The sequence below is a fragment of the Treponema putidum genome (genome assembly GCF_000755145.1).
In the GTDB taxonomy this organism is placed as follows: Bacteria; Spirochaetota; Spirochaetia; order Treponematales; family Treponemataceae; genus Treponema_B; species Treponema_B putidum.
Genome location: NZ_CP009228.1, coordinates 2,592,718 through 2,650,388 on the forward strand (window position 1 = coordinate 2,592,718; position 57,671 = coordinate 2,650,388).

At 35.5% G+C, this 57,671-nt stretch carries 31 protein-coding genes and 5 pseudogenes (1 of these 36 running past the window's edge); all 36 read right to left on the reverse strand.

From position 1 onward, the window contains the following. Nucleotides 1-541: 541 nt before the first annotated feature. A pseudogene (locus JO40_RS15435) lies at nucleotides 542-1,000 on the reverse strand (RHS repeat domain-containing protein); the annotation flags it as partial. Nucleotides 1,001-1,537: 537 nt separating this feature from the next. Next, the gene (locus tag JO40_RS11920; RefSeq protein WP_245608892.1) at nucleotides 1,538-2,116 is read right to left on the reverse strand and encodes a hypothetical protein; all 579 of its coding nucleotides are present in this window, start codon (nucleotides 2,114-2,116) and stop codon (nucleotides 1,538-1,540) included. 212 nt (nucleotides 2,117-2,328) lie between these two features. Further along, entirely contained in the window at nucleotides 2,329-2,697 is a 369-nt protein-coding gene (locus tag JO40_RS11925; RefSeq protein WP_245608893.1) for a hypothetical protein, read from the reverse strand. 232 nt (nucleotides 2,698-2,929) lie between these two features. Further along, nucleotides 2,930-3,481 carry a hypothetical protein gene (locus tag JO40_RS11930; RefSeq protein ID WP_044979513.1) on the reverse strand — a complete coding sequence of 184 codons (552 nt, stop codon included), beginning with the start codon at nucleotides 3,479-3,481 and terminating at the stop codon, nucleotides 2,930-2,932. Further along, complete coding sequence (locus JO40_RS11935; RefSeq protein ID WP_044979514.1) at nucleotides 3,478-3,819, reverse strand: hypothetical protein; 342 nt, start codon at nucleotides 3,817-3,819, stop codon at nucleotides 3,478-3,480. Before JO40_RS11935 ends, JO40_RS11930 begins: the two co-directional genes overlap by 4 nt. 1 nt (nucleotide 3,820) lies before the next feature. Continuing rightward, on the reverse strand, nucleotides 3,821-7,255 hold the full coding sequence (locus JO40_RS11940) for an RHS repeat domain-containing protein (protein ID WP_084224548.1): 3,435 nt from the start codon (nucleotides 7,253-7,255) through the stop codon (nucleotides 3,821-3,823). A gap of 433 nt (nucleotides 7,256-7,688) precedes the next feature. Continuing rightward, the gene (locus tag JO40_RS11945) at nucleotides 7,689-7,961 is read right to left on the reverse strand and encodes a hypothetical protein (protein ID WP_044979515.1); all 273 of its coding nucleotides are present in this window, start codon (nucleotides 7,959-7,961) and stop codon (nucleotides 7,689-7,691) included. A 263-nt stretch (nucleotides 7,962-8,224) separates the two neighbouring features. Further along, a pseudogene (locus tag JO40_RS15385) lies at nucleotides 8,225-8,683 on the reverse strand (RHS repeat domain-containing protein); the annotation flags it as partial. A gap of 556 nt (nucleotides 8,684-9,239) precedes the next feature. Next, nucleotides 9,240-9,683 carry a hypothetical protein gene (locus tag JO40_RS11955; RefSeq protein ID WP_010697351.1) on the reverse strand — a complete coding sequence of 148 codons (444 nt, stop codon included), beginning with the start codon at nucleotides 9,681-9,683 and terminating at the stop codon, nucleotides 9,240-9,242. Nucleotides 9,684-10,106: 423 nt separating this feature from the next. Further along, nucleotides 10,107-10,424 (reverse strand): hypothetical protein, encoded by a 318-nt coding sequence (locus JO40_RS11960; RefSeq protein ID WP_044979850.1) that lies wholly within the window; start codon nucleotides 10,422-10,424, stop codon nucleotides 10,107-10,109. Nucleotides 10,425-10,436: 12 nt separating this feature from the next. After that, complete coding sequence (locus JO40_RS11965) at nucleotides 10,437-11,024, reverse strand: hypothetical protein (protein WP_044979516.1); 588 nt, start codon at nucleotides 11,022-11,024, stop codon at nucleotides 10,437-10,439. A gap of 109 nt (nucleotides 11,025-11,133) precedes the next feature. Further along, nucleotides 11,134-11,544: a DUF3997 domain-containing protein gene (locus tag JO40_RS14905; protein ID WP_245608895.1), complete on the reverse strand. Its 411-nt coding sequence runs from the start codon at nucleotides 11,542-11,544 to the stop codon at nucleotides 11,134-11,136. A 58-nt stretch (nucleotides 11,545-11,602) separates the two neighbouring features. Continuing rightward, nucleotides 11,603-12,649: a hypothetical protein gene (locus JO40_RS11975; RefSeq protein ID WP_044979852.1), complete on the reverse strand. Its 1,047-nt coding sequence runs from the start codon at nucleotides 12,647-12,649 to the stop codon at nucleotides 11,603-11,605. Between the two features lie 699 nt (nucleotides 12,650-13,348). Further along, complete coding sequence (locus tag JO40_RS14910; RefSeq protein ID WP_084224549.1) at nucleotides 13,349-18,337, reverse strand: RHS repeat-associated core domain-containing protein; 4,989 nt, start codon at nucleotides 18,335-18,337, stop codon at nucleotides 13,349-13,351. Between the two features lie 278 nt (nucleotides 18,338-18,615). Next, a complete protein-coding gene (locus tag JO40_RS11990) occupies nucleotides 18,616-19,728 on the reverse strand; it encodes a tetratricopeptide repeat protein (RefSeq protein WP_044979517.1) in 1,113 nt (370 codons plus the stop codon). Between the two features lie 320 nt (nucleotides 19,729-20,048). Then, nucleotides 20,049-20,303: pseudogene (locus JO40_RS15390) on the reverse strand (RHS repeat-associated core domain-containing protein); the annotation flags it as partial. A 7-nt stretch (nucleotides 20,304-20,310) separates the two neighbouring features. After that, complete coding sequence (locus JO40_RS12000) at nucleotides 20,311-20,862, reverse strand: hypothetical protein (protein WP_044979518.1); 552 nt, start codon at nucleotides 20,860-20,862, stop codon at nucleotides 20,311-20,313. Between the two features lie 10 nt (nucleotides 20,863-20,872). Next, nucleotides 20,873-21,454, reverse strand: coding sequence for a M91 family zinc metallopeptidase (locus JO40_RS15395; RefSeq protein WP_420864569.1), 582 nt, complete (start codon nucleotides 21,452-21,454; stop codon nucleotides 20,873-20,875). Then, nucleotides 21,446-22,330: pseudogene (locus tag JO40_RS15400) on the reverse strand (RHS repeat domain-containing protein); the annotation flags it as partial. The pseudogene JO40_RS15400 and the gene JO40_RS15395, both read right to left, overlap by 9 nt. Nucleotides 22,331-22,381: 51 nt before the next feature. Further along, the gene (locus JO40_RS12010; protein ID WP_044979519.1) at nucleotides 22,382-22,987 is read right to left on the reverse strand and encodes a hypothetical protein; all 606 of its coding nucleotides are present in this window, start codon (nucleotides 22,985-22,987) and stop codon (nucleotides 22,382-22,384) included. Nucleotides 22,988-23,526: 539 nt separating this feature from the next. Beyond that, nucleotides 23,527-25,366 (reverse strand): annotated as a pseudogene (locus JO40_RS13760) (RHS repeat domain-containing protein); the annotation flags it as partial. Continuing rightward, the gene (locus JO40_RS12020) at nucleotides 25,356-26,075 is read right to left on the reverse strand and encodes an SEL1-like repeat protein (protein ID WP_044979511.1); all 720 of its coding nucleotides are present in this window, start codon (nucleotides 26,073-26,075) and stop codon (nucleotides 25,356-25,358) included. The pseudogene JO40_RS13760 and the gene JO40_RS12020, both read right to left, overlap by 11 nt. Before the next feature lie 4 nt (nucleotides 26,076-26,079). Then, complete coding sequence (locus JO40_RS12025; RefSeq protein ID WP_420864562.1) at nucleotides 26,080-29,418, reverse strand: RHS repeat-associated core domain-containing protein; 3,339 nt, start codon at nucleotides 29,416-29,418, stop codon at nucleotides 26,080-26,082. Next, on the reverse strand, nucleotides 29,402-30,253 hold the full coding sequence (locus JO40_RS12030; protein WP_245608898.1) for an SEL1-like repeat protein: 852 nt from the start codon (nucleotides 30,251-30,253) through the stop codon (nucleotides 29,402-29,404). Before JO40_RS12030 ends, JO40_RS12025 begins: the two co-directional genes overlap by 17 nt. Next, a complete protein-coding gene (locus tag JO40_RS12035; protein WP_245608899.1) occupies nucleotides 30,240-30,518 on the reverse strand; it encodes a hypothetical protein in 279 nt (92 codons plus the stop codon). Before JO40_RS12035 ends, JO40_RS12030 begins: the two co-directional genes overlap by 14 nt. A gap of 373 nt (nucleotides 30,519-30,891) precedes the next feature. After that, on the reverse strand, nucleotides 30,892-34,317 hold the full coding sequence (locus tag JO40_RS12045) for an RHS repeat-associated core domain-containing protein (RefSeq protein ID WP_245608900.1): 3,426 nt from the start codon (nucleotides 34,315-34,317) through the stop codon (nucleotides 30,892-30,894). Between the two features lie 188 nt (nucleotides 34,318-34,505). Next, nucleotides 34,506-35,468, reverse strand: a complete 963-nt coding sequence (locus tag JO40_RS12050) for a hypothetical protein (protein ID WP_044979522.1) — start codon at nucleotides 35,466-35,468, stop codon at nucleotides 34,506-34,508. 21 nt (nucleotides 35,469-35,489) lie between these two features. Then, entirely contained in the window at nucleotides 35,490-37,862 is a 2,373-nt protein-coding gene (locus JO40_RS12055; RefSeq protein WP_044979523.1) for an RHS repeat domain-containing protein, read from the reverse strand. Nucleotides 37,863-37,938: 76 nt separating this feature from the next. Further along, nucleotides 37,939-38,865: a hypothetical protein gene (locus tag JO40_RS12060; protein ID WP_044979524.1), complete on the reverse strand. Its 927-nt coding sequence runs from the start codon at nucleotides 38,863-38,865 to the stop codon at nucleotides 37,939-37,941. A gap of 18 nt (nucleotides 38,866-38,883) precedes the next feature. Beyond that, nucleotides 38,884-42,348 (reverse strand): RHS repeat domain-containing protein, encoded by a 3,465-nt coding sequence (locus JO40_RS12065; RefSeq protein ID WP_044979525.1) that lies wholly within the window; start codon nucleotides 42,346-42,348, stop codon nucleotides 38,884-38,886. Nucleotides 42,349-42,520: 172 nt separating this feature from the next. Then, nucleotides 42,521-42,889: a hypothetical protein gene (locus JO40_RS12070; protein WP_245608901.1), complete on the reverse strand. Its 369-nt coding sequence runs from the start codon at nucleotides 42,887-42,889 to the stop codon at nucleotides 42,521-42,523. Between the two features lie 14 nt (nucleotides 42,890-42,903). Then, the gene (locus tag JO40_RS14105) at nucleotides 42,904-46,323 is read right to left on the reverse strand and encodes an RHS repeat domain-containing protein (RefSeq protein WP_245608902.1); all 3,420 of its coding nucleotides are present in this window, start codon (nucleotides 46,321-46,323) and stop codon (nucleotides 42,904-42,906) included. Nucleotides 46,324-46,361: 38 nt separating this feature from the next. Further along, entirely contained in the window at nucleotides 46,362-47,252 is an 891-nt protein-coding gene (locus tag JO40_RS12080) for a hypothetical protein (RefSeq protein ID WP_044979526.1), read from the reverse strand. Between the two features lies 1 nt (nucleotide 47,253). Further along, nucleotides 47,254-51,504, reverse strand: coding sequence for an RHS repeat domain-containing protein (locus JO40_RS14110; protein WP_245608903.1), 4,251 nt, complete (start codon nucleotides 51,502-51,504; stop codon nucleotides 47,254-47,256). Nucleotides 51,505-51,507: 3 nt separating this feature from the next. Then, nucleotides 51,508-52,146 carry a hypothetical protein gene (locus JO40_RS12090; protein ID WP_044979527.1) on the reverse strand — a complete coding sequence of 213 codons (639 nt, stop codon included), beginning with the start codon at nucleotides 52,144-52,146 and terminating at the stop codon, nucleotides 51,508-51,510. After that, nucleotides 52,143-57,671, reverse strand: partial view of a toxin TcdB middle/N-terminal domain-containing protein gene (locus JO40_RS12095; RefSeq protein ID WP_245608904.1) — the 3' portion only. Its footprint extends 4,323 nt past the window's final position; the window shows 5,529 of its 9,852 coding nt (coding positions 4,324-9,852); its start codon lies off the right edge, out of view — the gene reads right to left on this strand; it ends in the stop codon at nucleotides 52,143-52,145. Before JO40_RS12095 ends, JO40_RS12090 begins: the two co-directional genes overlap by 4 nt.

Consider the following 57,671-nt stretch of genomic DNA (forward strand, 5'->3'; position numbering starts at 1 on the left):
TACCATAAATATTGATAGTATAAGGAACCCCTTTCCCTGCATAGACACTTCCTGCAATAGTAGCAATATTTCTAAACCAATTTAGAGGATTTTTCCATGATTTCATGTCAAAATCATATTTATCAGCAAAAGCCCTACAAGTATCATTAGGATAACGAATAAAAGTTAAAGAGCCATAAACTTTACCATCTTTGCTTCCTAGTGTAAACAAATTAAATACATATCTTTTTCCAATATATTTATCGCCCAAAGAATAAAGCATAGATAAATCTATTTGATTTATATCAACAAATAACTCTTGTCCATTTCCATTTTTATACCACTCATTGGCTTCTTCAAGTGTTAATTTTCCATCCCAGTCCGGTCTGTCCTTCAAACCAGCAAAGCTATCATTAAATTTGTTTAAGGCTCTTTCTCCGTTCAAACCTTCAATTCCTAAATTTTTATTCTTTGCATCCTCTAGGCTCATTTTTGCATCATAATCTTCTTTATTCATAATAAAGGCTTCCCCTTGTAATCCTGAATTTTCTGTTACACCAATCAAATTTCCTTCAATATCATATACGGGATTTCTGCCTGTAGGATCTATATATTTTATAGGATTATTATTTGCATAATTAAATAAACTAAAAGACATTAAATTAAATATTCCTCCGGCAGGTAATTTAGAGTTATCTTCACCTGCAATAGGTATATACTCACCCAACGCCGGGTCTCCCGATAACCACCTACTATACTTCGGGTCTAAATACCGTGCTCCATAGTAGTATAAGCCTGTTTCTTCGTCAAGCTCCTTTCCTGTAAACCTAAAGGGCAGTTTATCCAATCCAGCTGCTACTTCCTCTATCCAGAGTTCTCCGTACGGTGTGTATTCAATGTGCTCGTATTGCCTACCTTTCCAGTCTGTTACGAACTGTGCGCTGCCTAAGTGGTCGCTATGATAGTAGTACCGCTTGACTTTTTGCTCTTCGTTGTCGCCGTAGTTGTCGGTATGCGTCATTTCTTTTGAAAATATGCGGGCAATTACTGCGTCGCACGGCAAAAAAGTGTCCTCGACGTATACCCGATACGCCTGCGGTACTTTTTTGCCTATCTCCTGGTCCTTACCTCGCCTATTTTCAAAAGCACTTGTTTTTCCGCTTCCTACCGTAAGCGGAAAAACCTCCGATAAGTTGTTTTTATTTAATAATAAATTTCTTTTGGCGGACTGCCGGTATTTGTGTATCATTAATACTATGCAAAGGTACACAAATACCGACACCGCGCTTTTCAGGGCTCCGCTGTCGCTTCGGTATCTTTCCGCAGAAATTACTGCGGAAAGATGTACAGCGAAAGCAATTTTTATAAATTGCTTTCGCTCCCTTACAATCGCTGTCCGAAAGAAGAGATAGTTGGGCTGTGGGTAAAAACAAGAGAACACTTTCATTTCCAACCTTTATTTAATGAATTATAAATATATTTCATAGATTTATCCACCTCTGCATTACATATATTTTTATTATCATAATTTTGAATAATAGAACTTTTTACTTTAGCACTAATTTTCCGAGAAATGCATTCTTAATTTTTTTCTCTTAATAAAGAAATTATATAATATAGCATATTCTTTTTTAATTTTACCATCATCAGAATCTGCTCCACTTTTAATACTATATAATACTGAATATGGAGTATTAGAAAAAACTAAATAATATTTATTTATATATCTAACTTCAAATAATTTAATAAATTTATCATCATACATATTTTTTGCAGCCAATGGTGGTCTTCCAATTCTATTTATACCAGTAAAAACAATCATATCATCAACAACAAATGAAAATAATAAGTCATTAAACCCCTTCATATTAGCTTTCAAATCTTCGAGGTTAACATTACAATTGACTTCTATGCAATGCTTATCATAAAAATATGATAATATTTTTGTTTCCTCTATTATATAAATTATATTCATTTTCTCTTTTAAACATGTAACAATATCATTCTTATCTAATTTTTCAATATCAGAATCATTAATAGATATATCCCAAAAAATAATTCCAGAAAACATTGCATTAACTTCCATAATTATTAAAATAAAAAAACAAATTAAAAAAAATTTTTCATTTTTACTCAACTTTTCCTGTTTTATAATAATGTTCTATCTGATTTGCTGCATAATCATTAATCGACTCAGTTTTTTCACTAGCATTATACCAAGCCTCAATAATAGGATTTGGTAATATATTATCTTTAAAAATTTACTTAACATACCTACATATTCTTCAGAAATTTTATCAAAATATCTAATACATCTAGTCATTTATGATTCCACTTACAATATATTTATTAAAAACAATCAACTAATTTTATTTTAAATATATACTTTACAATTGTAAAGATAAATATACCGCCAACTAAAAAAAGATCTTCATTCACTCCTTCTCGGTGTTTTTCATATTTTTTCTTAATAATACATAGTACTATCATCATTACACCAAATACAAAGCAAGAAAATAAAAATAAGAAAATATTCAGTTCTATGTCATATACGGCAGGCCAATACCATAAAATCATAATTATACTTAGAATTATATTTGTCCTTATTATTTCATTCCAAGATTCATTATGCAAAAGCGCCGATTTTGCAATCGATCCTAAATTCACCATAACAAAAATAAACATAAATAATATAAAATTACCCATAAAATCTTCCATATAATTTTATACACCTCCAAAATAATAAAATATGAACCGATCAAGTATTTGGCTCTTCTTTAAGCAAAATACGCATAACTTTTAATTCTTCACGCAATTGCTTAAACACACCGCAAAAAGGATTTCCGCTTTAATCGCTGTCCGATGGAGAAAATTATCTAAATGCTGGCAATTATTTCTTATTCTCATCTAAAAAATACTTTTTTTTCCTTCTATAATACCGTCATAACCTCTAATCGGAATCTTGTTCAACAATTAAATCATTATACCCTAATGCTGTATATTTTTCATACAGCATTTGCGGTGTACTCTGCAAAGTATTAAACCTACCTTTTTTTATACTATTGATATGCTTCTCCGCTAAAATAATCCGTTTATCAATCGTTTTATATTTTTTTAAATATGCATCTATTTTCCGCTGTGTTATTGTACAAAATGTATTTAAATCATCTTGGTTTAATAAATCATCGTTTATATAAAAATAATCAAATAATATCCATTCAATTATATTATAACCTTGATCTGCTTCTGTCACAGGGTACATATCAAATTGATTAAGATATGTAAATAATATCGGTATATTGGTTTCTAAATCTTCTGTAAGAATATTTGCGTAATCATACAAAAACAACCGCGGAAAATCACCATTGTCATATCTATATTCTTCTAATATTTTTTGAATCTTGGTGTGAGCAGATAATTTACGAAAAGCTTCTTGTTCATCAAGATGTAAATGCCGATATATGCCATTCGAATAATCATATATCCACCTTGTATCACTCATTGTAAAAGATAAATGCAATTCATTAAGCTTATTATTGAAATCGACTTCAACATTAAACAACCATAACTTTTTGTTTTTGTATTATATATAAACCACCTTGCTGCTTTCTCATCACAAAAGCCATATATATATCCTCTTTTTACAATCCAGTCCAAGACCCCCTTTACAATACAACCTCTATCTTGTCCATATAAGTCACAACGATCTAATAAAATATTTTGATGCACCTCATATCCATGGGCAATTTTAGCTGTTAAAAAAAATATTTCAACCAAATGAATTGCCGTCATAGCAAAAGTAATTACGAGGAGACAAATCACAATCTGTTTTTTTGTCATCCTAGTAATCTCCATTAATTTTTACAGTCCAAGTTTCAGTTATTTCATACGGTTTTCCATCGGGATTAAATTCTCCTGTTGTAACATTAAATGTATCGTATGGATCAGTAAATGTATCATGGAATGAATAAGTAATTGTCCCTTCAATATGCGTTGTTCCATTCTCATTTTTTGTAACAGTACCATCGAATTGACCGCTAACCGTTGCTCCTCCTATAGCAAATACAACTGATCCAAAATCATAAGTTCTTTCAAATTTTTCATCGGCTCCCCCACTCTTTAACTGATTAATAAATCTTGATTGAACACTACCCTTATTTTTTGTAAGTGCTGGATTCGATGCAACAGCTTTTTGAATCTTACTTGATAAACCAACTTGAGATAACGTAACATTTCTACCTCTTCCTGATTTATATAAATCATATAGGTCTGTTGATGAGAATTCTTTGGTATTGCCATTTGCTATTTGCTGATATAATTTGTCACCTTTATTTGAACTTGCAACATGATGCACGCCAATCATTAATAATAAAGCATTTACACCCCAAACAACAACAGCAGTAACTACTACAACAGATTCCCCATCCGGATCAGTATACTTAATCGGATTATTCCCCGCATAATGATAAACGTGAAGATTGACAGTATTAAACACCCCGCCCATTCCGGGTAAATTTTCATTATGTTTCTTAGCATCATCGTCAATAGGAGCTTTAGGTATATACTCATTTAACGCCGGATCGCCTGACAACCACCTCGAATACTTCGGATCAAGATACCTCGCTCCGTAGTAGTATAAACCCGTCTCTTCATCTAATTCTTTCCCTGTAAACCTGAACGGCAGTTTGTCTATTCCCGGTGCAGTCTCTTCAATCCAGAGCTCTCCGTAGGGTGTGTATTCAATGTGCTCGTACTGTCTGCCTTTCCAGTCGGTTACAAATTGTGCGCTGCCTAAGTGGTCGCTATGATAGTAGTACCGCTTGACTTTTTGCTCTTCATTGTCGCCACTGTTATCGGTATGCGTCATCGCGGTTACAAGCCGTGAGTTTCCTACAAATATATGCTTATGCACTCTTAAGCCTTGCGGGTTGTTCTGATCTTGCGTGGGTATGTGTATCGTAAAGAAGTTATTGAAGTATAAGGTTTCGCTTCGGCCTTCGTCGTTGTATTTAAGGGCCCGCTGTCCGTCGTCTCCATAACGGTAGTGTACGGTAAAGTTCCGGTCGCTTGATTTTGTTAAGAGGTTCCGTTCATTCCATGTGTAGTTGCGCCTATAAGCAAAGAGGTCTTGCGGGTTTGCTTGTTCGGTTTCTTTTGGGGCGTCAAGGCCGAAGCCGTAGTCGGCGCCGTAGACGTCTTCATTTTCAAAATAGGAGTATGTAAAGGTAAAATCTTCTTCATCTGTAAATGGTCCGTCTTTTTCTGCCGTTATGTTACCGTTCGCGTCATAGCGATAGTATCTAGTTCCGGCTCTTATTAAACGATGAGCATAAGCCGGGTCGTACTCGTAGTCGAGATTATAGTCAAGTTCAGCCTTGGGATAGGAGTTTCCTTGGGAGCCGGGTATGTTGGTGGTGCTTAGCTTATTGGTCATGTTGCCTATAGCGTCAAAGCTGAAGGTTTGTTTATATTTTGCAACACTTACCGGTGTCATACCGAAGCTCTTTTTACCCTTGTATTGGTTGCTTGTTCCTTCTACGCTTATCAGTTGGTACAAGCTATCATAAGAATATATTTGTTGTGTTTCGTAGGTAGTTGCGTCGTTATTATAACCGAGGACATTTCCAACTGCATCAAAATTATATTTTATTTTTTGGAAGACGTCTTGAGTTTGGTTATTCTTTGTTTCTATTGTATCAAGCCATCTTCGTTTTTCATCATATTTGTACCGTGTTTCTACGCCGTTTCCATACTTTATATATACTCTTTGTGCGTGTTCGTCATATAGGATTTTGTCTACATAAGAGTATTTTATGCTACCCTTGTTTGTAGTTTTTTCTCCGCTTACGCCCTTTAATTGCCCGCCTTTATCGTAGGTGTAGGTTATGGTTTCTCCGTCGGGGTATTTCATACTTTGCATTCGCCCAAGGTAATCCGAGCGGTATTCAAAAGAGGCTGTTTCAGAGCTGCTTACTGCTTCGTAGCGGTTTATGGTTCTTGTTTCTTTTATTACCTCGTTTAATTCACCGTACTTGTAATGCGTTTCTCCCGTCTCATCTTTTTTGTAGACTACTTGCCCTGCTCCTTTTTGTCCCGGCGCTCCGTATTTATATTCTATGTCTTGGCTAAAAGGATAATCTATTTTTATTATTCTGTCTAGTCCGTCGTATTCGTACCGTATTTCGGCAGCTTTGTTTTTTAATACCGAATCCGTTTCTGCGTAAAGCCTGCCCTTATCGTCGTATATCCATTCTTTTTTGCCGGTGTCCTTGCTTTCAAGCGCCGTTCTTCTTCCAAGTAGGTCATACGTTACCGATAAAAGGTTATCGTTTGCGTCGTATGCTCGCAGCATTTCTCCTAACACCGAATATTCGTATCTGGCTTTGGTTAATAAACTATTATTTTTATCTAAGCGTTCTACTTCCCGTATGTTTCCCCGTGCATCTTTTTTGCTGATACTTATGTTTTCTAGCGGGTCGGTTGCCTTTGTTATTTTAAGCGAAGCGTCTATCGAGTATTCCGTTTTTTGTGTATTTCCATCTGGAAGCTTGGTTAGGATGTTCCTGTCAATATCGTCATACTCGTATTTTGTTCCGTTCCGTATGGTTGTAAAATTGTTAAGCTCATAAAACTGTTCTATCGCCTGATACGATAAGACGTTTTTTAAATCGCTTTCTAAGTTCCCTCCGTAAAAGAAGGGCATTCCTTCTTCGCTCTTTCGTCCTGCCTTGTCGTAGTTGATTACACTTGAGATGTTCCAGCCCGTTTGGGTTTGGTCACTGGTTCCGTCAATGTACACCTCCCCTTCTTTTGCCGTGTAGCTTATTCTTCCCAGTCCATCGTGAATTACCTCTTTTGAAAATATGCGGGCAATTACTGCGTCGCACGGCAAAAAAGTGTCCTCGACGTATACCCGATACGCCTGCGGTACTTTTTTGCCTAACTCCTTGTACTTACCTCGCCTATTTTCAAAAGTCATTGTTTTTCCGCTTCCTACCGTAAGCGGAAAAACCTCTGATAAGCTGTTTTTATTTAATAATAACTTTCTTTTGGCGAACTGCTCAATTTTGTTTTTTAGCATTATGAAGAAAACAAAATTGAACACCGCGCTTTCCGCTCCAATCTTTTTGCTGCATGGGCTTTTTTTAGGCGGTGTTTTTACGCTTACGCTCCAAAAACCGCATTTGCTTAAACAAACCGCAAAAAGGATTTCTGCTTCAATCGCTGCCCGAAAGAGATAGTTGGGTTGTGAATAAATGTAAGGGTCTGTTTTCATAATTTATATTAGTCCTTAAAAAATACTACTATAAAAACACTCATACGTCACCTATATTTTTTATGTTTACCTATCATATTCATTATAATAATACTAAAAGCGAAGGAAAAGATAATCAAAACTATAATAAAAATTAAAATAACTTCATTAAAATCGGGCTTTATAATAGTCAAATCTAATTTCTTGCCTATTCTAGCATATAAACAAATTTTAAAAACTATTATGGAAATATAATAAATTCCAATAGTAAAAACCGGAAATAATATTTTTATTATAGTTTTCTTCCAAAAATAAAAATATATCGCAAAAAAAAGCCCATAAAAAACTACTATATATTTTATTTCGTTATAATGTTGTTGTGATATATAAAAAACATTAGAAAAAAAATAAAAAAATAAAATAAAAAACTATAAAATATAAAGATAATAGAAACTTATTTTTCATCATATATTCCTCTATTATTTATTTTTTTATTTGCTTCCTTATTATCTTTTATCTCAATCACAATTTCCTTATTAGTCTTCATATCATACTCTCTCTTTATTACTTTTCCTGGATTTTTTTTAGCATAATCCTGTAAATCTTTTAATAATTTTTTTGGAGCACTTCGATAATTTATGCCTTTAAATAATCCAGAATCCTTTAATAGCAAAGAAGCCTTGCTTGCACATGATAAAAAAGATCTTCCTTCAATATTTAAAATCATAGTTTTAATTTTTTTTCGTCAGCTTCAGTAAGATCAAATTCGAATGTAATCAATTTTTCGTCAGAGTCCCAATAGTTTAAATAGGCTTGAACTGTAATAGTATACTGCTCACCAGAAATTATGTCAGAACTTCTCACAGTACCCCCATACTGACCTGATGCATCTAACATAACACTATTTTTTGGATTTTTTTCATCAATAGCCATTATGAAAGCATGTTGCCCAAAAAGATCAATACCAGTTTTTGCAATAGTAATTCCAACAATTATCTTCTTTCCATCCGGATCCACATACTTCACAGGATTATTCCCCGCGTAGTGGTATACATGTAAGTTTACCGTATTGTAAACCCCGCCCAGTCCCGGTAAGTTCTCATTATGTTTTTTAGCTTCGTCATTTACCGGTGCTTGCGGAATGTACTCACCTAATGCCGGGTCTCCCGATAACCATCTACTGTATTTCGGGTCAAGGTATCTAGCTCCATAATAATACAGTCCCGTCTCCTCGTCAAGCTCTTTTCCCGTAAACCTAAAGGGCAGTTTATCCAGCCCTGCGGCAACTTCCTCTATCCATAGTTCTCCGTAGGGTGTATACTCTATATGTTCATACTGCCTACCTTTCCAGTCTGTTACGAACTGTGCACTGCCGAGGTGATCTGAATGATAGTAGTACCGTTTTGCTTTTTGTTCTTCGTTGTCTCCGTGGTTATTCGTATGCGTCATTTCTTTTGAAAATATACACGCCGTCTGCGGCGTCGCTTCAAAAAAATTAATCCTCAACGTACATAAAGTACGCCTGCGGTTAATTTTTTCTCGTTCCTTGCATCCAACATGTCTATTTCCAAAAGGCATGTCAGTGGGGCTGTTTAGTAATAGTTTTGTTTTGGCGGACTGCTCAATTTTGTTTTTTAGCATTACGAAGAAAACAAAATTGAACACCGCTCTTTTCAGGGCTACGCTATCGCTTCGGTATCTTTCCGCAGAAATTACTGCGGAAAGATGTACAGCAAAAGCAATTTTTATAAATTGCTTTTGTTCCCTTTCAATCGCTGTCCGGGGGAGATAGTTAAGCTGTGAATACAAATGATGATTTGTTTTCATAATTTTATCTATTTTCCTCAACAGTTTTATCAATTACTTGTTACTCTTTCCTCCAAATTTTTTATTTTCTCACATAATATCATATTTCAACTATTTATACAATTTATTTTACAAGATCATATAAACTGCTATAACCCGTGTAATTTTTCCATATTGAAATATCTGATAGAATCTAAATTTATTTTAATATCCTATAAATACTAAGTAAATCCGTATGTTCAACATCATTTCCTTCTTCATATATTTGCTTATGAAAGTTTAAAAATTGAGAAGCCTCATAATATGTCGGAAAAAGAAAAAAATTATTAAGATTCTCTTTGTATTTATAAAAAAAATCATATGAGGAAAAAATTATCTCATTGTATATTGAAGAAAAGGAATAATAATCAATATCAAGAATTCCTACATCAAATCCATAACATTTATTATTTATATTATGGTTTTGATCTACACAAATACAGTTAGAGTAAATACTTTCTCTATCCACTACAATCCCCTCAATACCTTTATAGGCTTGAAAAAAAACATCTAAATTAATATGTTTTATTTTTGCAATATTTAATAACTGTTTAGAGTAACCATTTACTATTTCATCACGTTCAATAATTATCTTGCAACTCATATTCACCAATTACTCACTAATTACAGAAATAGTTGCATTATCTTTTTTAGAAATATTTTATTATCAATGTGTAAGCCTTTCATTATACTACAATTGTCTCCTTAATGCATTTTCTGTTATTGGATCATTAGAAAATTCCCCAACACCTACCATCAAATGTTTTTTTCCATCCGGATCCACATAGTTAAAGGGAAGAAAAGACACTTTTGTCAGATAAAAGTTTCTTTACTTCGAAACGTTGTTGGTTGTTCCCCTTCCCTATGCCCCTCCTGTCTTCAAAACTGCTGTTTAAAAGGACGGAGCAAGCACCTTGCCCTTAAGAATCCCAAAGCTTTCTTATAGTTTTTATTATTGCATAAAATATAAAAAAAAACAAGTGTCGGGCACCATAGCCAAACTGTTTATTCTAACAACACACACAAATCAAGTTTCATCAAATATATGATCGTATTTTTTATACCAAAAATAAGGCAATACATGGCGCCCCATTACATATAAAAATAATAACCCCGTTAAAACCCATAATACTAATAAAATACTAACTACCATGTTAGTATAGTACCACCGTAAAACTGATACCTGAACATCTTCCATATTCTCTTTAGTAGTTAAATAATAATTACCATTTATAATATCTGCTGTATCAAAAATTAATTTTTCACTGGCATAGTACTCATCTGTTCTAGCAAGAATTACAAATACTATAGTCAATATTACAATGCATATTCCAATTTTTTTCATAATTTTACTCATTCAAAACCTCATAAAATCATTCTTATTTATTAATTCATATACTTTTTTCATAGACAAGTTATAATAAGCAATTACAATATCTCCATTATCAAGAAACTTAGTTTCTTTCAAATCAAAAAGTAAATATTTAATTGCAGTGTTATCATAATTACGATTTATATAAAATATCTTTTTTCCTTTGAATATATCCAACACATAAACATCCTCTTCTCCTACAAGTGTATAGCTTCCGGTAATATCTACTGCCATCACAAAATTAACCTGATTAAATATTATTCCGTCATTCACTGACACAAAAATAGAATAAACGCCCGGATTACCTGTATGAATTTTAATTTCGAAAATCTTATTCTTAAACCATCTAATAGCATCTTTTCTCAGTTTATAACGCAATTCAAGTGAAAAAATCATAAGTTCATTTTGAGTTTTCTTATTCCATATAAATCCTTTAGTTACACCGCCATGCTCTGTAAATTTAAAATATGAACTTCCATCATCAGAATAATATTTTGTATCAGGAAGAAGTTCTTGAGATGATAGTTTTACCCAAAAAAGAAAGATCAATATAGTAACAAAATATTTTTTCATAGTCAAACCCTTAATAATCTATTTATTTAGACAAAATTAACAAAATTATATAAAACGAAATAAATACAAAGTTTTAGTTTCATAATTTACTATTTTAATAACCTAATTATTAATATTTCTTTTGAAATTTATACATTTCTGAACTCAACACCCATGTTACATTTTTTACAACAGGTATATTTGTTTCGATGAAAAGCTCTTTTAGATCTTTATATGGTCCATAACTTTTCCTTTCCTTAGAATCAACTAAATAATAATCTTTTTCTACAGTCTTTCCCTCCTTATAATCAGCTATATCATCAGGGAAAATATGACGCGCAATAATATATCTGTCATCATGCCATACAGCTGTAACATAAGGCGGAACACCTATCAATTTATCGTCTAAATATGTTTTCAAGGTTAAACCGTCTTCTGTAAAGCCTATATGTATATCATCGCCATTAATATGCCATACCTCATACCCATTAACCAATACAACTGTAATTGTACAATCTTTTTTGTCTATTTTAACAAACACCGTAATTCTATGATAATCTTAAAGCCTCCTCAGAAATAAAATATAAGTTAATCAACTGTCATTCATAATACTCAATATCGCGGAAAATAGTAAATAAACAATTCCCATCGTAATTATAATAAATATCAGCTTCAAGCCAGTTTCCAAAACTATCATATTTTTTATAAATAGTTTTTATTACATATTTTCCATCATCATATTTACTTTCAATTAATTCACCATTTTTATATTTTGCATCAAAAAATTTTTTATTTACTTTATTATTTGAAGTTTGCACAGCCTCAAGTATTTGTCCATCCTCATTATACAAAAACTTCCATACACCATTCTCATCTTTTATTTCTTCAAGCCGATTATTTATTAAAAGAACTTTCTGATTATTATAAAAAAAATAATCTTCAGTTTTTCCTTCTTTTATTGTAGAAATTAAATCTTTTTTTCCGTCAGAGTGAACATAATAAGATTTACATTCTAATACATCGTTTGTTTTATTTATGGGAGTATACTTCTTTGAACCTTCCTGCGTTATAATGCAGTTTTCAGCCTTTTGATCATACTCAGCGCTGTAAGGAATTAAATCAATTTCAGGAATATACCTGCTATATGAAGCAGTACATCTATGATATGAGTCATACTCATATAGAGTTTCCATTTGCCCGCCTTCACCGTAAAGGATAGGTTCTATACTTGATACAAGGCATCCGTTTTCATTATACTTGCAGCCTGCAACAAGCAGCTTTTTTCCTGCATTATCTTTTGTATAAGACTGACCGCCCATCTCTCCTCCTTCAGCATAACTTTGAAGCAATTTATCCATTCCGTATTCGGTATATGCTTTCCATATAATCAAGGTTTTATACTTTACCCCATGTTTAGTATAACTGTATGATGAAGGGAGAAAATTACTGTTACGCCCCTTAGGTATAAAAGAATTCCAATCAAGCAAAAAGCTTCTTTCATAAAATTTGTCTTTATCAAAACCGGCAGTCTGTTTTGAAATTTCTTTTTCAGTATTAGTTGTAATTACTTCAGTTTTTTTAGAAACTTTACCTGAAAGTTTTTCTTCATCGCTTTTTTTGCATGAAAAAAGCAAAGCAAAAACCATTAATAAAATATAATAGGTTTTTTCATAATCAATCCTCACTCCGACTAATCATAAGATATAGCTATTCTATCAAAAATTAATGAGATAGTACAGCCTTTTACTTTTTTTCTAAAAAACGCCTTCATTTTATTAATACTATGCGCTTTCTTAAATAAAATATCTAAACTTATTTATAATTTTATAAAAATAGATTCTAAAAGTAATTTTAAAAAAAACACAATTACATAATATGAAATTATATTTGTTATTAGTAAAAAAACAAGGGCTATATGTAATATTTTTTTATCAGTACCAACAATTTTAACGGATAAAAATATCAACATTAATAATAAAGTATGGTAACCGTGTATAAGCCAATATAGTTTGTCACCTAAAAATAACTGAAAAGCAACATATCCTCCTAAAAAATCAAAAAAAATATTATTTGTATTCATTGAACCACTGACAGCATAATCGATACCCAATAATATAAAATATACAAATCATCCTAAAATGATTAATTCAGTAATAAAAAATATTTTTTTTCATTCTATCTCCATTTTTTTAAAAAATTTAACAAAAAACAATTTTTCTTTTTTTTAAATATGAAAATGTTTTTCCAGCATTTAAAGGTGCTTTTATTTTTTTTATCAACAGCAGTAAATACTAATATATCCTTTTTAGAAAAATCAATTGAATATTTTACTACTTCTGTAACTTTTACTTCTCCAAGATCGGTATTATCGGTATATAGTCATTTAGTTCAGGCATCTCCTGCGTCGCACGGCAAAAAAGTTTCCTCGACGTATACCCGATACGCCTGCGGTTAATTTTTTCTCTCTCCTTGCATCCATCATGTCTATTTTCAAAAGCCATTGTTTTTCCGCTTCCTACCGTAAGCGGAAAAACCTCCAATAAGTTGTTTTTTAAACAGCTTTGAGCGGCAGACTGCTCAATTTTGTTTTTTAGCATTATGAAGAAAACAAAATTGAGCACCGGGCTTTTCAGGGCTCCGCTATCGCTTCGGTATCTTTCCGCAGAAATTGCTGCGGAAAGATGTACAGCGAAAGCAATTTTTATAAATTGCTTTCGCTCCCTTACAATCACTGTCCGAGAAGTGAAGTTGATGGGTAATTTCCGATTGCAATTGAATTTCATAATTCTAAAACCCACCTTTTTTCTTTTTCCTCTATCTTCTTCAATCAAAAGCCCAGAAATAAATCCTAAAATTATCATACAAACATATGTTATTAATTTAGTTCCTAAAGAAACAATTAAATAACATGCTATGAATCTCAAAATAAATTCAGAAATTTCTTTAATTTTATATATTCGCTCTCTGAAATCTGTATCAGGATCATATATATACAAGTATTTTTTATTAAATGGACGTATTAACCATCTACCTAAAAAAAGAAAAATAAAAATCAATACACTACAATTTATTAGAACTAACAATATTTCCATAAATACCTCTTGTTTCATTGTAAAAGCAATTAATATGGATGAAATTAAAGTATAACCTATATCTATTCCTACATTCATGTCATTAGCCAATTTTGTACCGGCTTCAGTATCCTTAATCAAAAAAGAAGAATTGATGGAATACTGTTCAAAAATCTTTCCATTATCCATATAACTTATATAATTTATAGTAGTAGTATACTTATATGCATCAGTTTCTGCATTAGTTACAGTTATTTGAATAAAGGGTTCATCAATAGTGCCTTTACCAGACTGCTTAGTTTCTCTACCATCCGGATCAGTATACTTAACAGGATTATTCCCCGCATAATGATACACGTGCAAGTTTACAACATTAAACACACCACCCATACCGGGTAAATTCTCATTATGCTTTTTCGCTTCATCATCTATCGGAGCTTTTGGTATATACTCATTAAGTGCCGGATCTCCTGATAACCACCTACTGTATTTAGGATCTAAATACCTCGCTCCGTAATAATACAGTCCCGTCTCTTCATCCAGTTCTTTCCCCGTAAACCTAAACGGTAACTTATCGATTCCGGGAGCAGTCTCTTCAATCCATAACTCTCCGTATGGTGTATACTCTATATGTTCGTACTGTTCACCCTTAGCATTTGTTATAAACTGCGCACTCTGTAGATGGTCTGCATGGTAGTAGTAACGCTTTTCTGTCTGCTCGGTTGTGTCGCCGTGGTTGTCGGTGTGCGTCATTGCAGTTACTAAACGAGAGTTGCCTACGAATATATGTTTACTTACTCTAAGCCCATGTTCGTGATTAGGTTCATGGGCAACTTGATGTACCGAATAAAAGTTATTGAAATAAAGAGTTTCGCTATTACTCTGTTGAGTAAATTTTAAGGCTCTCTGTCCGTCATCTCCGTAGCGGTATATTACTGTGTTTAACTTATCGTCTGATTTTATCAATAGGTTGCGTTCATTCCATGTATAATCTCTTCTGTAGCCTCCTGTAGGTGTAGTACTTGTTGTGCCTCCACTTTCTAGGTTTGCAGGGTCATCTTCAGGGGGTTCTAAGTCAAAGCCGTAATCTACGCCGTATACGTCATGTTCTGCAAAGTAGGAGTAGGTAAATGTAAACTCTTCCTTTTCTGTAAAGGGGCCGTCTTTTTCTGCAGTGATGTTGCCGTTGGCGTCGTATCGGTAATATCTATTGCCCGCTCTTATTAAGCGGTGTGCATATTTACTGTCATACTCATAATCCAGTTCATAGTTTAGTTTTGTGTCATCCGTAGTTCCTATTGAGCCGCCTTGAATGTTCGTAGTACTATCTTTATTCGTCATATTCCCTATTATGTCGAAGGCAAAGGTTTGTCTGTATTTATTTGTGTGTAAGGGATTTGAAGGATGCGGGTTATCGGGGTTAGGGTTTATTCCTCCGTATTGTTTGTGCGTTCCTTCGGCTTTTATAAGTTGGTACAAATTGTCATAACTGTAGCTTTGACTTGTTTCATATTTGCTTGAAGTATTTATATACCCTCCTACATTACCTACTGCATCAAAGTTATAGTTTATTTTTTGGAATACCAAATTCTTATCTTTGTTTTCTGTCTTTATGTCTTTTAGCCAACGCCGTGCAGGGTCATATTTGTATCTTGTTTCTACTCCGTTTCCGTATTTGATGTAGACTCTCTGACCGTGTTCATCATACAAGATATTGTCTACATACCTATAGGTTTCTATTCCTTTTTTACCTATAACTCCTTTTAATTGTCCTCCCTTGTCGTAACTGTAGCTTAACACTTCTCCGTCGGGGTAGCTTATGCTTTGCATTCGGCCTAAGTAATCGGCTTCGTAGTTAAACACGGCGGTTACGGGCTTTTGAAATTCTCTTCCCCTCTTTATTGTCCGTGTTTCTACCTTTACTTCGTTTAGTAGGCCGTATTCGTATTTTGTCTCTCCCGTTTCATCTTTTTTGCGGATTACCTCTCCCGCTCCTTTTTGTCCCGGTACCCCGTACTCATATTCTACATCTTCACTAAAAGGATAGTCTATTTTTATGATTCTGTCCAGTCCGTCGTATTCATATTTTATTGACGCTAATTTTGATCTTAATACGGAGTCGTTTTCATACTCCAAGCGGCCTTTATCGTCATAGTTCCATTCTTTTCTTCCCATATCAAGGCTTTCTAAACTTATGCGCCGTCCAAGCATGTCATAGTTTACTGCCAATAAGTTGTCTTTAGCGTCGTAGGCTTTTAACATTTCTCCTAATACCGAATATTCGTATCGGGCTTTGGTTAGTAAGGTATTGTTTTTATCCCATCTTTCTACTTCTTTTATGTTTCCTCTTATATCTTTTTTACTGATGTTTATGTTTTCCAATGGGTCGGTTGTTTTTGTTATTTGAAGCGAAGCGTCTATCGAGTATTCCGTTTTTTGACTGTTTCCGTCGGGAAGGGTTGTTTTTATTACGCGGCCTAGTCCGTCATATTCATAATTTGTAGGATGTTTTAATTCGTTTAATTTTTCATATAAAAGGATTTGACTTGAGCTTCCGCTTAATTCATTTTGTATATCTCCTCCATAGAACACAGGCTGTCCTTCTCCTTTTTTTCTTCCGTCTTCATCATAATAAACCGCTCCCGAAACATTCCAGCCTGTTTGAGTAGAATCTATGGTTCCTTCAATGTATACTTCTCCTTCTTTGGCTGTGTAGTTTATTCTTCCCAGACCATCGTGGATTACTACCGTCTTCATTACTGCTTTATCTTCTTTTCTTGTGCTTATTTTGTTTTCGGTTACGGTGTACCAGTATCTTTCTTCAGGTGTAAAGTATGTATATTTTGCGTAAGGGGTTTTGTCTGTGTCGTAGGGACTTCTCACCTCTGTTACTCTTCCAAAGCCGTCATATTTATAAGTCATTGTATTGTTTGCACTGTCCGTTTCCTTTAACTTTACGCCTAAGACGCTGTCCCATTCTATTTCGCTTGTGTAAGTTTGATCTCCTTTTGCGCTTACTTCTTTTATTTCAATCGGGTATATGCCGTCTAAGTATTTGTACTCAATTCTTTTTCCGGTTGGAGCTGTTACTGCTTTTATACTTCCTTCATCCGTCCATTCTATACGGTTTATAAGGTAAGCGGACTGTGATGTGTATTGTTTTAGTTCGGTTAAGGCTCCCGTCTTACTGTCATAGCTTCCTTCTCTTTTGCGTAGGAGTTTATTGTTTGTATCTTTTACTTCTATTTTTTCAGGGTGTGCCTTAAAGTAGGCTTCTTCACTCGCCTCCTTCCAGTAAGTTATTTCTGCCGTTATGTCGTCTTTTGTGTTTGTTACGTCTCCTTCATCATAGAGCTTTGTAACGTTGCCGTATTTATCGTATACATAGCGTTTAGACGTTTTTAGGTAACTATAGGGGCTATCTTTTTCTCTTTGAATTACTTCTTCTTTTATTATTCTCGCATGGGGAGATGTGTCTACTTCTATTTCTTTTTCGTTATAGGTAAATCCTCCGTATACGGTTTTGCTTTTTTTTACCATGCCTTTTCTATAATACTTATCGTTATAGTATTCGGTTTCTTGTACGGTTCCGCCCTCGCTTCTTTTTGTTACCTTGGCAAAGCCGTAGAATTCCTTTGTTTCTCTATCATAGTAGCCGTCTTCGTAGGTGTAATAGGTTGTATACTCTTGTTCTTTTGAAAATATGCGGGCATCTCCTGCGTCGCACGGCAAAAAAGTTTCCTCGACGTATACCCGATACGCCTGCGGTACTTTTTTGCCTAACTCCTTGTATCTGCTCCACCTATTTTCAAAAGTCCTGTCAGTGGGGTTTTTTAGTAAATTTAAAAGTTTAGTCCCCGATGTTTTGCCGAATGGCAAAACTCGAAGCTCAAAGAGGCGTAAGCAGCTTTGACAGGCGGACTGCTCAATTTTGTTTTTTAGCATTACGAAGAAAACAAAATTGAGCACCGCGCTTTTCGCTCCAATCTTTTTGCTGTATTTGTCTTCACAGGCAAGGCTCTTTCCTCCGGTCAGAGCTTGCTTTTCGATTACACAAACCGCAAAAAGGATTTCCGCTTCAATCGCTGTCCGAGAAGTTAAACTATCTTGTTGTTTTAATAAATTCCTATTTTTCATTTTTTCCATTTCTTTACTGGTTACCTTAAAGTTTTTTTTACCACCCACCATATGAATATAAATTAACAAAATACATACCAAAAATACAAATACAATCAAAAAAAGAAGGTAAATTTTCCATTTCATCTCTCATTCTTGTTTTTTAAATCTTAAAATATCCATAACAAAATCATTAGCAATAGCTCGGGGTTATACCACATTGTCTAAAAAAGTTTTATTTCTACATATATACACCGTTTCTTTTTCCTTTATTTTATTATATACCAATAATTTATTATCTTTGAGCCTTATTACATAAAATTTATTTTCTATATTTTATTTGCACAAATTCATTGTTTATCTATCCAACCTTCTGCACATAATTAGACAATAAGTATAAATCATTTACAAAAAACATATTAACCTCAATTATTTTTTTTACTATTATAAACTACTTCACAGTCATTTGCAAGCTTTAAAAACATACCTTTTTGATATTCATCCTTCGTCTGTTCAGACAGACTTCGATAAATTTTTGCTTTTACTTGATAAAAATCATAATAATCAGGAAATAAATTTATACCTTCTTCTAAACAATCAATGGCCTCATTCAATTCATTTTTTGAGTATAAAGCGACGGCTTTATTATAAAATACTACTTCATTACTGCCGCCTAAATTTATAGCCATATCCAAATCTTTTATCGAATTATCATAATTTTTCAATATAAAATAAATACTACCTCTCCATGTATAAGCCTCAGCATCAGTATTATTAATCTTAATATATTTATTAAAAGCATTTATTGCATTATCATATTCTTTTAAAGCATAACAAGAAAGGCCTATATGAAAATAAATATCGTTGGAACGATATTTTAACTTCAAGGCTTTATAATAATCGGATAATGCACTATTATAATCTTTTATCGTTTCATAAAACAAACCTCGTGAAAAATAAGCATCGGAATCCCTCGGGTTTAATTTTAATGCTTGTGTATAATTTAAAATAGCATTGTCATAATCTTTCAGACGATAAAATATCTCTCCTCTATTTTTAAAATGCAAAGAATCCTTCGGGTCTAATTTTATTGCACTATTAATATCACAAAGTGCTTTCTCGAAATCACCAAATTCTAAATAACAAGACGATCTATTGTTATAAGCTCTAGGATCATTGGGAATTAATTCTATCACTCTAGAAAAATCTACAATAGCTTCATTATATTTCATCATTGCATAAAAAATAAGACCTCGCAGTAAAATAGATTCTTCATAATTAGGATTTATTTTTAATGATCTGTTTATATCATGTATTGCTAAATCATAATAGCCGGATAAGCTGTAATAATAACCTCGCTCATAATAGAGTTTATAATTATTGGGGTCTTTCTCAATTTGTCTTTCATATTTACTAAGATTCATTTGATATATAATAAAACTATCTTTCTCCGTTATTTCACTATTTGGAATAGAATTACAAGAAATAAACTCATACAAAACAATTGGCACTAAAATAACAAAAATTATTTTTTTCATTGCATATTCTCCTTATCATTATTTTCAAATATTTTAAATTCAGGTATGTTCATCTCAGTTTCTTTTATATCCGGTGTTTTTACACCGATTCTTTTCTTTTCCCAATCAATAAAAAATTTTAATTTATTATTAATTGGAATTTTCAACACTTTATATTTTTCATAAATAAATTTTACAAATTTAATAAATGCTTTTCCATAATCAATAGGATGCATCCATGATGCTTTAAAAGACATCCACATTCCTTGAAATATTCCTTCATCTTGCAAACCTTCTAACTTTGCAAAAATTGAAACAAGTAAATCATCAATAAAAAACCATTTTCCATCCGGATCGGTATACTTAATCGGATTATTCCCCGCGTAGTGGTATACATGCAAGTTTACAACATTAAATACTCCACCCAGTCCCGGCAGGTTCTCGTTGTGTTTCTTCGCTTCGTCATTTACAGGAGCTTTAGGTATGTAATCATTTAATGCCGGGTCTCCTGACAACCACCTCGAATATTTCGGGTCAAGGTACCTCGCTCCATAGTAATATAAACTCGTTTCCTCTTCAAGCTTCTTGCCTGCAAATTTAATATCAATCTTTTTCATACACAAAAACTTCAGAATTGCTAATATGATATTTATTTAAAATTAACTTGGGCATTTTATAATAAACTCCTTCTTCACCTTTCTTATAAAATACAGCTTCACTATTCTGCATAATATATGTATCTTTAACACGTTTAGAATCTTTGTAATAAACGTCTATCACCATTCCCTCTTCCCAATACAATTCAATACCTTTATAATATTTAATCTTTACTTTATTATTTCTTACTTTTATCCGTTTAGCTGAATATAATAAGGTCATAAAGCGTGCAAGCTGAGCACTGTTTTCGGGTAATTCTATCTTTATAGGATTACTATTCCGAATATCTTCTTCTGTAATCAAATCATGGTACGGAGAACTTCTGCCAAAAAAACATTCTTCTCCCCAAAACCAATTGCTGTCTACAATATAAATATTGACCCACCCGACTTCATCAATTTGATTTTTATATTTTATATATTCCAATTCATAGGATTTGCATGAAACCAATGTAAAAATTACCGTAATAATCAAAGTCAAAAATAATTTTTTTTTCATATCATTTACCTTATTGATTATTTTTAAATTTTGGTAATGCAGGATTCTCTTTAAAACTCTTAGGGAATAAACGAGCAGAAATGTAGTCATTTCGTATAGGTTCACCTAGCTGTATAGCTGCTCGATTTGTCATTTGGACGGCATTATATTCTTCTGCATTATGCCATTTATAACCAACACTCTTATCTTTACTACGTTCTTGCAATTTATATTCAACTAAATGTCCATATGCATGGCAGATCTCATGAAATAACGCCGTATCAGGACTTCCATAAGAACCAGTCCCATCATTTATAAAATATACTAAATCGGGATCATAAAATATATTTATATTTTTAGAAGCAAAGAATCTAGGTATACTATATCTTGTAACACGAGATTTTTTTATTGTTGCAATATTTTTTGCTTGCGAAACACTTTTTATAATATCTTTTGCATACGAACTTTCTTTCAAATAAATAAAGTTATCTTTCACGGAATTTATAAATTCATCTTCTGTTCCGTATTCACGTGTATGTTTATTGTAAAAATCATTCTTTTCATCATCCCATATATAAGTATTTCCATCTTCACCTATAGCTCTGATTTCCATTCCATCTGGATCAGTATAAGTAATAGGGTTATTGCCTCCATAGTGATACACACTTAAGTTGGCTGTGTTGTAAATTCCACCAGAAGCACCATAGTAATCTTTTGAAACGTACTCTCCTAACGCAGGATCCCCGCTCAGCCACCTCGAATATTTCGGATCCAAGTATCTAGCTCCATAATAATACAATCCTGTTTCCTCATCCAGCTCTTTCCCCGTAAACCTAAACGGTAACTTATCGATTCCGGGAGCAGTCTCTTCTATCCAGAGTTCCCCATAGGGCGTATATTCTATGTGTTCATACTGTTCTCCTCTGACATTTGTTATAAACTGTGCGCTTTGTAGGTGATCTGCATGATAATAATATCTTTTTTCTGTCTGCTCGGTTGTGTCACCGTTATTATCAGCATGTGTCATAGCAGTTACTAATCTTGAGTTTCCGACAAAGATGTGTTTGCTTACTTTTAGCCCGTGTTCGTGTTCTTTTGAAAATATGCGGGCATCTCCTGCGTCGCACGGCAAAAAAGTGTCCTCGACGTATACCCGATACGCCTGCGGTACTTTTTTGCCTAACTCCTTGTATCTGCTCCACCTATTTTCAAAAGTCCTTTCAGTGGAGCGGTTTAGTAATAAGTTGTTTTTTAAGCAGCTTTGAGCGGCGGACTGCTCAATTTTGTTTTTTAGCATTACGAAGAAAACAAAATTGAGCACCGCGCTTTTCGCTCCAATCTTTTTGCTGTATTTGTCTTCACAGGCAAGGCTCTTTCCTCCGGTCAGAGCTTGCTTTTCGATTACACAAACCGCAAAAAGGATTTCCGCTTCAATCGCTGTCCGAGAGAGATAGTTAGGTTGTGAAAAAAAGCAAGGGGTTGTTTTCATAGTTTTTTTTGTTATTTCTACTAGAATATTTACAAGCCTTCAGAATTATTTTTAAAATTTAGTAAATTTAATGCCACATATTTCAAACATATTTTCTTCAAATGTTTTTTCATTTTTTTCCTCCTTATATAGAAGCTTATCTTTTTGTGGAACAAATTGATTAAAATAATAATATAATTGATTAGCCCACATATGACTCTCTGCATTTGCAGTATCCCCATAAACAACATTAGCATGCTCTTTATTGCGTATATGTAAATAAAATGGCTGATGTATACCTTGTATATCAGAATATTTTTTATAGTTATTATTAAATATTAACCTTGCATTGATTTGCTTACTAATGATATGAAATTCATCTGCGGTCAATTTACCCACTAAGTTATGTTGAGACTTTGAATTAAAAAACACAATACATTTTTCATAGTTTTTTGAAGCAAGAAAAATAATATGCCAATAAAATTTATTATCACCATTATTACTTATTCTTGCAGGAACAGCTATTTCATAAAATTCCCATATATCATCACCATTAAAATATGATTTTAAAAATACAGTTGCCTTATCATTGTTTATAATTAAAGAAGGAAATTCAAATCCGTATAATAATTCAAAATATAACATAATAATAATAATTAATGAATATTTTTTTTTCATCGCATCATTCTCCACATTTCCATTTTCCTTTTAGTAGCAACTTCTGATCTTATAGGAATGGTTTCACCACTATAGTTTGACCGATAATTATATCCAAAATACAAATATACCTGATTCTCAATATTAACAGCATTTGCTTCTTTTCTAGGATTATAATAAAATGATCCATCTTTTGATTTTGTTCTATCTAAATTCATTGCATAATTTCCCATCATATTATCATAGGCACGAGCTAATTCATGAGCAATAATCCCAACTGGATATAAGTGTATACCTGAATCAATATATTCAATATCAGGAGAAAAATAAATATCGGAATCAACTGGTATTCCTAATTTCTTCTCCTTCTCCCCAGCTTGAGATCCACACATCGGATCAGGGAAATGTACATTATTAGGCAAGATTTTTACGGTTATATCCTTATTTCTTTTTATAGCATCAAGCATATTTTTAAATTCTGCAGAAGCTGCAGAAGCTAAATCAAGTAATTTTTCAATTTTTTTTACGTAATTAGGGTCATCAGATGACGAACCATCAATTATTAATATTCTTCCATCCGGATCTACATACTTCACCGGATTATTCCCCGCGTAGTGGTAAACGTGCAAGTTTACAACGTTAAACACGCCTCCCATACCGGGTAAATTCTCATTATGCTTTTTCGCTTCATCATCTATCGGGGCTTTAGGGATATAATCATTCAATGCCGGATCGCCTGACAACCATCTACTGTATTTCGGGTCTAAGTACCTCGATCCATAGTAGTACAGTCCAGTCTCTTCATCAAGTTCCTTGCCGGTAAATCTAAACGGTAACTTATCGATTCCGGGAGCAGTCTCTTCAATCCATAACTCTCCGTATGGTGTATACTCTATGTGTTCATACTGTTCGCCTCTGGCATTTGTTATAAACTGTGCGCTTTGTAGGTGATCTGCGTGATAATAATATCTTTTTTCTGTCTGCTCGGTTGTGTCTCCATTATTATCCGCATGTGTCATAGCAGTTACTAACCGCGAGTTTCCGACAAAGATGTGTTTGCTTACTCTAAGCCCGTGCTCGTGATTAGGTTCATGGGCAACTTGGTGTACCGAATAAAAGTTATTAAAATACAATGTCTCGCTATTACTCTGTTGAGTAAATTTTAAGGCTCTCTGTCCGTCATCTCCGTAGCGGTATATCACTGTGTTTAACTTATCGTCTGATTTTATCAAGAGATTTCTTTCGTTCCATGTGTAGTCTCGTCGATAGCCTCCTGTAGGTGTAGTACTTGTTGTGCCTCCGCTTTCTAGGTTTGCAGGGTCATCTTCGGGAGGTTCTAGGTCAAATCCGTAGTCTACGCCGTATACATCGTGTTCTGCAAAGTATGAGTAGGTAAATGTTATTTCTTCTTTGTCGCTGAACTTTCCATCTTTTTCTGCAGTGATGTTGCCGTTGGCGTCGTATCGGTAATATCTATTGCCCGCTCTTATTAAGCGGTGGGCGTATTTACTGTCATACTCATAATCCAGTTCGTAGTTTAGTTTTGTGTCATCCGTAGTTCCTATTGAGCCTCCGGAAAGGTTTGTAGTACTGCTCTTATTCGTCATGTTCCCTATTATGTCGAAGGCAAATGTTTGCCTGTATTTATTTGTGTGTAAGGGATTTGACGGATGCGGGTTATCGGGGTTAGGGTTTATTCCTCCGTATTGTTTGTGCGTGCCTTCGGCTTTTATAAGTTGGTACAAATTGTCATAACTGTAGCTTTGACTTGTTTCATACTTACTAGCCGTGTTTATATACCCTTCTACATTCCCTACGGCATCAAAGTTATAATTTATTTTTTGGAATACCAAATTCTTATCTTTGTTTTCTGTCTTTATGTCTTTTAACCAACGCCGTGCAGGGTCATAGTTGTATCTTGTTTCTACTCCGTTTCCGTATTTGATGTAGACTCTTTGCGCATGTTCGTCATTTTTTTGAAAATATGCGGGCAATTACTGCGTCGCACGGCAAAAAAGTGTCCTCGACGTATACCCGATACGCCTGCGGTACTTTTTTGCCTAACTCCTTGTACTTACCTCGCCTATTTTCAAAAGCCATTGTTTTTCCGCTTCCTACCATAAGCGGAAAAACCTCCGATAAGATGCTTTTATTTAATAATAACTTTCTTTTGGCGGACTGCTGACACTTGTGTATTATCATAATTATGTAAAAGTACATAAGTGTCAGCACCGCGCTTTCCGCTACAATCTTTTTGCTGCATTTGTCTTCACGGGCAAGGCTCTTCCCTCCGGTCAGAGCTTGCTTTTTGATTAAACAAACCGCAAAAAGGATTTTCGCTTCAATAGCTATCCGAAAGAGGAGATAGTTAAAATGTTTTAATAAATAGCTAATGTTCATTTTCTTCTATTTGTTTTAACAATTGCTGTGCTTCTTTACTTGCATTAAATACCGCTTTTTTTATCCAAAATAGCCCCCTTGTTTTACTATCTTTATCATCTTTTGCCAGAAGATATTTACCATATTCATATTGACACTTTTTATTGCCATTTTGTGCCCCTATCTGCAGCCAATACCAAGCACTTTCATCATTCTTATAGGTATAATATTGATATAAATAAAAAGGTGCATGTTTTCCACCATTCAAAGAAAACTCTTTAAACTCTTGCAATGTTTTATCGGAAATATGATAAGATAGTAAATCATCTCCTCTTTGCACATAGGTGACAGTTGTAGGATACATATCTTTAATTTTTTCTTCAGAAAATTTACATAATTCATAAAATTCAAGAAAGCCGAAAGAATTAAATTTCATAATAGCACAATAAATACTTAAATTGGACAATTCAATACTATCATTATAAACAGCAATATATATCTTCTTTTTTTCATTTCTAATTTGGAGAATTTTTATTTCTACTTTTATTTTAAATTCAACAGTTTTATCCCGTTCATAGTCAAAATGATAGTCTAAAAAGTCAGTCTTTAGTCTATCTATCATATGATATGTATTTTCAAATTCATTTATATCAACAATATCAATCTCTAAACAATAAATATTAATAAGATATAAAAATATTATGCTAAAACTAAATAATTGTTTTTTCACTTTATCACTTCCTTTTATCTCTAAGTTCCGATAAAATTATTTTAACTTGATTTTTAGCACTTATTTCTCTCGGACGATCTTTATAAGGTAATTTATTTTCCTCTCGAGCAATTTTATTCCATTTTTCTGAACCAACTTTTGTTATGTCAGATGCATGCACCACCTCTTCCGCTATAATATCTACTAAGGGTAAATCTTTATTATATACACGATCTAGATCTATATTAATATTAATAGCCATTACCATATCAGTAGTAGCTTGCATTTTTTTATTCACACGATTACCTTTATTATCAAGCGTTTCTATATCCGCTTCAAATATCACCGGAGAATCATTTGTAACAGTATTCCCAGCATATTTCCCTAAATCAGTAGTAATAGTTACTAAAATTTTTTGACCATTAGGTGCTTTTTCAGCCAGTAAATTGTCATAATGTTTTTTAAATGTAGGACTATCATTATATAATTTATCTATTATAGATTTAATTTCAGAATCGATTTCTGCCCACACACTTCTCCCATCCGGATCCACATACTTTACCGGATTATTCCCCGCATAATGATAAACGTGAAGATTTACGGCATTAAACACACCACCCATACCGGGTAAATTCTCGTTATGCTTTTTAGCTTCGTCATTTACCGGAGCTTGCGGAATGTACTCACCCAATGCCGGATCCCCGCTCAACCATCTACTGTATTTCGGATCCAAGTACCTCGCTCCATAGTAGTACAGTCCTGTTTCCTCATCCAGCTCTTTCCCGGTAAATCTAAACGGTAACTTATCGATTCCAGGAGCAGTCTCTTCAATCCATAACTCTCCGTATGGTGTATACTCTATATGTTCGTACTGTTCACCCTTAGCATTTGTTATAAACTGCGCACTTTGCAGATGGTCTGCGTGATAATAATATCTTTTTTCTGTCTGCTCGGTTGTGTCGCCGTGGTTGTCTGCGTGCGTCATAGCGGTTACTAACCGCGAGTTTCCGACAAAGATGTGTTTGCTTACTTTTAGCCCGTGTTCGTGATTAGGTTCATGGGCAACTTGGTGTACGGAGTAAAAGTTATTAAAGTATAAAGTTTCGCTATTTGATTGCTGTGTAAACTTTAATGCTCTCTGTCCGTCATCGCCGTAGCGGTATATTACTGTGTTTAGTTTGTCGTCTGATTTTATCAATAGGTTGCGTTCATTCCATGTATAATCTCTTCTGTAGCCTCCTGTAGGTGTAGTACTTGTTGTGCCTCCACTTTCTAGGTTTGCAGGGTCATCTTCAGGGGGTTCTAAGTCAAAGCCGTAATCTACGCCGTATACGTCATGTTCTGCAAAGTAGGAATAGGTAAATGTTATTTCTTCTTTGTCGCTGAACTTTCCATCTTTTTCTGCAGTGATGTTGCCGTTGGCGTCGTATCGGTAATATCTATTGCCCGCTCTTATTAAGCGGTGGGCGTATTTACTGTCATACTCATAATCCAGTTCATAGTTTAGTTTTGTGTCATCCGTAGTTCCTATTGAGCCTCCGGAAAGGTTTGTAGTACTGCTCTTATTCGTCATGTTCCCTATTATGTCGAAGGCAAATGTTTGCCTGTATTTATTTGTGTGTAAGGGATTTGACGGATGCGGGTTATCGGGGTTAGGGTTTATTCCTCCGTATTGTTTGTGCGTGCCTTCGGCTTTTATAAGTTGGTACAAATTGTCATAACTGTAGCTTTGACTTGTTTCATACTTACTAGCCGTGTTTATATACCCTTCTACATTCCCTACGGCATCAAAGTTATAATTTATTTTTTGGAATACCAAATTCTTATCTTTGTTTTCTGTCTTGATGTCTTTTAACCAACGCCGTGCAGGGTCATAGTTGTATCTTGTTTCTACTCCGTTTCCGTATTTGATGTAGACTCTCTGACCGTGTTCATCATACAAGATATTGTCTACATACCTATAGGTTTCTATTCCTTTTTTGCCTATAACTCCTTTTAATTGTCCTCCCTTGTCGTAACTGTAAGTCAGCACTTCTCCGTCAGGGTAGCTTATGCTTTGCATTCGGCCTAAGTAATCGGCTTCGTAGTTAAACACGGCAGTTACGGGCTTTTGAAATTCTCTGCCCCTCTTTATTGTCCGTGTTTCTACCTTTACTTCGTTTAGTAGGCCGTATTCGTATTTTGTCTCTCCCGTTTCATCTTTTTTGCGGATTACCTCTCCCGCTCCTTTTTCTCCCGGTACCCCGTACTCATATTCTACATCTTCACTAAAAGGATAGTCTATTTTTATGATTCTGTCCAGTCCGTCGTATTCATATTTTATTGACGCTAATTTTGATCTTAATACGGAGTCGTTTTCATACTCAAGTCTTCCTTTATCGTCATAGTTCCATTCTTTTCTTCCCATATCAAGGCTTTCTAAACTTATGCGCCTTCCGAGCATGTCATAGTTTACTGCCAAAAGGTTGTCCTTTGCGTCGTAGGCTCGCAGCATCTCGCCAAGAACAGAGTATTCGTATTTTGCCTTAGTAAGAAGAGTGTTGTTTTTATCACGTCTTTCTACTTCTTTTATGTTTCCTCTTATATCTTTTTTACTGATGTTTATGTTTTCTTTAGGGTCGGTTGTTTTTGTTATTTGAAGCGAAGCGTCTATCGAGTACTCATTACGCTGTATGTTTCCGTCGGGAAGGGTTGTTTTTATTACGCGGCCTAGTACGTCATATTCATAACTTGTAGGATGTTTTAATTCGTTTAATTTTTCATATAAAAGGATTTGGCTTGAGCTTCCGCTTAATTCATTTTGTATATCTCCTCCATAGAACACGGGCTGTCCTTCTCCTTTTTTTCTTCCGTCTTCATCATAATAAACCGCTCCCGAAACATTCCAGCCTGTTTGAGTAGAATCTATGGTTCCTTCAATGTACACTTCTCCTTCTTTTGCCGTGTAGTTTATGCGTCCTAAGCCGTCATGGATTACTTCTTTTGAAAATATGCGGGCATCTCCTGCGTCGCACGGCAAAAAAGTGTCCTCGACGTATACCCGATACGCCTGCGGTACTTTTTTGCCTAACTCCTTGTATCTGCTCCACCTATTTTCAAAAGTCCTGTCAGTAGGTTTTTTCAGTAATGAGTTTCTTTTGGCGGACTGCTCAATTTTGTTTTTTAGCATTACGAAGAAAACAAAATTGAGCACCGCTCTTTTCGCTCCAATCTTTTTGCTGTATTTGTCTTCACAGGCAAGGCTCTTTCCTCCGGTCAGAGCTTGCTTTTCGATTACACAAACCGCAAAAAGGATTTCCGCTTCAATCGCTGTCCGAGAGAGATAGTTTGAATGTTTTAATAAATAATTACTCTTCATTTTCATTATTATTATATACTACTTTTTTTATCCAAAAATTGCTACGAAGTTTATCAAATTCGTCTTCACTGTTTCCTAGTATTTTTGCATATCTCAACATACAATAATTATTTCCATTTTGCGCACCTATTCTATACCAATATGAAGCTTTTTCTTTTTCATTTATTTGTTCATAATATTTTCCAAGCGAATACGTTGCTGTTCCAGAACCACGCAATGCTCCGTCTTCATAAAAAAACACCTGTTCTTCTTTTAATTTTTCTATCGGATAATCACTATCATTTGCCATAGTAAACACTATTTGTTTTTTTCTACTACGCTCTACATTCCATAGTGCCAGTTCAAAACCCTTTGCCGCACTTGTATACAACCAAAACAGCCTTCGTTTTTGATTATCAAAATTATAACATTCCTTAATAGTATAGTAATTACATTGCGAACGGGGCGTTATATCATTTTCAATTAAAATTTCAAGCCAATAGTTCAGTTTTGATATTCTTAATTCATTATCGATATTCTGAATATAGACATAATGGTCAATTAAGATATCTACTGCACGAGGGTCTCCTTGTAATGCAAGTGTTTCTTTTTGAAATAGCTCCGCATCGTCTTTTATAACAAAACAACTGGAATTACGATCTATCTCTTCTACATACATGATATCATCATTATCAATATTCCCTATCTCTTCTGCTAAATATCTGAGAATATCATCATCAATATTTCCCAGTTTTTCTTTTAAATATCTGAAAATATCATCATCAGTAGGCTGAGAAAAAAGTAAACACATATTTAATAATAAAAAAAGAAATATATTTTTTTCATTACTATTTCCCTCCAATAAATTTATATTGTTCTCCAGGACCAACAGAAGCATATGGAATACTGTTTTTTTTATTACCGGATCTATTTGTTTGTATGAGAATACCGGATTTAAAATTGACAAATCCTATCGATGCAATAACAAGAGCTCCTTCTCCTAAAGCATCAGCAACTTTTTTTTGCAAAACAATCTTGAGAATACTATGACTAAGAATTAAACGATAGATCAGAGTTATAGTCCATTGTCTAAAAAATAGTTCCATATCCCATTTCAGTCTTTTCATATATTATCCCTCAATTTTTATCAATACATTTTTTAATGAATATAGCATTATCGGTAATAGCCAGTTACCGGTTAAAAAATATTGTAGTAAATAGAAAAGAGAAGAATGTATATTCGTCAAATAATCTCTCATGAAAAAAAGCACTCATGTTTCCATAAAAAAGATAATAAACCCAAAAAAAATATTCATTAAAATTGAACCAAGTAAATATTTATTACTTTTACTTTTATCAAAATAAATAGTTATAAGAATATTAAAAAATAGTGAAGTAAAAAAAATAATATACATTTTTTTATAATGAGTATATTCAATAATACTTTTCATAAAAATAAATAATATTACATATAAAATCAATTCAATCATAAAACATATTTTATTTTTCATCTACAACTACCTTTTTATATGTTTTAACTTCAGTTACTAACTTAGATTCTTTTAATTGACTTTCTAAATTACCTGGTGACATAGTATGTTTGAATCCTAATACCTCTTTTAGTACTTCAGACACATAATCAGCACAGTTAAATCCAGAACCATCACCATATTCATCTGCAAGTTCAATCATTTTAGCTTCTTGCGCTGGTGTAGTATTAATTGTATAAGCTATTATATACTCATCATTATCACGATCAAGAACAGATTTTATATAACTAGCTAAATCAGAAGCCTCCTCACCTGAAAAAACACCAGATGATGGTCTATATAACTGTTTAGCCGGATTTAATATCATATAAGATCCGCTGGGATCATATAAAGTTGGAAGTTCGAAATCTCCAGATGAAGTTTTACCAGGATTGCTAAAATGAATTGCAACATGAGATCCCCCAAGCAATTTTTCCCATCCACTATTTGCATGAATAATCATAATCGTAGTTTTCTTTCCATCCGGATCCACATACTTCACCGGATTATTCCCCGCATAATGATACACGTGCAAGTTTACAACATTAAACACACCACCCATACCGGGTAAATTCTCATTATGCTTTTTCGCTTCATCATCTATCGGAGCTTTTGGTATATACTCATTAAGTGCCGGATCTCCTGATAACCACCTACTGTATTTAGGATCTAAATACCTCGCTCCGTAATAATACAGTCCCGTCTCTTCATCCAGTTCTTTCCCCGTAAACCTAAACGGTAACTTATCGATTCCGGGAGCAGTCTCTTCAATCCATAACTCTCCGTATGGTGTATACTCTATATGTTCGTACTGTTCACCCTTAGCATTTGTTATAAACTGCGCACTCTGTAGATGGTCTGCATGGTAGTAGTAACGCTTTTCTGTCTGCTCGGTTGTGTCGCCGTGGTTGTCGGTGTGCGTCATTGCAGTTACTAAACGAGAGTTGCCTACGAATATATGTTTACTTACTCTAAGCCCATGTTCGTGATTAGGTTCATGGGCAACTTGATGTACCGAATAAAAGTTATTGAAATAAAGAGTTTCGCTATTACTCTGTTGAGTAAATTTTAAGGCTCTCTGTCCGTCATCTCCGTAGCGGTATATTACTGTGTTTAACTTATCGTCTGATTTTATCAATAGGTTGCGTTCATTCCATGTATAATCTCTTCTGTAGCCTCCTGTAGGTGTAGTACTTGTTGTGCCTCCACTTTCTAGGTTTGCAGGGTCATCTTCAGGGGGTTCTAAGTCAAAGCCGTAATCTACGCCGTATACGTCATGTTCTGCAAAGTAGGAGTAGGTAAATGTAAACTCTTCCTTTTCTGTAAAGGGGCCGTCTTTTTCTGCAGTGATGTTGCCGTTGGCGTCGTATCGGTAATATCTATTGCCCGCTCTTATTAAGCGGTGTGCATATTTACTGTCATACTCATAATCCAGTTCATAGTTTAGTTTTGTGTCATCCGTAGTTCCTATTGAGCCGCCTTGAATGTTCGTAGTACTATCTTTATTCGTCATATTCCCTATTATGTCGAAGGCAAAGGTTTGTCTGTATTTATTTGTGTGTAAGGGATTTGAAGGATGCGGGTTATCGGGGTTAGGGTTTATTCCTCCGTATTGTTTGTGCGTTCCTTCGGCTTTTATAAGTTGGTACAAATTGTCATAACTGTAGCTTTGACTTGTTTCATATTTGCTTGAAGTATTTATATACCCTCCTACATTACCTACTGCATCAAAGTTATAGTTTATTTTTTGGAATACCAAATTCTTATCTTTGTTTTCTGTCTTTATGTCTTTTAGCCAACGCCGTGCAGGGTCATATTTGTATCTTGTTTCTACTCCGTTTCCGTATTTGATGTAGACTCTCTGACCGTGTTCATCATACAAGATATTGTCTACATACCTATAGGTTTCTATTCCTTTTTTACCTATAACTCCTTTTAATTGTCCTCCCTTGTCGTAACTGTAGCTTAACACTTCTCCGTCGGGGTAGCTTATGCTTTGCATTCGGCCTAAGTAATCGGCTTCGTAGTTAAACACGGCGGTTACGGGCTTTTGAAATTCTCTTCCCCTCTTTATTGTCCGTGTTTCTACCTTTACTTCGTTTAGTAGGCCGTATTCGTATTTTGTCTCTCCCGTTTCATCTTTTTTGCGGATTACCTCTCCCGCTCCTTTTTGTCCCGGTACCCCGTACTCATATTCTACATCTTCACTAAAAGGATAGTCTATTTTTATGATTCTGTCCAGTCCGTCGTATTCATATTTTATTGACGCTAATTTTGATCTTAATACGGAGTCGTTTTCATACTCCAAGCGGCCTTTATCGTCATAGTTCCATTCTTTTCTTCCCATATCAAGGCTTTCTAAACTTATGCGCCGTCCAAGCATGTCATAGTTTACTGCCAATAAGTTGTCTTTAGCGTCGTAGGCTTTTAACATTTCTCCTAATACCGAATATTCGTATCGGGCTTTGGTTAGTAAGGTATTGTTTTTATCCCATCTTTCTACTTCTTTTATGTTTCCTCTTATATCTTTTTTACTGATGTTTATGTTTTCCAATGGGTCGGTTGTTTTTGTTATTTGAAGCGAAGCGTCTATCGAGTATTCCGTTTTTTGACTGTTTCCGTCGGGAAGGGTTGTTTTTATTACGCGGCCTAGTCCGTCATATTCATAATTTGTAGGATGTTTTAATTCGTTTAATTTTTCATATAAAAGGATTTGACTTGAGCTTCCGCTTAATTCATTTTGTATATCTCCTCCATAGAACACAGGCTGTCCTTCTCCTTTTTTTCTTCCGTCTTCATCATAATAAACCGCTCCCGAAATGTTCCAGCCTGTTTGGGTTTGGTAATCGGTTCCGTCTATGTATACTTCTCCTTCTTTGGCTGTGTAGTTTATGCGTCCTAGACCGTCGTGGATTACCTCTTTTGAAAATATGCGGGCATCTCCTGCGTCGCACGGCAAAAAAGTGTCCTCGACGTATACCCGATACGCCTGCGGTACTTTTTTGCCTAACTCCCCGCCACGGATGGCGGTGATTATAGCTTTGAGAGTTTTGCCTAGGCAAAACTCTGGAATGAAAAAGGTACAAGGACGTACCTTTTTCATCGGCCTATTTTCAAAACTCCTGTCAGTGGAGCGGTTTAGTAATAAGTTGTTTTTTAAGCAGCTTTGAGTGGCGGACTGCTCAATTTTGTTTTTTAGCATTACGAAGAAAACAAAATTGAGCACTGCGCTTTCCGCTCCAATCTTTTTGCTGCATTTGTCTTCACGGGCAAGGCTCTTCCCTCCGGTCAGAGCTTGCTTTTTGCTTAAACACACCGCAAAAAGGATTTCCGCTTCAATCGCTGTCCGAGAAAAGAGATAGTTAGGCTGTAAATACAAATAAAGTTTTGTTTTCATGTTTTTTTTATTTCCTGCCTCTGTTTTATCAATTCCAATATTTTATTTAAATATACTCTTATCAAATCTAATCTTCCTAAAGCAGTTAAATAATTTACATCAATAAATTTTCTATTCAAGAAAATTTTTTTTCATTTATTTATCTATTCTAAAATACCTAATATTGTTTTTTAGATAATATTAGGTATTTATTCATAATATTTTATTTCACGGATAATAGTATCTGTAAAATCAGTATTATCTCCATGAAATATTTGCATCTCTATCCAGTTTCCAAATTTGTCGTATCTGATAAATTTATACCGCGATTTTGATTTTCCAAATACATTTATGCATCGCACCAACTCACCTTTTTCATATTCCATTTTTATAGATTCATATCCTACTCCTGCATGAGAAATTCCTATCTCGGATAAAAAAGTATTATTAGCATATTTAAATATCCATTTTTTATCAGGAGTATTAATTTTTGTGATTTGATTATTTTCAAAATAAAATTCATTGTCATTAAAAAAATAAATATTTTCTTTTTTACCTGATCTAACTATATTTATTTCTCTCTTATCTCCATTTTTATCAGCTTTATATATTTTTGCTTCTAATATATTATCTGATTGTTTTACCGGAGCGTACTCAATAACTATCATACTCGTAAGTTTCTTAACATAAGAGTCTTCATAGATTTCTATCTTTTCTATAGGACGATTATATTTATCATATTTGATACTCTCATATATATATCCGGCAACCGTCTTTCTTTTTTCATATATATAATTACCGTAATAATCATAATGTCTTTCAAAAATAAATTCTCGCTTACCTAAATTTTCCAATTTAGGTATTTCCCCTGAACTCTCACCATATTTTTCATAATCAGATATAGCCTCTCTCAGTGCCCATTCACTTTTTATAACATATACAAAAATAGACTCAGGTTTTTTTGTAAGATAAGCTAAATCATACGGAATTAAATCATTATTTTTTAATTCTTTTATTAGAAAGCCACGGTCATAAATATCATCATCCTTTTTTGAATCTAGGTTTATATTATTTAAAATCTTACTATTATCTAATTCATTGTTTTCTCTTTTTATACATGAAACCAAAAGAACCAACATAAAAATAAAAATCATATTCCTTAACATTTTCATTATTTAGTCTCCCTTAATAAGTTATTCGGGTAAAAATGGAACAGTTTTTACCTTTTCTATCTTAAATATATCAATACGGATTATAGCTGAAGAATCCGTTATGATATCATTAACAACCGTTGACGGTAAATATCCTTTTTCTGAGGTGTTATTAATTTTGATGGTATAATTATCTTCAGTATCCACAATAATTCCATCAGAATTCATGTTGACAGTATGGCCTCCATACTTATTTGAAACTCTAATGGTAATAGCATATAAGTCTTCTGATTTGCTTAGTTTTTCCAATTCGCTACCATATTCATTTAAGCTAATATTATTTAATGATTTATAAAATGACATTTTATATTCACTTAGAATAGATATGGAATTTACTAATTTGGAAGCAGTAGGAGAGTTAAATATTAAATTTTTGTTATTTCCATCATAAATATCCTTCTTAAGAGCCAATGAATTAGCGTTTTGTAATGTACGTTCACCAATAGCACTTATCGCATTTGCAATTCTAGTATATGCTGTTAAAACACAGCCATGTGAAGCAATTGTCGTATTACCCTTACCTAAGGGATCTTCTTCTCCGTTTTCTTGAACCAAAGTCGTACTAACATCCAGTATTTTATCCCCATCCGGATCCACATACTTAATCGGATTATTCCCCGCATAATGATAAACATGTAAATTTACCGTGTTGTATATACCTCCCATTCCGGGCAGGTTCTCGTTGTGTTTTTTAGCTTCGTCATTTACCGGAGCTTGCGGAATATACTCACCTAACGCAGGATCTCCACTCAACCATCTACTATACTTCGGATCCAAGTACCGCGCTCCATAATAATACAATCCTGTTTCCTCATCCAGCTCTTTCCCCGTAAACCTAAACGGTAACTTATCTATCCCCGGTGCAGTCTCTTCTATCCATAACTCTCCGTAAGGTGTATACTCTATATGTTCGTACTGTTCTCCTCTGGCATTTGTTATAAACTGTGCACTTTGCAGGTGGTCTGCGTGGTAGTAGTAACGTTTTTCAGTTTGTTCCGTTGTGTCTCCATTATTATCAGCGTGAGTCATAGCAGTTACTAACCGCGAGTTTCCGACAAAGATGTGTTTGCTTACTCTAAGCCCATGTTCGTGATTAGGTTCATGGGCAACTTGGTGTACCGAGTAGAAATTGTTAAAGTATAAAGTTTCGCTATTTGATTGCTGTGTAAACTTTAAGGCTCTCCGTCCGTCATCTCCGTAGCGGTATATTACTGTGTTTAACTTATCGTCTGATTTTATCAAGAGATTTCTTTCGTTCCATGTGTAGTCCCGTCGATAGCCTCCTGTAGGTGTAGTACTTGTTGTGCCTACTTCTAGGTTTGCAGGATCATCTTCAGGGGGTTCTAGGTCAAAGCCGTAATCTACTCCGTATACGTCATGTTCTGCAAAGTAGGAGTAGGTAAACGTAAACTCTTCCTTTTCTGTAAAGGGGCCGTCTTTTTCGGCCGTTATGTTGCCGTTTGCGTCGTAGCGATAGTATCGGGTTCCGGCTCTTATTAAGCGGTGGGCGTATTTACTGTCATATTCATAATCCAGTTCATAGTTTAATTTTGTGTCATCACTGCTTATTGAGCCGCCTTGAATGTTCGTAGTACTGCTCTTATTCGTCATATTCCCTATTATGTCGAAAGCAAATGTTTGTCTGTATTTATTTGTGTGTAAGGGATTTGAAGGATGCGGGTTATCGGGGTTAGGGTTTATTCCTCCGTATTGTTTGTGCGTTCCTTCGGCTTTTATAAGTTGATAGAGGGCATCGTAGCTGTAGCTTTGACTTGTTTCATATTTGCTTGAAGTATTTATATACCCTTCTACATTACCTACGGCATCAAAGTTATAGTTTATTTTTTGGAATACCAAATTCTTATCTTTGTTTTCTGTCTTGATGTCTTTTAGCCATCTTCTTTTTTCATCATAGTTGTATCTTGTTTCTACTCCGTTGCCGTATTTGATGTAGACTCGTTGTGCGTGTTCGTCATCTTTTGAAAATATGCGGGCATCTCCTGCGTCGCTACGCAAAAATAAATGCTCGACGTATACCAGATACGCCTCCGCTTTATTTTTACTAGGCTCCTTGTATCTGCTCCACCTATTTCCAAAAGTCCTGTCAGTGGGGTTGTTTAGTAATAACTTTCTTTTGGAGGACTGCCGATACTTGTTTATCATTATAATATAAAAGTAAACAAGTATCGGCACCGCGATTTTCAGGGCTCCGCTATCGCTTCGGTATCTTTCCGCAGAAATTGCTGCGGAAAGATGTACAGCAAAAGCAATTTGTATAAATTGCTTTTGCTCCCTTTCAATCGCTGTCCGAGTGAGATAGTTGGGCCGTGAAAATATACTTTTTTTTACTTTCATATTTTAAGCCTCAATATCATTAATTTTATCTATACAACTTCATAATTAAAGCATAAATAATATATATTAAATTATATTACTCCCAATACTCAATCTCTCGATATGTGGTAGAAAACAAAACTCCATCAGAAAAAAGCTTTTCCTCAATCCAATTACCGTACTCATCATATTTTAAAATTTCAACCGTCCCCCCCAATGAGGTTGTATATTTCCTTATTTTGCCTGAGTTGTCATACTCACTAATTATCTCATATTCTAATTTATCATTATCATATTTTTTAAATTTTTTTATCATAGCATTTTCATAAATAAATTCATATTTATCAAAAGATCTTTCATGATAATAAATCTTAATTTCTTTATATTTGCCGTCTTCATTGAAGATAAGTTCCATATCATCGAATGTATATTTATTTTCTTTTTCATTGTATAACATCTTTTTATTTTTACGCTTTTTTTCATATTCATTTACAAGCTGTCTGACTTCACTATCCGTATTTTCCATCTTATAAACATCTTTGCTAATAAAATTTTTATCATTATAATAATAAGTGTATACTTCATCATGAGGATATGAGTCTGTCGGAATGCAGCCTAATTTATATACATATTTTACTACCTGACCGTTTTTATTAAATAAAGCAAAACTCTTTAAAGTCTTTTGATTTTCAGGTAAATAAGCTTGACAGGGCATATCATATTGCGTAACCAAGTCGGATAAATATGATATATATTCGGTCGTCCAACTTTCAAAAATATGTATCTGCTTGCATTTTTTCATGGTTTCAGGCAATACATAATAATTGCTGTTAATATTTGTATATTTCAACTTTCTTATGTTTATCTCATACATAAACGGATTATAAGATTTTAAATCGAGTTCAATAGCCTCATCACTTTTTTTAGTGGGACATGCTTGTATTACATTTATAGACTGAAGTTTTCCTTCCTTACTACAAGAAATACTCAAAGTTAGAATAACTAATAAAATAAATATCTTCATTTTTGATTCTCCCTATCGTTAGTTAGCATTATCAGGTAATTTTATGGATTGTAAAACATCAATACGTGTAATCTTCCATACACTATTTTTTGTTATAGTATCACCAGTCGGATGTCCTTCTTGAGTATTATTAATACCAATATTAAATGCATTTAGCAAATCATCCAAATTAGATACATTGTTTGACTTCGCATTTATATTTACAGTGTGTCCACCAGTAGAAATAAATTTACCATTTGAATTATAGTACCCTTTTTCTATTCTTGCAAGAAGATAATAATTTCCACCACTATTTCCCCACTTATTAATATAAGCAGCTATTTCAGTAAGAAAATTTGATTTATAGCTAAAACTTTTTGAATCTTTATGTATAACAAATAAATTCGCATTACCTGTCATAAGATTTATTAATTCAACACCTTTGCTAACTGATAAAAGATTTCTAGCCGATATCTCTTCTCCATTTTCATTAGTTCTAGCAACAAATAAGCTGTTACTAACCGCAATACTATTGGTCTCTGTTAAGCTGTAATTTTTTCCAGAAATATGATTTCCAATTCTTGTATACCCTGTTAAGACGCATCCATAAGCTGATATAGTTGAGGAACCCGTAGCACCAAGTATAGTATCGCCACCACTTCCTTGAAAAAGTGAATTATCAACATCTAATATCCTCTCTCCATCCGGATCAATATACTTCACCGGATTATTGCCCGCGTAGTGGTACACGTGCAAGTTTACAACATTAAACACCCCACCCATTCCGGGTAAATTTTCATTATGCTTTTTAGCTTTGTCATTTATCGGTGCTTGCGGTATATACTCACCTAATGCAGGATCACCACTCAGCCATCTACTATACTTCGGGTCAAGGTATCTAGCTCCATAGTAATAAAGTCCAGTCTCTTCATCAAGCTCTTTTCCCGTAAATCTGAACGGTAACTTATCCAATCCTGCAGCAACTTCTTCTATCCACAATTCTCCGTACGGCGTATACTCTATATGTTCGTACTGTCTGCCTTTCCAGTCGGTTACAAATTGTGCACTGCCGAGGTGATCTGAATGATAGTAGTACCTCTTTACCTTCTGTTCCTCATTATCCCCCTGGTTATCGGTGTGCGTCATTGCCGTTACAAGGCGGCTGTTTCCCACGAATATGTGTTTATGCACCCGTAGTCCTTGCGGGTTATTTTGGTCTTGTGTGGGAATATGTATCGTGAAAAAGTTATTGAAGTATAGCGTTTCACTTCTGCCTTCGTCTGTGTATTTTAGTGCACGCTGTCCGTCGTCTCCGTAGCGGTAGTGGACGGTAAAGTTTCGGTCGCTTGATTTGACTAAAAGGTTCCGCTCGTTCCATGTATAATTTCTTCTATACGCAAAAAGGTCTTGAGGATTTGTCTGCTCGGTTTCTTTCGGGGCGTCAAGGCCGAAGCCGTAGTCGGTGCCGTAGACATCTTCATTTTCAAAGTATGAGTATGTAAATGCAAATTCTTCTTCATCCGTAAAAGGTCCGTCTTTTTCGGCAGTGATGTTGCCGTTGGCATCATAGCGGTAGTATCGGGTGCCTGCATGGATTAACCTGTGTGCATAGGCAGGGTCATACTCGTAATTCAGGTTATAGTCAAGTTCAGCTTTTGGATACGAGTTTCCTTGGGAACCGGGTATGTTTGTGGTGCTTATTTTATTGGTCATGTTGCCTATAGCGTCAAAGCTGAAGGTTTGTTTATATTTTGCAACACTTACCGGTGTCATGCCGAAGCTCTTTTTACCCTTGTATTGGTTGCTTGTTCCTTCTACGTTTATCAGCTGGTACAAATTGTCATAAGAATATGTTTGTTGTGTTTCGTAGGTAGTTGCGTCATTTGCATAGCCTAATACATTTCCTACCGCATCAAAATTATATTTTATTTTTTGGAAGACGTCTTGAGTTTGCGTATTTTTTGTTTCTATTATATCGAGCCAGCGCCTCTTTTCATCGTACCTATATCTTGTTTCTACGCCGTTTCCGTATTTTATGTATACTCTTTGTGCATGTTCGTCATACAATATTTTATCGACGTAGGAGTATTTTATGCTACCCTTGTTTGTAGTTTTTTCTCCGCTCACTCCCTTTAGCTGTCCGCCTTTATCGTAGGTGTAGGTTATTGTTTCCCCGTCAGGGTATTTCATACTTTGCATTCGCCCAAGGTAGTCGGAGCGGTATTCAAAAGAGGCTGTTTCGGGGCTGCTTACTGCTTCGTAGCGGTTTATGGTTCTTGTTTCTTTTATTACCTCGTTCAAGTTTCCGTAATTGTAGTGAGTCTCTCCCGTCTCATCTTTTTTGTAGACTATTTGCCCTGCTCCTTTTTGTCCGGGCACTCCGTATTTATATTCTATGTCTTGGCTAAAAGGATAGTCTGTTTTTACTATGCGGTCAAAGCCGTCGTATTCGTATCTTATTTCGGCAGCTTTGTTTTTTAATACCGAATCCGTTTCTGCATAAAGCCGTCCTTTATCGTCGTATATCCATTCTTTTTTGCCGGTGTCCTTGCTTTCTAATGCGGTTCTTCTTCCAAGCAGGTCATACGTTACCGATAAAAGGTTATCCTTTGCATCGTATGCTCGCAGCATTTCTCCTAATACAGAGTATTCGTATTTTGCCTTTGTAAGGAGGCTATTATTTTTATCTAAGCGTTCTACTTCCCGTATGTTTCCCCGTGCGTCTTTTTTGCTTATGCTTATGTTTTCTAACGGGTCTATTGCCTTTGTTATTTGAAGCGAAGCGTCTATCGAGTATTCATTTCTTTGTGTGTTCCCGTCTGGAAGCGTGGTTAGAATGTTCCTATCTATATCGTCATACTCGTATTTTGTTCCGTTTCTTATCGTTGTAAAATTATTTAGTTCATAAAACTGTTCTATCGCCTCATACGATGAGACGGTTTTTAAATCGCTTTCTAAGTTTCCTACGTAAAAGAAGGGCATTCCTTCTTCGCTCTTTCGTCCTGCCTTGTCGTAGTTGATTACACTTGAGATGTTCCAGCCTGTTTGGGTTTGGTCAGCGGTTCCGTCAATGTACACTTCTCCTTCTTTTGCTGTGTAGTTTATTCTTCCCAGACCGTCGTGGATTACTTCTTTTGAAAATATGCGGGCATCTCCTGCGTCGCTACGCAAAAATAAATGCTCGACGTATACCAGATACGCCTCCGCTTTATTTTTACTAGGCTCCTTGTATCTGCTCCACCTATTTCCAAAAGGCATGTCAGTGGGGCTGTTTAGTAATAGTTTTCTTTTGGCGGACTGCTGCATTTTGTTTATTATTATCATGAAGAAAACAAAATACAGCACCGCGCTTTTCAGGGCTCCGCTATCGCTTCGGTATCTTTCCGCATAAATTACTGCGGAAAGATGTACAGCAAAAGCAATTTTTATAAATTGCTTTTGCTCCCTTTCAATCGCTGTCCGAGTGAGATAGTTTGGTTGTATACGACAATAACTAATCTTCATTTATTCTCTTAATTTATTTAAATCTATATATCCTGATTCGTCAAATAATTGCTCAGAACAATATTCATTTTTCCAATAAATCATTTCGCAAATCATATACAGTAATATCTTCATTTTTTGATATATATGATTTCATCTTTAGTAATAATTTTATATTTAATATCATACTTTCCTATCTTTTTATTTTTTTAATAAAATCAATTGTATATTCTTTATATGACCCCCAGGAAGCACTTGAAAACGGTATTTCGATCAGAAGCTCAATATCATGATTATTTATATCTCCTATTTTTAATGGAAATTCTCCATACCGGCATTTACCGATCAATATATAAAAATTATTATAAATATATAAAATTTTATTTCCTGAGCCATAATATAAAAGAGGTTCTTGGTAAGACAGTACAAGAATATTTTTATTATGATTAAATAAGACTATCTGTCTTGCAGAATCAAAAATATTTTTTGTATATATACAATATGCTATAAATATAAAAAATAAAAACACACTTATAATAAATAAAAAAACAATCCTTTTCATTATTCCACCTTCTTTTATTTTGACCTTAGGATGATATTATATCCATATAAACTTCGCGTATACTGATAGTCATTTTCTCCATACTTAGGAGCAGGGCCATACACACTTCCAAACACCTTATACATACCAACTCCCCAAAGGCCTTTAGCATGTAATGCCCCAGCACCTTTTTGAAAATCATCAAATTCCATACCAAAAAGAGCAGCATTCATTCCTGCTAAAATATTGCCAGCTTCTCGTAATGTTACATATTTACCGTGAAATAAAAAACCATGATATGAAAAACCTTCATGGCCAGGGTATTGTGTTTTTATATCAAATTCTTTATTAGGAAGAGATAATCTGAAGGTCTTATCTTTTCCATATGATTCCGCTTTTGCATGTAGATCATCAATATAAGCATCTATAGATTCTCCTAAGATCAATTTACCAACTGGTTTATTGGTATCGGGGCTAATAAAGGCATCCCAAAACAGAGTTTCACCAACTACTTTCCATGGATTTTCATTATCAATAACACTCTCTTTTGACAATGGTCCTTCAATATTTTCATAAACGCCATTCCCGCTCCATTGATAGATATTCAAATCTCCATCATTAATCACATTTCTAACTAGACCATCTTGATCTATCCATGTAGATCTCCCATCTGGATCCACATACTTAATAGGGTTATTCCCCGCATAATGATACACGTGTAAGTTTACAACGTTAAACACGCCACCCATTCCTGCAAGTTTGGACGGATCCGTTCCCGAAGAAGGAATATACTCCCCTAATGCAGGATCACCTGACAACCACCTACTATACTTCGGGTCAAGGTATCTCGCACCATAATAATACAGCCCTGTCTCTTCATCCAACTCCTTGCCCGTAAACCTGAACGGCAGTTTATCTAAGCCCGCAGCAACTTCTTCTATCCACAATTCCCCATACGGTGTGTATTCGATGTGCTCATACTGTCTGCCTTTCCAGTCGGTTACGAACTGTGCACTGCCTAAGTGGTCGCTATGGTAGTAGTACCGCTTGACTTTTTGCTCTTCATTGTCGCCACTGTTATCGGTATGCGTCATCGCGGTTACGAGCCGTGAGTTACCTACAAAGATATGCTTGTGAACCCTTAAGCCTTGCGGGTTATTCTGGTCTTGTGTCGGGATATGTATCGTGAAAAAGTTATTAAAATATAAGGTTTCACTTCTTCCCTCGTCGGTGTATTTAAGTGCCCGCTGTCCGTCGTCTCCGTAGCGGTAGTGGACGGTAAAGTTTCGGTCGCTTGATTTGGTTAAAAGGTTACGCTCGTTCCAAGTGTAGTTACGTCTATAGGCAAAGAGGTCTTGCGGGTTGGTTTGCTCCGTTTCTTTTGGAGCATCAAGCCCGAAGCCGTAGTCGGCGCCGTAGACGTCTTCATTTTCAAAATAGGAGTATGTAAAGGTAAACTCTTCTTCATCTGTGAATGGCCCGTCTTTTTCTGCCGTTATGTTACCGTTCGCGTCATAGCGATAGTATCTAGTTCCTGCATGGATTAGCCGATGAGCATAAGCCGGGTCGTATTCGTAGTCGAGGCTGTAATCAAGTTCAGCCTTGGGATAGGAGTTTCCTTGAGAGCCGGGTATGTTGGTGGTGCTTAGCTTTTCTTTCATATTGCCTATGGCATCAAAGCTGAATGTTTGTTTATACTTTGCAATACTTACCGGCGTTGCTCCGAAGCTCTTTTTACCCTTGTATTGGTTACTCGTTCCTTCTACGCTTATCAGTTGGTAAAGGTTATCGTATGTGTAACTCTGACTTGTTTCATACGTGCTTGCGTCGTTATTATAACCTAATACGTTTCCGACAGGGTCAAATGAGTACTTTATTTTTTGGAAGACGTCTTGGGTTTGGTTATTTTTGGTTTCTATTGTATCGAGCCAGCGCCTCTTTTCATCATACTTATATCTTGTTTCTACTCCGTTTCCATACTTTATATATACTCTTTGTGCGTGTTCGTCATATAGGATTTTGTCTACATAAGAGTATTTTATGCTACCCTTGTTTGTAGTTTTTTCTCCGCTTACGCCCTTTAATTGCCCGCCTTTATCGTAGGTGTAGGTTATGGTTTCTCCGTCGGGGTATTTCATACTTTGCATTCGCCCAAGGTAATCCGAGCGGTATTCAAAAGAGGCTGTTTCAGAGCTGCTTACTGCTTCGTAGCGGTTTATGGTTCTTGTTTCTTTTATTACCTCGTTTAATTCACCGTACTTGTAATGCGTTTCTCCCGTCTCATCTTTTTTGTAGACTACTTGCCCTGCTCCTTTTTGTCCCGGCGCTCCGTATTTATATTCTATGTCTTGGCTAAAAGGATAGTCTGTCTTTATTATGCGGTCAAAGCCGTCGTATTCATATCTTATTTCGGCAGCTTTGTTTTTTAATACTGAGTCCGTTTCTGCGTAAAGCCGGCCCTTATCATCATATATCCATTCTTTTTTGCCGGTGTCCTTGCTTTCAAGCGCGGTTCTTCTTCCCAATAGGTCATACGTTACCGATAAAAGGTTTTCGTTTGTGTCGTATGCTCGCAGCATTTCTCCTAATACAGAGTATTCGTATCGTGCTTTGGTTAATAAACTATTATTTTTATCTAAGCGTTCTACTTCCCGTATGTTTCCCCGTGCGTCTTTTTTACTTATGCTTATGTTCTCTAACGGGTCTATTGCCTTTGTTATTTGAAGCGAAGAGTTTATCGAGTATTCGTTTTTTTGTGTGTGCCCGTCTGGTAAAACCGTTAATATGTTTCGGTCTATGTCGTCATACTCATATTTTGTTCCGTTTCTTATCGTTGTAAAATCGTTAAGCTCATAAAACGCTTCAAGGGCTTCATAAGAATTTTTATTTACCAGTTCTTGTTCTAAGTTTCCTACGTAAAAGAAGGGCATTCCTTCTTCCGTCTTTCGTCCTGCCTTGTCGTAGTTGATTACACTTGAGATGTTCCAGCCTGTTTGGGTTTGATCATTCGTTCCGTCAATGTACACTTCTCCTTCTTTTGCTGTGTAGTTTATGCGTCCCAGACCGTCGTGAATTACTTCTTTTGAAAATATGCGGGCATCTCCTGCGTCGCACGGCAAAAAAGTTTCCTCGACGTATACCCGATACGCCTGCGGTACTTTTTTGCCTAACTCCTTGTATCTGCTCCACCTATTTCCAAAAGTCCTGTCAGTAGGGTTGTTTAATAATAGTTTTGTTTTGGCGGACTGCTGCATTTTGTTTATTATTATCATGAAGAAAACAAAATGCAGCACCGCGCTTTTCAGGGCTCCGCTATCGCTTCGGTATCTTTCCGCAGAAATTACTGCGGAAAGATGTACAGCAAAAGCAATTTGTATAAATTGCTTTTGCTCCCTTACAATCGCTGTCCGAGGGAGAAAATTATTTAAATGCTGGCAATTATTTTTTATTTTCATCTAAAAAATACTTTTTTCCTTCTATACCGTCATAACCTCTAATCGGAATCTTGTTCAACAATTAAATCATTATACCCTAATGCTGTATATTTTTCATACAGCATCTGCGGTGTACTCTGCAAAGTATTAAACCTACCTTTTTTTATACTATTGATATGCTTCTCCGCTAAAATAATCCGTTTATCAATTGTTTTATATTTTTTTAAATATGCATCTATTTTCCGCTGTGTTATTGTACAAAATGTATTTAAATCATCTTGGTCTAATAAATCATCGTTTATATAAAAATAATCAAATAATATCCATTCAATTATATTATAACCTTGATCTGCTTCTGTCACAGGGTACATATCAAATTGATTAAGATATGTAAATAATATCGGTATATTGGTTTCTAAATCTTCTGTAAGAATATTTGCGTAATCATACAAAAACAACCGCGGAAAATCACTATTGTCATATCTATATTCTTCTAATATTTTTTGAATCTTGGTGTGAGCAGATAATTTACGAAAAGCTTCTTGTTCATCAAGATGTAAATGCCGATATATGCCATTCGAATAATCATATATCCACCTCGTATCACTTATTGTAAAAGATAAATGCAATTCCTTAAGTTTATTAAAAAAATCGGCTTCAATATTAAACAACCACAACTCTTGTATTTTTGTATTATATATAAACCACTTTAAATCTTTCTCATCGCAAAAGCCATATATATATCCTCTTTTTACAATCCAGTCCACGACCCCCTTTACAATACAACCTCTATCTTGTCCATATAAGTCACAACTATCTAACAAAAAATTTTGATGCACCTCATATCCAGGGGCAATTTTAGCTGTTAAAAAAAATATTTCAACCAAATGAATTGCCATCATAGCAAAAGTAATTACTAGGAGACAAATCACAATCTGTTTTTTTGTCATCCTAGTAATCTCCATTAATTTTTACAGTCCAAGTTTCAGTTATTTTATACGGTTTTCCATCGGGATTAAATTCTCCTGTTGTAACATTAAATGTATCGTATGGGTCAGTAAATGTATCATGGAATGAATAAGTAATTGTTCCTTCAATATGCGTTGTTCCATTCTCATTTTTTGTAACAGTACCATCGAATTGACCGCTAACCGTTGCTCCTCCTATAGCAAATACAACCGACCCAAAATCATAAGTTCTTTTAAATTTTTCATCGGCTCCCCCACTCTTTAACTGATTAATAAATCTTGATTGAACACTACCCTTATTTTTTGTAAGTGCAGGATTCGATGCAACAGCTTTTTGAATCTTACTTGATAAACCAACTTGAGATAACGTAACATTTCTACCTCTTCCTGATTTATATAAATCATATAGGTCTGTTGATGAGAATTCTTTGGTATTGCCATTTGCTATTTGCTGATATAATTTGTCACCTTTATTTGAACTTGCAACATGATGCACGCCAATCATTAATAATAAAGCATTTACACCCCAAACAACAACAGCAGTAACTACTACAGCAGATTCCCCATCCGGATCTATATATTTGACGGGATTATTTCCCGCGTAATGATACACATGCAAATTGACGGTATTAAACACCCCGCCCATTCCGGGTAAGTTTTCATTATGTTTCTTAGCATCATCGTCAATGGGTGCTTTTGGTATGTAATCATTTAACGCAGGATCTCCCGATAGCCATCTACTGTATTTAGGATCCAAGTATCTGGCCCCATAGTAGTAAAATCCAGTCTCTTCATCCAGCTCTTTCCCTGTAAACCTAAAGGGAAGTTTATCTAAGCCTGCAGCAACTTCTTCTATCCACAATTCGCCGTAAGGTGTGTATTCGATGTGCTCGTACTGTCTGCCTTTCCAGTCTGTTACGAACTGTGCACTGCCTAAGTGATCACTGTGGTAGTAGTACCGCTTTGCTTTTTGTTCTTCATTGTCTCCATTGTTATCGGTATGCGTCATCGCGGTTACAAGGCGGCTGTTACCTACAAAGATATGCTTATGCACCCGTAGTCCTTGCGGGTTATTTTGGTCTTGTGTCGGGATATGTATCGTAAAGAAATTATTGAAGTATAAGGTTTCGCTTCGGCCTTCGTCTGTATATTTAAGGGCCCGCTGTCCGTCGTCTCCATAGCGGTAGTGTACGGTAAAGTTGCGGTCGCTTGATTTAGTGAGTAAATTCCTTTCATTCCAGGTATAATTTCTTCTATACGCAAAGAGGTCTTGCGGGTTTGTCTGCTCGGTTTCTTTCGGAGCGTCAAGGCCGAAGCCGTAATCGGTGCCGTAGACGTCTTCATTTTCAAAATAGGAGTAGGTAAATGCAAACTCTTCTTCATCTGTGAATGGTCCGTCTTTTTCCGCCGTTATGTTGCCGTTCGCGTCGTATCGATAGTAGCGGTTTCCGGCTCTTATTAACCTGTGTGCATAGGCAGGGTCATACTCGTATTGAAGCGAGTAGTCAAGTTCAGCTTTTGGATAAGAGTTCCCTTGTGAACCGGGTATGTTGGTAGTACTTAGCTTATTGGTCATGTTGCCTATGGCGTCAAAGGCAAAGGTTTGTCTATACTTTGCAATGCTTACAGGTGTCATACCGAAGCTCTTTTTACCCTTGTATTGGTTGCTTGTTCCTTCTACACCTATAAGCTGATACAAGTTGTCATAAGAATATGTTTGTTGTGTTTCGTAGGTAGTTGCATCATTTGCATAGCCTAATACGTTTCCGACCGCATCAAAATTATATTTTATTTTTTGAAAGACGTCTTGGGTTTGGTTATTTTTGGTTTCTATCGAGTCAAGCCATCTTCTTTTTTCATCGTACTTGTATCTTGTTTCTACGCCGTTTCCGTATTTTATGTAGACTCTTTGCGCGTGTTCATCATAAATGATTTTATCTACGTAAGAGTATTCGGCCGTTCCTTTTGACGAGGTCTTTACGCCGCTCACTCCCTTGAGCTGTCCGCCTTTATCGTAGGTGTAGGTTATGGTTTCTCCGTCGGGGTATTTCATACTTTGCATTCTGCCGAGGTAGTCCGAGCGGTATTCAAAGCTTGCAGTTTCAGGATTAGTTCCCGCTCCATAGCGGTTTATCGTTCTTGTTTCTTTTATTACTTCATTTAAAGAGCCGTACTTATATCTTGTTTCTCCCGTCTCATCTTTTTTGTAGACTATTTGTCCCGCTCCATTTTGTCCCGGCGCTCCGTATTTATATTCTATGTCCCGGCTAAAAGGATAGTCTGTCTTTATGATTCTGTCTAGTCCGTCGTATTCATATCTTATTTCGGCAGCTTTGTTTTTTAATACCGAATCCGTTTCTGCTTGCAATCTTCCCTTTTCGTCGTAGATCCATTCTTTTTTTCCTGTGTCCTTGCTTTCAAGCGCCGTTCTTCTTCCAAGTAGGTCATACGTTACCGATAAAAGGTTTTCGTTTGCGTCGTATGCTCGCAGCATTTCTCCGAGAACAGAATATTCGTATCGGGCTTTTGTAAGGAGGTTATTGTTTTTATCAAGCCGCTCTACTTCTTTTATGTTTCCTCTCGCGTCTTTTTTACTTATGCTTATGTTTTCTAACGGGTCTATTGCCTTTGTTATGTGTAAAGCCGCCTCTATTGAATATTCATTCTTTTGTGTGTAGTCGTCTGGAAGCGTGGTTAGAATGTTCCTATCTATATCGTCATATTCGTATGTTGTTCCGTTTCTTATCGTTGTAAAATTATTTAATTCATAAAACTGTTCTATTGCCTGATACGATAAGGCGTTTTTTAAATCGCTTTCTAAGTTCCCTCCGTAAAAGAAGGGCATTCCTTCTTCCGTCTTTCGTCCGGCCTTGTCGTAGTTGATTACACTTGAGATGTTCCAGCCCGTTTGGGTTGTGTTCTCTGTTCCGTCGATGTACACTTCTCCTTCTTTTGCTGTGTAGCTTATGCGCCCTAACCCATCGTGGGTTACTATTGTTTTCATTACACCGCTGTCTTTTGCTTCGGTGCTTATTTTGTTTTCGGTTACGGTGTACCAAAAGGAATCGGCCGGCGTGTGATATTCGTATCGTGCATAAGGGGTTTCTCCGGCTTTGATTATTTTTCCGTTGTTTTTATCTCTTTCATAATCGTAGGGACTTCTCACCTCGGTTACTCTTCCAAAGTTGTCATATTTATAACTCATGGTGTTGTTTGCGGCATCGGTTTCTTTTAGCTTTACGCCTAAGACGCTGTCCCATTCTATTTCGCTTATGTAAGGCGCTTCCCCTTTAGAGCTTATTTCTTTTATTTCAATCGGGTATATACCGTCAAGGTATTTGTATTCACTTCGCTTTCCTGTCGGGCCTGTTAGCGCTTTTATGTTTCCTTCATCCGTCCATTCTATGCGGTGTAATAGATACGCCGACTGTGTTGTGTATTGTTTTAGTTCTATTAAAGCACCGGTTCTACTGTCGTATGCTCCTTCTCTTTTTCGTAAGAGCGTTCCGGTCTTTCCGTGTAGGACTTGTATTTTTTCAGGGTGTGCTTTAAAGTATTGTCCTTCACTTCCGCCTTTCCAGTAATTTATTTCTGCTATTATGTCGTCGTTTGTGTTTGTTACGTCTCCCTTATCATAGAGTTTTGTTACGTTGCCGTATTTGTCGTATTCATATTCGCTTTCGGTTTTTATTTCACTGTACCCTTCCCGTACGGTGTTTACTTCTTTTTTTATTCTCGCATGCGGAGCTGTGTCTATCTCATATTCTTTTATTGAGTATACTCGGTTTCCGTTTTTTACCGTCTCTTTTGAAAATATGCGGGCAATTACTGCGTCGCACGGCAAAAAAGTTTCCTCGACGTATACCCGATACGCCTGCGGTACTTTTTTGCCTAACTCCTTGTACTTACCTCGCCTATTTTCAAAAGCCATTGTTTTTCCGCTTCCTACCGTAAGCGGAAAAACCTCCGATAAGTTGTTTTTATTTAATAATAACTTTCTTTTGGCGGACTGCTGACACTTGTGTACTATCATAATTATGTAAAAGTACACAAGTGTCAGCACCGCGCTTTCCGCTCCAATCTTTTTGCTGCATGGGCTTTTTTCAGGCGGTGTTTTTACGCTGATGCTCCAAAAACCGCATTTGCTTAAACACACCGCAAAAAGGATTTCCGCTTCAATCGCTGTCCGAGAGAGATAGTTAGATTGTGAATAAATACAAAGTTTTGTTTTCATATATTACTTTTTCTTTTCTTTCATTTTTTTTTGGACATATTCCTTTTCTCCCTTATTCAAAGCTTCAAATGAATCATAAACTCGACCATCTTTCGCGTATGGAGTTACCGCAACTACATAATTACCGGCAAGAGGCCTGTGTTTTATAAGAGGTCCTGAAAGTTTTATAATATGTAAAGGAAGAGTTCTATTTCTGTACTCAACTAAAGGTGTAACATAACTCATTGTTAATGTTTCAATATCTAAGAAATAAAGTTCAAAACATACATCAATCGTTGCATTATTAGCTACTTCTCCTATATACCTTGTATTCAGCTTGTAATTATTATGAGATATTTTTATAATTTCCAACACTTTATACTTGTCAATCATATCCAATACATATAAAAATTCATCATCATAAATATCAATTTGAATAGAAGTTCTAAATGTATCCGTAATACCAAGACCCCAAGAAAATTTACTCTCTACCCAAAATAAAAAACCTTCACGGTCTTTTTCCATATATATCCCTAAAATATTTCTAATATCATATTCTGAAACATTGTAATTATTTGCATAGTTTATATATGAAAAATTTTCACAATATACAGTAAAAACAATAAAACATATAAACAAAAAACTTACAATATTTTTTTTCATTCTTGAATCTCCTTTGGTTGAAACTGGAAATATTTAATATCATCTATTTGGGTTATGGTATCCTCGCCTAATGGATCCCATAATAATTTCCCTTCTGCATCACCTTCTCCAAAATGGCTATATCCATAACTATTATTATTAGTTTTTACAACAGAAGCATCAGCACCCTCTTTAGATTCTAATACTAATGCCCTTTCATCACTTCCTAATATATCTAATGCATAATTGATTATAGCTACAGAATCCATCACATAGTATTCCTTATCTTTTTCCATACCAATAATCTTATTTTCAATAAGATAACCAATTCCTGTAGTTACTTGTTCAGGTGTCATATTTTTTCCAACTCTAGTTTGTGCTACACCAAATAAAGCCATTACATAACATGGACCATATTGAGGGATATTATTTGTTCCCATGATAACTCTATTTTCAAGTAAATCTTGATCAGCAGAAGGTTTATTATTAGATTGATTCAAATTTTGCATTTTGAAGTACCAATCTAATGTACCTCCAGTATATTGATTACCAGCGATATGATCTTCTCCCGTAGGATCTATATACTTAACCGGGTTATTTCCGCCATAATGGTATACATTAAAGTTTATCGTATTATATATACCACCTTCACCAACAGAAGAGCATGCCATGTAGTCATTTAACGCCGGATCCCCACTCAACCATCTTGAATACTTCGGATCAAGATACCGTGCTCCATAATAATACAGCCCCGTTTCTTCATCCAGCTCTTTCCCCGTAAACCTAAACGGCAGTTTGTCTATTCCCGGTGCAGTTTCTTCTATCCAGAGCTCGCCGTATGGTGTGTACTCTATATGTTCGTACTGTCTGCCTTTCCAGTCGGTTACAAATTGTGCACTGCCGAGGTGATCTGAGTGGTAATAATACCGCTTTGCTTTTTGCTCTTCGTTGTCGCCACTGTTATCGGTATGTGTCATTGCCGTTACAAGGCGGCTGTTACCTACAAAGATATGCTTGTGCACTCGTAAGCCTTGCGGGTTATTTTGGTCTTGCGTTGGTATGTGTATTGTAAAGAAATTATTGAAGTATAAGGTTTCGCTTCGGCCTTCATCGGTATACTTAAGTGCTCTTTGGCCGTCTTCGCCGTAGCGGTAGTGCACGGTAAAGTTGCGGTCACTTGATTTTGTTAATAAGTTACGCTCGTTCCAGGTGTAGTTGCGCCTGTAAGCAAATAGGTCTTGCGGGTTTGCCTGCTCGGTTTCTTTGGGGGCGTCAAGGCCGAAGCCGTAATCGGTGCCGTAGACATCTTCATTTTCAAAATATGAGTATGTAAAGGTAAATTCTTCTTCATCTGTGAATGGTCCGTCTTTTTCTGCCGTTATGTTGCCGTTGGCGTCGTAGCGGTAATAGCGGGTGCCTGCATGAATTAAACGGTGTGCATAGGCAGGGTCGTACTCGTATTGAAGCGAGTAGTCAAGCTCTGCTTTGGGATAAGAGTTCCCTTGGGAACCGGGTATGTTGGTAGTACTTAGCTTATTGGTCATGTTGCCTATGGCGTCAAAGGCAAAGGTTTGTTTATATTTTGCAATGCTTACGGGTGTCATGCCGAAGCTTTTTTTACCCTTGTATTGGTTGCTTGTTCCTTCTACGCTTATCAGCTGGTACAGGTTATCATAAGAATATGTTTGTTGTGTTTCGTAGGTAGTTGCGTCGTTATTATAACCGAGGACATTTCCGACCGCATCAAAATTATATTTTATCTTTTGAAAAATGTCTTGGGTTTGTACGTTTTTGGTTTCTATTGTATCAAGCCATCTTCGTTTTTCATCATATTTGTACCGTGTTTCTACGCCGTTTCCATACTTTATATATACTCTTTGTGCGTGTTCATCATACAGTATTTTGTTTACATAAGAATATTCTGCCGTTCCTTTTGATGAGGTTTTTACACCGCTCACTCCCTTTAATTGTCCGCCTTTATCATAGGTGTAGGTTATGGTTTCTTCGTCAGGGTATTTCATACTCTGCATTCGGCCAAGGTAGTCCGAGCGGTATTCAAAAGAGGCGGTTTCAGGATTGCTTCCAGCTCCATAGCGGTTTATTGTTCTACTCTCTTTTATTACCTCGTTTAATTCACCGTACTTGTATCTTGTTTCTCCCGTTTCATCTTTTTTATAGACTATTTGTCCCGCTCCTTTTTGTCCGGGCGCTCCGTATGTGTATTCTATGTCTTGGCTAAAAGGATAATCTGTCTTTACTATGCGGTCAAAGCCGTCGTATTCGTACCGTATTTCGGCAGCTTTGTTTTTTAATACCGAATCCGTTTCTGCGTAAAGCCTTCCTTTCTCATCGTATATCCATTCTTTTTTGCCGGTGTCCTTGCTTTCTATCGATGTTCTTCTTCCAAGTAGGTCATACGTTACCGATAAAAGGTTTTCGTTTGCGTCGTATGCTCGCAGCATTTCTCCTAATACAGAGTATTCATATCGGGCTTTGGTTAATAAACTATTGTTTTTATCAAGCCGTTCTACTTCCCGTATGTTTCCCCGTGCGTCTTTTTTACTTATGCTTATGTTCTCTAACGGGTCTATTGCCTTTGTTATTTGAAGCGAAGAGTTTATCGAGTATTCGTTTTTTTGTGTGTGCCCGTCTGGTAAAACCGTTAATATGTTTCGGTCTATATCGTCATACTCATATTTTGTTCCGTTTCTTATCGTTGTAAAATCGTTAAGCTCATAAAACTGTTCTACTGCCTGATACGATAATGCGTTTTTTAAATCGCTTTCTAAGTTCCCTCCGTAAAAGAAGGGCATTCCTTCTTCCGTCTTTCGTCCTGCCTTGTCGTAGTATATTGCACTTGAGATGTTCCAGCCCGTTTGGGTTTGGTCGTTCGTTCCGTCGATGTACACTTCTCCTTCTTTGGCTGTGTAGTTTATGCGTCCCAGACCGTCGTGAATTACTATTGTTTTCATTACGGCGCTGTCTTTTGCTTCGGTGCTTATTTTGTTTTCGGTTACGGTGTACCAAAAGGAATCGGCCGGTGTGTGATATTCATATTTTGCGTAAGGGGTTTCTCCGGCTTTGATTATTTTTCCGTTGTTTTTATCTCTTTCATAATCGTAGGGACTTCTCACCTCGGTTACTCGCCCAAAGTTGTCATATTTATAACTCATACTGTTCCCGGCGCTGTCCGTTTCTTTTAATTTTACGCCTAAGACGCTGTCCCATTCTATTTCGCTTATGTAAGGAGCTTCCCCTTTAGAGCTTATCTCTTTTATTTCAATCGGGTAGATACCGTCAAGGTATTTGTATTCACTTCGCTTTCCTGTCGGGCCTGTTAGCGCTTTTATGTTTCCTTCATCCGTCCATTCTATACGGTTTAATAAGAATGAAGAATTGGATGTGTATTGTTTTAGTTCGGTTAAGGCTCCCGTTCTCGCATCATAGCTTCCTTCTCTTTTGCGTAAGAGCGTTCCGGTCTTTCCGTGTAGGACTTGTATTTTTTCAGGGTGTGCTTTAAAGTATGCTTCTCCGTTTCCGCCTTTCCAGTATGTTATTTCTGCTATGATGTCATCGTTTGTGTTTGTGACGTCTCCCTTGTCATAGAGTTTTGTTACGTTGCCGTATTTGTCGTACTCGTATTCGCTTTCAGTTTTTATTTCACTGTAGCCTTCCCGTACGGTGTTTACTTCTTTTTTTATTCTCGCATGGGGAGCTGTGTCTATCTCATATTCTTTTATTGAGTATACTCTGTTTCCGTTTTTTATTATTTCGCGCTTTACCATGCCTTTGCGGTAGTAAGAGTCGATATAATATTCCGTTTCGGTTACCGTACCTACGGCGTTTTTACTTCTTACCGTTTTAAAGCCGTAGAATTCTTTTTCTATTCTGTTATAATAGCCGTCCTCGTAAGTGTAATAGGTTGTATACTCTTGTTCATTGCCTGTTTTAGTTTTTAGACCCGACCTTGCAGTTACTTCGCTTAATACGTATTTACATTGTGGAAGTGCTGCGGTGTTTCCTACCCGCTCATATTTTAATTCATAGCTTCCGCCTTGGGGTAGTTTTATTTTTTTAAGTAAGCCTACCTTTCCTAAAAGGTTGCGCTGGACGTACACGGCTCCGTTACTTCCCGGTATTCTTAATACTCGGTCAGCTAAACCGTCGCCGTCTATGTCAAGCATTGAAACGTTTACACCGGAAACTCTTCCCGATGCATTAACACCTGCTCCTGCCGAAAATGACAGGTTTAGACTATAACCTGTAAGAGGTATCAATACATTGCCTGAAACTCCTCCGTTTGTACCGGCACCGAAATTTACGGTTGAAGACATATTTAAACAATTAATCTTTTTTATAAGAAATGCAGACAATGGGTTTAAAGCCAATCCATCGCTTAAAACGGCCGAATCAAAACCGCTGTTTAGATATTTTCCCAATCCCGGAATATTTTTTAAAAAAGCCACACCCAAATTAGCATCACTTACAAAAAATAATTTTGCCTTATCTTCAGACGATAAATCCCATTCAGGAAGATTTATCGTCATCTCCTTTTCTATCTTTCCGCCGGTATTTACGGTGATTACAGCCGCATTATTTTTATTACTAAGACTCATCATATCGGGTAAATGACCTCGTAAATTTACAAACTGTCTTTTCGTGTCGGTATAACTTCCCGAATATGACAGTGAACCCGATAAATTGGCCGATACCGTATCGGTTTTTACGCCTTCATTGGCATAAGTATTACTCAAAGATGTTGAAAGATTTAAAACTCCTGATACGGTATGTGTTTCAGTTTTTCCTAGATTTACTTTTAAAATATTATCTCCTGCAAAGCATACCTTATCCCCGCAGTTCAAATAAGAACCTTCTTTTCTCACGCTATCAGGTAAACCGTCTCCATTTATATCCATAAAGGAAGTTTCATCTACTCCGGACCCCTTAGATTTGCTTAAATTGGCTCCTGTACTTATAGGATTTACGATTGTCGAATAAAGCAGTTTTCCTTTGGAGCTGTATACTTTTTTATTTACTCCTCCTCCGCTTACTCCTCCTCCGGTTGATGTTATCTTATCGGAGGTTTCTATAATTTTACTCAAATCTTGAATATAATATTCTTTTTCAAAACCTTTTCCGTCTCCTAAAGAAACTTTTATATTTTGCCCTTCTTTTTGTATTATATCCGCTTTTCCGTCTCCGTTTACATCACTCAATAAAATATCGACATAGGTTTCCCCTTGGCTTGTACTACGGCTGATATCACCGCTAATAGACGTTTCTTGTATTTTCTCCATTTCATCAGCAATTCCATTCATTAATTTTTTTATCTCTTGAACCTTAATTGAATCAAAAACCTTAGTATAATTCAAAGAAGGGGAATAAGAGTGTTCTTTGCTTTTATTTACTGAACGTCTAATCGATATACCAGACAAATTTGAAGGCTTTATTCCGGGAATAGTATAATATACACTACCTCCGCTCCTATTTATAAATATAAGGTCTTCTTTTATATACGGGCAATATCTTTGTAAACTATCTCCGCT

Excerpts from the sequence above, each read along its gene's own strand:
- JO40_RS11925 (WP_245608893.1), bottom strand. The coding sequence starts at position 2,697 with ATGGAAGATTTTATGGGTAATTTTATATTATTTATGTTTATTTTTGTT.
- JO40_RS11930 (WP_044979513.1), bottom strand. The coding sequence starts at position 3,481 with ATGAGTGATACAAGGTGGATATATGATTATTCGAATGGCATATATCGG.
- JO40_RS11935 (WP_044979514.1), bottom strand. The coding sequence starts at position 3,819 with ATGACAAAAAAACAGATTGTGATTTGTCTCCTCGTAATTACTTTTGCT.
- JO40_RS11940 (WP_084224548.1), bottom strand. The coding sequence starts at position 7,255 with ATGAAAACAGACCCTTACATTTATTCACAACCCAACTATCTCTTTCGG.
- JO40_RS11945 (WP_044979515.1), bottom strand. The coding sequence starts at position 7,961 with ATGATTTTAAATATTGAAGGAAGATCTTTTTTATCATGTGCAAGCAAG.
- JO40_RS11955 (WP_010697351.1), bottom strand. The coding sequence starts at position 9,683 with ATGAGTTGCAAGATAATTATTGAACGTGATGAAATAGTAAATGGTTAC.
- JO40_RS11960 (WP_044979850.1), bottom strand. The coding sequence starts at position 10,424 with ATGAAAAAAATTGGAATATGCATTGTAATATTGACTATAGTATTTGTA.
- JO40_RS11965 (WP_044979516.1), bottom strand. The coding sequence starts at position 11,024 with ATGAAAAAATATTTTGTTACTATATTGATCTTTCTTTTTTGGGTAAAA.
- JO40_RS11975 (WP_044979852.1), bottom strand. The coding sequence starts at position 12,649 with ATGGTTTTTGCTTTGCTTTTTTCATGCAAAAAAAGCGATGAAGAAAAA.
- JO40_RS14910 (WP_084224549.1), bottom strand. The coding sequence starts at position 18,337 with ATGAAATGGAAAATTTACCTTCTTTTTTTGATTGTATTTGTATTTTTG.
- JO40_RS11990 (WP_044979517.1), bottom strand. The coding sequence starts at position 19,728 with ATGAAAAAAATAATTTTTGTTATTTTAGTGCCAATTGTTTTGTATGAG.
- JO40_RS12000 (WP_044979518.1), bottom strand. The coding sequence starts at position 20,862 with ATGAAAAAAAAATTATTTTTGACTTTGATTATTACGGTAATTTTTACA.
- JO40_RS15395 (WP_420864569.1), bottom strand. The coding sequence starts at position 21,454 with ATGGAAATCAGAGCTATAGGTGAAGATGGAAATACTTATATATGGGAT.
- JO40_RS12010 (WP_044979519.1), bottom strand. The coding sequence starts at position 22,987 with ATGAAAAAAAAATATTCATTAATTATTATTATTATGTTATATTTTGAA.
- JO40_RS12025 (WP_420864562.1), bottom strand. The coding sequence starts at position 29,418 with ATGAAAATGAAGAGTAATTATTTATTAAAACATTCAAACTATCTCTCT.
- JO40_RS12035 (WP_245608899.1), bottom strand. The coding sequence starts at position 30,518 with ATGAAAAGACTGAAATGGGATATGGAACTATTTTTTAGACAATGGACT.
- JO40_RS12045 (WP_245608900.1), bottom strand. The coding sequence starts at position 34,317 with ATGAAAACAAAACTTTATTTGTATTTACAGCCTAACTATCTCTTTTCT.
- JO40_RS12050 (WP_044979522.1), bottom strand. The coding sequence starts at position 35,468 with ATGAAAATGTTAAGGAATATGATTTTTATTTTTATGTTGGTTCTTTTG.
- JO40_RS12055 (WP_044979523.1), bottom strand. The coding sequence starts at position 37,862 with ATGAAAGTAAAAAAAAGTATATTTTCACGGCCCAACTATCTCACTCGG.
- JO40_RS12060 (WP_044979524.1), bottom strand. The coding sequence starts at position 38,865 with ATGAAGATATTTATTTTATTAGTTATTCTAACTTTGAGTATTTCTTGT.
- JO40_RS12065 (WP_044979525.1), bottom strand. The coding sequence starts at position 42,348 with ATGAAGATTAGTTATTGTCGTATACAACCAAACTATCTCACTCGGACA.
- JO40_RS12070 (WP_245608901.1), bottom strand. The coding sequence starts at position 42,889 with ATGAAAAGGATTGTTTTTTTATTTATTATAAGTGTGTTTTTATTTTTT.
- JO40_RS14105 (WP_245608902.1), bottom strand. The coding sequence starts at position 46,323 with ATGAAAATAAAAAATAATTGCCAGCATTTAAATAATTTTCTCCCTCGG.
- JO40_RS12080 (WP_044979526.1), bottom strand. The coding sequence starts at position 47,252 with ATGACAAAAAAACAGATTGTGATTTGTCTCCTAGTAATTACTTTTGCT.
- JO40_RS14110 (WP_245608903.1), bottom strand. The coding sequence starts at position 51,504 with ATGAAAACAAAACTTTGTATTTATTCACAATCTAACTATCTCTCTCGG.
- JO40_RS12090 (WP_044979527.1), bottom strand. The coding sequence starts at position 52,146 with ATGAAAAAAAATATTGTAAGTTTTTTGTTTATATGTTTTATTGTTTTT.